The following is a 45,642-nucleotide window of genomic DNA, read 5'->3' as shown; positions in this document are numbered from 1 at the left end:
CCGGCCGAAGAGCCGGCGGGTCCGCTACGCTCCCCCGCCTCAACGGTCCTTCCGGCTGCGCCTCCAGAACCTCGGGGCCCGCTGACGCGGGCCGGGCTGGCTACTGGGGGCGAGGGGAGCTCGTTCGTGTGGGTTCCAATGTACAGCGTACATCAGGTTGATGCAGCATGTACCATTGGCGGAAACACGGGACACCCCCAACCACCTGCAACTTTGATGCAAGGTCAGCTCCGAAGTTCAATTCCCATCAACTCACGCGAGGATTAAAGAATTGGGAAGCTGCGGACCCGAGCCACAGAAAGGTACCTCAAATAGCGGAAAGCTCGAATTCTGGCGTGCGGAGGTACCGGAGCCGAACGGCCCCCCGGGCCGGGCAGCGGAACCACCCACCGGCACCAACCACGCTTCCTGGCTTTTGAGCGTCTCGGCTGGTACCACCCGAGACTCAGAGCCGCTGGTGCCGTCCACAGCCCGCAGAGGGCCGACGAGGCCGCACGCGAAGCCGCGCGCGCCACGACGGGGTCCGGCTCGACGGACTCTGACGCTGTTGCTGATGGGCGGATCCCACGGCGTGGCGGTACTTGATCGAGGCGGGGAGAACCGGTATCACGCGCGCGCACGCTCTAGAGGCAAGAGCCGCGCGTTTCCGCAGGTCAGGGAGTTGAGTTCGGAAAGATATGTCAGCCCTGGACTGACATATCTCGGTCGGGACGTCAGCCGGTCCTGACCGATCAACATGGTTTCGTGGCAGTAGTGCCACGAAACGGCGCACGGTGCGTCAGTGGGGCTTCGACCCTGATCTGGAAGCGGAGGTCAGTCCAGGGCTGACGTACGGGTGACTTTCGTGTCGACGCTGCCGCGTTTTGGTGGCACTACTGCCACGGTTCTTCGCTATGGTTCTGGCACCACGACGATCAAGGAGGCAGCGACCCGATGAGCTCAGGGCCCCTGGACGGCAGTGCAGCGCCGAAGCTGCCCGGCGCCCCGTCCCGTCGTCGGCGGCGCCCGAAGCCGCCGCCCACCGCCTACAACCGATCCTCCGGTTCCACCATCGAGCTGCCCGTCGGCCACGCCGCCCAGGTCTTCCCGGTCGGCTCCAGTACGGGGTTCATCGGCGAGGCGTTCTCCATGGACAGCCTGGAGTTCATGCGCTGGGCTGCCGTCCGCTACGACGACGACCGGTTCGTGCTCGTGGTGCTGTTCCACCTGATGGGCTCGCAGAAGCCGGGCGGTCTGATCGAGGCCAAGCACGAGGACGTCGCCGAGGCCCTTGGATACAGCCGGCCTCACATCAGCCGCGTCTTCAACGTCCTGGAGGCCGACGGCGCGCTGCGCAGGCTCCAGCGGGGCCTCTACCAGCTCAACCCGGCCGCGTCGCTCAGGGGCGGGCTGAGGGAGCCGCAGAAGGGCGAGAAGAAGCGCTCCAAGGCGGGTATGAGTGACAGGGTGGAGCAGCTGGACCTGCTGCGCGAGATCATGGAGGACCCGGACGCGCCCGACGCGTTCCGGGCGATGGCCGCTCCCGGCGCGAAACTGGAAGTGCGCAAGAAGTCGGATGGGAAAGGGAAGGCCACGTCATGACGTCCGCTGCCGAGGAATGGGTTCCGCGCCGTAACGTGCTGTGGGGCAGCTTCAACGGTCTCGCGTACGTCCCGCGGCTGCCTCCCACCGCCTACACCCTGCTGCTGCACATGATGACCGAGCAGGAGCCGGGCGGCCTGGTCGTCGCCACGCACGACGAACTCGCGGCCGGCCTCGCGATGGAGCGCGGCATGATCAGCCGCGCCATGCCGCACCTGGTCGCCGCCCGGCTCGTCACCGTGGTTCGTCGCGGGCGCTTCCAGCTCCACCCGATGATCTCCGCGTTCAACGACCCACGCGAGCAACAGCGGGCCATCAAGGCCTTGCCCCGGGACATGCGACTGGACGTCGGCGACTTCGAAGACGAGTACGAGCGTCGCTTCCAGCTCCACCTGGACGAGAAAGCCCGCAAGGCCGAAGCCAAGGCCAAGGGCAACGTCACGCCCATCACCAAGACGCCCCGCCTCAAGCGCGTCCACTGACCCAGCCGCCCGGCCGGGCAACACGGCGCTGCACCCCAGGTGCAGCGCCGTGTTCGCGCCCGGAGCAGTACATCGTTCCCCTCCAGGAGAAGGCACAGGTCAGCGGAGCGCGGCCCGAGTTTCGGTAGCACCAGGAGAACCGTCTTGTTCCGGTCCTCCAGAACAAGGGGTGTTGGTAAGAACCCTGCGACCAGCCGCAACCGGCGTTACGTCTACACCGTCGTTGCGTAGCAGAAGTTTCCGCAAGCTGGAGTTCACGATCATGGCTCTCTCAGCCTCTTCTCTGCACAAGACTCGGTCCGGGACGCACCCGGCATCAGGGGAAGGCAGAGGATGGACACGACCACGATCGTGATCACCGTCGGCTCGGTCATCAGCGTCAAGGCGTTCGCGTTGTGGGGGCTCTGGTTGCGCCTGCGCTGGAGGTCGCGCCGTGAGCAGTACCGCCACGACTACCTTCTGGGTATCGCGGAGAAGGTGGCCGCCGGCAGCCGGGTGGAGCTCGATGACCAGGACCGTGACGGTCACCGGCTGCGGGTGAGCATCTCCCGCGCTGAGGTACACGGGGAGGATGCGGCAGCGTGAGTGTCCACGATCCGGGGGACGGCCTTGAGTACCCCGCCGTCGCACCCGCGACACGGGACCAGCCGGACCCGCGGCACGACGTACGGCAAGCGAAGGACGAGGCGTTCAGCGCCTTCTACCGCGCCACGGTCCGCTCCTTGGTGGGGTTCTTGGTCAACCAGGGCGCCGGCGTGCATGTCGCAGCGGACATTGCCCAGGACACCATGCTCTCCGCCTACGAGCGCTGGGACACCATCGGTCATCCCCGGGCATGGGTGCACATGGTCGCCTCCCGCGCGCTGCTCCGCAGGATCGCCTCCTGCGAGGAGCAGCCCGTGGAACAGCTACCGGAGCCGACGTCACTACTGGCCGACCCGGACGCGATCAAGGCCTGGGAGGACCGCCACGACCTGCTGCCCCTGCTGCGCAGCCTGCCGCCCCGGCAGCGCCAGGTTCTGGCCTGGGCCCTGTCCGGCTTCACCCCCGGCGACATCGCCGAACAACTCGGTATGAGCGACGACGCAGTACGCGCCAGCCTCTACAAAGCCCGCCGCACTGTGGCAGAAGCAATCAAGGAACGGGAGGAGGGACAGTGACCGACCACCCCACGCACGACTACGACAGCCAGGCCGTCAGCGACAGGCTCGCCCGGCACCAGCACAACCTGGACGACGTCCTCGACATCGAAGCTGGCCTGCGGGAAATCCTCATCCATTCCCGCCACGACACCGCCGTCGATGCCCTCGGCACCGTCCTGAACACCGAAGCCGGACTCGCCGGCATCCTCCCACCTACACCCCAGCCCCAGGCGTCCGACACATCCGGCACACACCGCCACCCCCCCACAAGGGACTTCCTTCCCACGCTCAGCCCCGCCGAACGCATGGCTCTACGCGGGCACCGGGACGTCAAAGCAGCACAACGCGCCCTCGTCCTCGTCCTCGACCTCGACCTCGACCTCCCCCACGTCCTCGACCGCGCCCTCGACCGCGCCCGCGCCCTCGACCGTACCCTCGCCCGCGTCCGCGTCCGCATCCGCGATCGCGCCCGTGCCCTTGCCCACGACCTCGACCTCGCCCGTACCCGCGACCGCGACCGCGACCTCGCGCGCGACCTCAACCTCGCCCGCGACCGCGCCCGCGACCTCGCCCGCGACCTCCCCCACGCCCTCGACCTCGACCTTGCCCGCGAGCGCGCCCTCGACCTCGCCCGCGGCCTCAGCCTCGCCCGCGTCCGCCGCAACGACGGCCTCCGCGATCACGCTCGTGCCCGTATCCTCGCAGACACCCATGCCCTCGTCCGCGACCTCGACCGTATCCTCGACCTCGCCCTCATCTACTTCCTCGACCTCGCCCGCGCCCGCGACCTCACCCGCGACCTCTTCAGTGAGATCCGTACCAATGAGGTTTGCCGGGCCATCGGCTTGGCCCTGCACCGAGAACCCCCGGTACTCGATGCCGCATCGGTGCTCACGCTCCTGGACGACTTCACCCATGACGACCTGCGCGACACTGACCTGAGGGGCATCGACTTGAGCGGAGTGCATTGGTCGATGCGCACTCAATGGTCCCCGGTTGTAGACATCGAAGCCCTCAAAGCCCGCTCGGACGAGACGCCGCCTGGAAGCGGGATCTGGATCGTCCGGTCCGGAACCACAACCGTCCGCGACTTCGCCGACCTGACATGAGAGGCCGATCCCAGGTCATCACGCGGCGTGTTCAGGACCCCCGGCCAGCGAAGTCCCAGAACAGATCCTGCTTACAGCTGGTCACAGGGTTCTTACCGGCAGCCCAACAAGAGCCGACGGTCGCCGAGGAGCGCGTGCGTCGTTCCCCTCCAGGGGAATGACGCAGGCAGGACGGCCCGCACGAGCGTTCCCGGAAGGTCGTGCCGCGCGTTGCTCGCCCGAGCGTCGACCGTCGCGGTACGAGTGGGGGCGTGACCCACAACTTCGGCCTCCACTTCACCCAGGAACTCGTCCAGCGCTACAGCTTCTTCCCTGGGGGCCTTGCCCAGCGGTACCCCTTTCTTCCCAAGGAGTGGCCCGAGAGCACGGAGCAGGTAATCCCGTTTTTCGTGATCGTCGTCAACGCGCTGGGCACGGACGACGCCATGCGGTGGTTCGACGCGGCCCGTACGGCCCACCGGAGCGTGGTGACCGCTGACGAAGCTGGCACCCACCAGTTCGGCTTCGCCGCCTACCTGGGCAAGGAGATTGGCATTGCTCGTGACCCATCTCTTGCCATCGTGGCTGCGTGGGAGGCGATCAAGGCGCTGTACGAGATCACCTGCCGGGACGCGAGAGCCGACGTCGACGCTTACTTCGAGTGCGCGCTGCGGGCCTGCTCGCGCGGCAGTGGCCGGCTCACCAGCTCGCCGGGTGCAGCAGCCGCGACCGCATAGCCGTCCGAGAGGCAGCAGGCGCCTGCTGCCCGGGTAAGGCCGGCCTTGCTGCCCGTGCAGCACTCGTGTGCCGTCTGGATCGTGCGAATGCTGCGCTGTGCTGTGCTCCTACGCTGCGCTGCGCTCCTACCGGACATGCAGCACCAGGTTGAGTCTCCTTCCCCCTGAGAGGGGCAGGGCACTTCACCGCCCCTCGAAGCGCTGTGCGCCGCTGTGAGCGCCTTTCAGGGCCTTGATCGTCGCTCGGGGAGCCCGGAGGGCGTCAGAACGCCGCAGACGGCCGTACAGCGCCGGGAAGGATCATGTGCGCCGGACGGGTGGGGTGGGCCTCGGTGCAGGTGGCGGCGGATGATGGGTGCCCGCGCAGCGAGCTTCGCCCTCAGGGGGAGAGATTTACAACCCGCACATAGGTACTACCTGTAGTACCTACCAATGGGGTGCAAGGCCGTCCCCAGACGGGGCCGCGCCGAGCCGCCGGCGCAGCGTCCGGAGGTCAGGGTGCAAGGCGGGCTCAACGGCAAACTCCGCCCGGCCGTACTTCCGGTACTTCGCCTTCGGCGGGTGATGACGAGCGCGCCCGTCATCAGGTCAGTCAGTCCTACGTCTTCCTTGTACGCGAGCGATCCCTCACCAACCGACGGACCCGATCCCTCACCAACCCACGGACTCGTGGGGAGGGAGACCGTGCCAGCAGCACGCGGTCGGCCTGGTCCAGGACGTCGCGGGTCAGACCTCGAGGTAGGCGACCACGACCACGGTCTTCAAGGCCGTGACCCAGTACAGGAGGCGTACGCGCTCGACTTCGTCGGTGTACGCGCGCAGCTGGGGGCCGGCGGCGCTGCCGGGGATCGGCTCGCCGACCTCGGGGTCGACGGAGACGACGACCAGGGCGCGGTCCAGGGCGTGGATCTCCGCCTCGCTGGTCAGGTTCTCCAGCTGCTTGGCGGCGGAGTCGGAGAACGCGATCCGGGCGCGGCGCCGGCTGTGCTGCGGGGCCATCAGGCGACGGCCGGGCGCTGGGAGGCGAGGCGGGCGAGGTGGGCCTCGCGTAGCTCCTCCCACGGGGTGCACTGCTCGGGGTCGGGCAGACCGTTGGTGGCGATGTCCTCCAGGACGGCAGCGAACCGGTCGGCGTCGGCGCGGGTCTTGGCCGCGTACGCACGGACCGCGTCGGCGGCCGCGGGCTCCAGCTGCCGGGCGGCGGTGTCGGCGGGGGCCGGCTGTTCGCTCATCAAGGGCTCCAGAGGGCAGAACTGGCGTTGCTCACCACGGTATCGCCGGGCCAAGGGGCCGGGGACCGCTCCGGCCGAATTGGGCATCGGTTGCGCTCCGTAGCCGCATCCGGTGGAGTGTCACGCTGTTCGGCGCGGTGGCCGGAATCTGGGGGTCGGCCCCGTAATCACGGGGCCGAATGGCAGCGTGACACCCCAGCGTGACAACCGGATCGAGGGCGCGTGACACACGAGCGTGACGCGTGACAGTCACCCCTAGTGATCAGCAGGTTGTCCTGTCTCACCGAAGGCTGATCGTTCTCACTGAAGATTGACCGCCTGGTCAGCGCCGCTTACCGAGTCCGGGCAGTCCGCCAGGCACCGTGCGAATGCTGCTAGAGGATTCGTCGGTGGCGTGCCGTTGGGTCGCAGGAGGAGAGGGCTTCCGCGGAGTTGTCAGCGATGGCAGCAGAAGGGGTTCACCGCCCTGCGGTGCTGCCACGACGTCTCCTGAAGCTGAGCATGCAGCGAGTTCACCTGGGACTTGGTGGGAGTAGAGCCGCCCCGTCTGAATGTTGATCTTTGTCTTTGCGCCGCAGTCGTCACATTCATGCCGGATGGCATTCGGGTTTCGCACTCTGCCCCCTACGAGTGGTCACCATCGGCGGACCTAATGCCGACTAGCTCCCATCGTGGCCCCTCAGCGCTGCCCTGCGGTAGGGCATCACGAGTTCCGACCGGTCAAACTCCGGTGAGAACGGTCAACCTTCAGTGAGACAGGACACAGGTGGGGCGGGCGCGGGCGAGGAGCGCGGCGAGCGCGCCGGCCGCTTCGGGTTCGGTGGTGGCGAGCCGGGCCGTGAAGCCAGATGGTCGACGTCGGCGCCGGGGACTAGGCGGGCGAGTTCGGCGAGCAGCGCGGCGTGCGCGGGGACCGGAGGCGTCAGAAGGCCAGCGGCTTCCTCGCGGGCGGAGGGGTCGCGGTAGTGCCCGTGGTGCGCGACTAGGGCGTGCGCGAGCCAGGCCTCGACATCGGCCTGGACGTACCCGCCGGCTCGCCGCGTGAGCTCGTCACGGACGGCTTCGTCCCCGGTACGGGGCTCGGTCTGCTCCAGCGTGCGAGCTCGCGCAGCGCCTGGAGCTCGTCGGCGCGGGCCGCGACCCGGGCGGCGGCCGCGGCTTCGGCGGCGAGCTCGGCCTGTTAGGAACGAGCATCGGGGAGCGCCAGTGTCTGCCGTCAGGCTGCCGGGTAGCCGATGGTGGCGTTGCCCTCGACGTATTTCCCGTCGTCCGCCTTGGTGAAGGTGAAGTAGTAGGTGCCGTCCATCGGCGCGTCGAAGTAGGCCCGCTTGCCCTTGATGCAGTTCAGCGTGTGGCCTTCCATGCCCGTGTCCTTGCCGATCTTCTGCCGGACAAGGAGCGCATGGAAAGAGCGCTGGTTGTCGCACCAGGTGAACAGCACGGAGACCTTGCCCCGCTTCTGGGTCCAGGTCTGCGTGTCCATCCGGTACTTGAAGGCGAAGGACACCTTTTTCTCCGCCGCTGCGGCTGGATGCGCCTGCCCCAGGGCCAGGGCTGTTGCGCAGAGGGCCGCCGCAGCTGCTCGGGCGGCGCGCTTCTTCGTGACTTGGAGCATGGGGGTGGGATCTCCTGTTCGGTGCGAAGAGATGTCTCGTCCACCCTCCCAAGCCTGGTCCGCCTGCTCCATCACCTGTACGGGCGGAAGCGGTAGCGCCCGGGTGACCCGGGTTTCTGCACTCGATCACCTACATTACTCTCTGTGCTCGAATGTACACAGCGTGGTCGATGCACGGTGCCCGGCTCCGCGCCGGCGAGCAGCTGGTCGATGCTCTCCCACTCCGCGAGCTCCGCCGGGCCGCGGACGTCGTCGGCCAGGTCCTCCCGGCGGCCGATGCGGGCCGGATCGACCGGCTCACAGGGCATGGCGACTTGTGGGGCGAGCGGTCGACGGGTACCGCCGCCGGGCGGCCACATCCTGGTCATCTTCGGCCTCGCATTCGTGGTGAGAAATCAGAGCGGGCCGCCGCCAGAGCGCTGTACGACGACCCGCCGGATTGCTTTATAGCAGGCCCGGAATTCGACCGAGTCAGAGCATGAACTCGATTGCCTGAACGTTTATGAGATCCGCGCGCAGACCATCGGCGCGGGTGCCCCATTCCGTGAAATACGACTCGGTGACGGCCTCCGCGACGATCGGATGCAGATCTTCCTCCGTCGCTCCGGCCTCCTGGAGATCGAGGATCTGCTTCGCGTAGTAGGGGGAGATGTCCGTGGTGATCTGGCGCTCGCGGCCGTCGTCGGAGCTGCCCGTGCAGGTGAATCCGAAGTACGCCGTCACGTCCACCATCATGCCGCTGGAGGTGGCTGCCTGCTGGCGTACCTGTGCCCTGACCTGCGGTTGCCACTCAGATTCCGTCTCCTCCACCAAGGCGGCCCGCAGGCGCTTCTGCGGGGTCGTCAGGGTCCCGGCGCGGTAGCGCTCCACCGTGCGGCGCGAGACGCCCAGGCGCTCCGCCAGGGCCTGCGTCGAGCCCTTCGCCCGCGTGAGAAGGAATTTCACTTGAGCCTTCGCGGATTTCGGCGCGGGCCGGGTGAAAACGCGCCGCTCCGCCCGCGCGAGGGCCTCCAGGACCTTCCCGCGGCGCGGGGCCGGCTGCTGCTGCTCGTGATCGCTCATGCCTCCAGGGGCTCACGGATCGCCTGTGGACAGTCGCCGGGATACCGCCCTCAAGTCACCTGCCAACGCCTGCTGGAGGCTCTGTTGTCAGTCCTGTCCGGCAAGATCGGTTCATGCTCATCACGCCACGCCCGGGAGCCAGCCGGGAAACGATCCGCCAGTTGATCAGTGACATCCGCCTGCAAGCCGAAAATTTCCGCGGCGCGACCAGCACCGTCGTGTCCTACCGACTCTTGCGCTACCTGGAGTGGGCCACCGATGCGGCCAGGGTTCTGAGGAACCAGGTCAGTGACGCGGACATCGACCACTTGATATTCACCCGCCGCTATCAAGCCCTCCTGTCCAGCTGCAGCACCCTCGGTGGCCAGGAGCAGGCTCGCCTCACCAACGGCCTCATCGACCTGGAGCTGACCGAACGCATCCAGGCTTTGGAAGAGGCCGGGGATGACCTGCAGAGCGTTATCTCGCGCTGGGGCGAGCCGGAGGTGTTCATCGTCGCCGACTCCAGCTTCTACATCCACTCTCCGCAGCCGCTTGCCGACCTTGACCTGCACCAAGTCGTCAGCGTGTTGTCGTCAGACAACATCCGCTTGCTGTTCCCCATCGCTGTCATCGACGAACTGGACGGGCTGAAGGAATCCGGCAAGCACCGGGCCCGCTGGCGCGCATCCCACACCCTCGGGCTGCTGGACAAGACCCTCAACGGGAACACCTCGGGTCTCCGGCGCCGGGCTGGCTTCGCCAATGATTCCAACAAGTCGTGGGGCAACATCACTTTTGAGATCGTTCTGGACCCGCCCGGGCACGAACGTCTGCCCATCACCGATGACGAGATCATCGACCGGGCCGTCGCGATCCAGTCCCTCGCCGGCCGCGAGGTCCGACTGCTGACCTGCGACACCGGACAGCACACCCGCGGCTGCGCAGCCGGCCTGACAGTGACGAAGGTTCCTGCGAAGGACCCGGGCCCGGAACCGGACTGGGAGGCTGTGGAAAAGCCTGGTCTACGTGCTGAACGCCGCATGAAACAGGGCAACCGCGACCTGGCGGCCGCCGACGGGCCGGCCGCGGACCCAGCTGTCCGATAGCGGCCAGGCCGGGACCTTCTGGTTTCTCTACACGCAGGACCGCATCAGCCGTGTCGACCAGGTTGTCTGAGGAGCGCATTCGCGGAGCCTGAGCGGCAGGTCAGCGGCGGGTGACGGTGTAGCCCGCGTCGTTGACGGCGCGGGTCCACACGTCGCGGTCGAACCACTTGGTGATGTCCGGCTGCATCTCGGTGATGGTGCGCATCCTCGCTTCCCAGTCGTGTCCGGCCGGGCCGCGGCTGCCGTCGCAGCCGGTGCAGCCGTCCTCGCCGTGGATGTGGCCGGCCATCCAGGCGTTGACGGCCACGTTGATGATGACCGCGTACAGGTCGCCGCCGGTCTGCGCCAGGGAGTCCGGCACCCCGGCGAGGACCAGGGCGAGCTCCGGGTTGTCGATCGGTGGCATCGGGGCCTGCCCGACGCCCTTCTCGCTGCTGCTCTCCTCATAGGAGGACACACTCTGCGCGAGCCGGTCGGCCGTGAACGAGGCGTCGAAGTACCGCCAGGCGGAGCGCACCTGAATGCCGAGCCGCTCCGCCACGGTAGTGATCTGCGTCTCGATCGTGTCCTCCACGGTCGTCGGCGCGAGGGTCACGCCCCGGCGGGCCAGCTCCGCGAGCGTCTGGGCAACGGCTTCCTTGAACGCTTTCGTGTTCCGCACCACCGCATCGTAGGTGCGTCGATGAGGTCGCCGGGTGGCTTCACCGGCATCGACCGGGCAACGACGTGCAGGTCGGGTCAACTGTTAGAGCCGCTGCGCCGCCTCCACGGGGAGAGCCGTGTGGCTGCTTCCTGCAGTGCGCGCAGGCGAGCGCCTTCCTCGATCGCTTGCTCGAATTTCGCGATCTGCGCGGGCAGCATCGAGCGGATGCCGTCGGCCCGCTCGGCCTCCCAACGAGCTTTGGCCTTACTGGGAGACTCGAAGAGAGATCGGAACTTGGCGACGTCGGCACCTCGCTGGAAGTCCTCGAGGATCTGGTCAAGAGCCTGCTTGTCGGAGAGCCCGGCCTCCGCCGTACGCTCCTCCATCAAACGCAGTAGCACGGCGCGGAAAGCGTTGTCCGTATCGACGATGAAGTCGTGGTTCTTGAGGAGATCGCTGTGCCGGGGCCGCATGGCCTGTGGGTGGCGACTGAGCAGTCGGGAAATCGTTCGGTCCTCTGCTGCGGCAGAACTCTTGCCTTGACCCAGTCTTGTCATCGCTTGCACGACGGACGCACGTCGTCGTCGGCTGTCCAGGAACTCCCTGATGTTCACGTCGAACGAAGTTACGAGGATGTCAGCGGTAGTGATGTAGGACGAGAACATGGTTGGGAGATCCTCGTCCAGTTCGAGGTCCTGCAGGACGCTGCTGGTGACTTCGTCGAAGTCGCTGATGATCGAAGCCATCCGGTAGAAGCGGTAGCGGTCGAATGGCGCCGCTGCGTCTGCCGCAACGCTGCGCAGGAACGTCCGGATGTCGTCCGAGGCGTCCTCCCCCATGGCGATCATGAGCGCTGCGAAGTACTGCTCGATCTTGGAGTGGATAGCGAGAACGTGCGCGGCAGGCGACTTGGCGGGCGTGCCGTCGTCCAGGGGCACGTTGAGCCCGGCAAACTCAGCCCGGATCTCAGGGGGTTTCGGCACACCGTCGGAGTCCTGGGGCCAGTTCAGGACCAGTGGGTGCTCGTGTGCCCAACGCGTTCGCTGGTCCTGCCACGCGCGTGCGGCGTCGTACAGGACCTCGAACTCCGCGCGGGATCCTTCCAAGTACTCGACGACGGCCAGAGTCATCCCTCTGCCCTCCAGCCTGCTGGTGAAGAGCCCGCCGAGGCTCTGGTAGTTCAGAGCACGCGCGATCGTCTGCATCGATGGATTCCCGGCCCGCTCGCGGAGGTCCCTCAGGGCCTTGATGAGGTCCCGAACAGGACCAGGTTCCGCGGTGATCGCAGAGCGTGAAGCCCTGCCGTTGCCCTTAGGCATGGTTCCCCCCATCCGGTATGGGTCGCCAGAGTGCCCGATCTAGGTTGCAGTGCGCCAATCCAAACTAACCCCAACCAAAAACGTGCAGCTCAGAGGCCCAAATGTCCCGTGCAGGGATCAGGATCGAGGTGGCCCCACAACTCCGTGCGGGCCTTCTCTGAGGGCGGAGCTCCAGGGCCCGCCTAGACCTAAGGAAGATCATGCTCACGACATTGCTTCCCCTTCTGTTCAGCACGCAGATTGCCGACGGACCGATTGGATACGGCGTCTTGGGACTCCTGACGACGGTTGTCCTGGCTGTCCTTGTCCTGGGGCTGGTGGCCGTCCTCTCGAAGAACGAGCGACGCCGAACTCGCGCCCTCCAGCTCGTCCAGGCCCTGTCCGGTAGCGGCCCACGGCTCAAGCGGAACAGCAGCAACGCGCCGGACGCCGACTCGGGTTCGCCGAATCCCGTACCCCGACAGCGACGGAAGCGCCGGCCACGGCGACGCTCCACGCGCCGGTAGGCAGCTCAAGGCGCAGCGGGCAGCAGCCGCAGGCGCGTGGGAAGGCACCACGGATAGCGAGCGAGCCCCGGACCGACGCTGGTCCGGGACTCGCGGGCTGTTCGGGGCGCTGCTGCTAGAGCTCGAACTCGAGGTGCTCGATGTCCGTGAACCGGACCTCTTCCAGGGAGCCGGCGCGGCGGCCGCCGTCTTTGAAGTACACCTCCTTGAGCGCTTCGGCGGCGATCTCCTGGAGGCGGGCGTCGCTGGCACCCTGCTCCTGGGCGTCGAAGAGGCGGGCGGCGTAGACGGGCGGCAGGGCGACGGTCAGGTGCCGGATGCGGTCCTGGTCGGTCGACCCGATCGGCGCGGTGTAGCCCATGCGGGCGCGGGCGTCGATGACGATGCCGCCCGTGCTCGCCGCCTTCGCCCTGGCCTTCGCCCGGATCTGCGGCTGTCACCGTGCGTGTTGTTCTGTCCGCCGCATGGTTCACGAGGGCGACGAGTATTGGTCCAGGCGGCGCCTACCCTTGGCGTCGTGAAAGCGGACCGCGTCTTGGCTGAGGCCCATGCAGCGGGCCGTTTGCTCGGTGGAGTAACCGAGCAGGTGGCGCAGCACGATCACGTCGCGCTGCCGCTCTGGGAGCTCGATCAAAGCCGCACGGAACTCGGTCAGCGCACTCTCTGGGAGTTCGACCCCACCGGGTTGATGGCGGAACTCTTCCGGAACCTCGATGATGAAGGCTTGCGCATGTCCATTGCGCCGCAAGGCGCCCTGGACATGGCGGCGCAGGATGTTGAACGCTGCCCCCTCCAGGTTCTCCTGGGCCATGAGTTCGTTCCACGCAGCGGCCATCTCTTTGAAGGCATCCTGCGTGACCTCGTCCCCTTCCGGGCTGCCCAGGTAGAAGCGGGCGAAGCCGTAGAAGGACTCCTTGTGCGCTTGAAAAAAGGCCTGGAGGGCGAGGTCAGGTGCCGGTGGCGCGGTGTCGGCTGATGGCTGGGCAGGCGCCGCTGCTCGGACGCGGGCCGTCTGATCTGCCTTCCAGGCTTTGAGCTCAGTCGGGCTGGCGCTGTGGCTTCGTCTGTGGTGGTTCGGGCACAGCAGGATCAGATTGTCGAAGTGGTCGAGGTCCGCGTAGGACGTCGAGGAGTAGCTCTCGATGTGCACGATTTCGACTGCGTTGCGGGGTTGGTCGCCGTCCCAGGTGATGAGGGGGACGGTGCAGCCGGGATAGGCGCACGAGGTCGCGGAGCCGTATAGCAGGGCGAGGGTCTGCTGATTTGGCCGGCTGATCCGCCCGCGGCGCCGCTGCCTCCACAGAGCGGACACCGCCTCGTGTTCCTCATCGGTGGTGCCCAGGGCGTCGAGGAAGGCGTTCAGCAGTTGCAGGTCTGTGGGGAGATGGCCGTTGAGGAACCGGCTGACAGCCGAGGGGCTGGCGTGGGCCGCGCGGGCGATGCGGCGAAGGGAAGGGGATCCCGCACGGACGTGCAGTGCCCGCAGCAGCCCGGACAGCTCTTGAGCGGAGCGCACGTGTGCGAAGGCCCCTGGTCCGCTGCCGTTGTCGTCCTGCGGGCTCTGATCGTGCAGTGCTTTGCGCTGCGCCGAGCGGCGCATCTCGGCGGCGCGCTCGGCGTCAGTGCCAAGGGCCCGCGCCATCGCGGCGAAGTTCTCCTCGGAGGGCAGGCGAGTGCCACTCTCGGCTGCGTAGATCGATGACGGGGGCACCTGGCTGGCTTCGCTGAGCTCCTGGACGGACATGCCGGCCGCCTCGCGCAGCGCGCGCACGGAGCGTGCGAAGTCCGCGTACTTGCCCTGCGTCGGTCGGGCCAGGCGTGGCATCGGGTGCTCCCTTGTCGTCGACTACGGCCCCCACGCATTTTCTCGCGCATGTTTTCTCGCGTCAATGAAACGCGTGTAGGGTGCGGTGGCAGCAGGTGCCGCGACCCCCGGGGCCCACATGTCAGCTCCCATCGTGCCAGGAGGGCCCGTGAGTCCGAGGACCGTTCCGGTGTCGACGCTGCCGGGCGACCCCTTGCGCACCATCCTGCCCGCGTTCCTCGCGAGCGCGTCCCGCTCGGCCCGCCCCCGGGCGCTGATCATCGCCGGAGCGCCGGGAAGCGGCAAGACCACCACGGCCGACCGCCTCCAGACCGTCGCGAGGCCCGGCGTCGTTCGGATCTGCGCCGACCTCCTCAAGGGCGCGCACCCCGATTACGCGCCTGCGCTTGCCGCAGACGAGCAGCGGGCCGGCCTGGTGGTGCGCGCTGATACCCGCCGCTGGGCTCAGGATCTCGCCGCCCGCGCGCGGTTCTTGGGCGCGGACACGGTGGAGGAGATCGCGCTGGACGACCCGCAGGCCCTGCGCGTGATGAGCGCGGCGTACCGGTTCGCCGGATACCGCATCCACCTGCTCGTCCTGGACGTACCCGACGCGGTGGGCCAGCTGCGGATCACCACCCGCCATCTGCGCCAGGCCCGTGAGTTCGGCGTGGTCCGCTACGTGTCGGCCGCGCACCGCGGCGCCTGCGCCGACCAGCTGCCCGACGCGCTCGCCGTGGCGGACAGCGAGCGTCTCGTCGACCGTGTCACCGTCCTGGGGCACCAGGGGCGCGTTCTGTACCGCAACGCCCTGATCGGCGGGGTGTGGGCCCGGCCCGCGGGCGCGGTGGCCGCGGTGGCCGCCGCGCGGCAGCAGATGTGGGACACCCGGCTTCAGGAGAGCTTCGAGCGGGCGGCGGCCGCCGTGGCACGTGCCCTGCGTGAGGAGCGGCTGGCCGGCCACCGCCGGCAGACGGGCACCGAGGACCTCGAGACGGCGCGCCGCCTGGCCGCCCGGCAGCGCCCCGCGACGGACGCGGGCGAGCAGTTCGGCTGTCTGCCGCACGGTCAGCGGGTGCGGATCTTCAAGCGGGACATCATCCCCCTGCACCTGAAGTACATCACCGAGCACGAGGACCCCCACGTCATCTATGTGATGAGCCAGCCCGGCGGGGGCAAGAGCCTGCGCTCGCGCGACATCCTCAGCCAGCACCGCACCCGCGCGCCGACCCTGATCTCCAGCGACTATCTGAAGGCCGCACACCCCGACTACCGGCGCCTGCTGGTGCAAGATCCGCGCACGGCGGGAGCGGTCATCCGACCGGACTACCAGTTCTGGCGCGCGCAGGCGGAGGCCCGCGTGCGGGAGGGGCGGGGCGACGCGGTCATCGAGATGGCGCCGGGCACGCCGGAGGAGTTTGGGGCCAGCATGAGCGGCTTCGCCGCCGACGGGTACCGCATCACCCTGGTCGTCGTGGCGGTGCGGGCCGCCGACAGCCGGCAGGCCACCGCCCTGCGCTACCTGCAGCAGACCCGGCAAGGGACGCCGGCCCGCTTCACCACGGCGCGCGGGCACGACCAGTGCTTCACCGCGGTCACTCAGTGCACCGCCCACGCCGCCCACGAGCCGTCGATCACGACCCTCCAGGTCGTCGACCGCCAAGGCCGCTGCCTGTACGCCGGCTGCGGCCGCACGGACGACGCCGCAGCCGCGGCGCTGGAGGGCGAGCGAACGCGCCGCTACTCCCGTCATGAAGCCCAGCAGTTCCTCGGGCAGCACGCCGAGCTCCTCGCGCACCTTCCCCAATACCGGGTGGAGCTGGACGAGATCGCCGCCCTGGCCACGCCCTTCATGCCGAAGCCGCACGCCGGTAGCACCGGCTGACCACCGCCTGGGCCGCCGGCCCTCAGTGCGGCCTCCCGCCCGCCTTGAGGCGGGCAAGATCGGCGTACGCGCGTACCGTGATCCGCGCGACGTCGGCCGCATCAGCGTTCTGCAGCTCGTGCAGCGCCGCCCCATAGGCGATGCGCTCCTCGGCCAGGCGGGCGATCACGTCGGCGTCGGAGGCGGGTCGGCGTTCCTCCGCGTCGATCCGCTCGGCGTACAGAGCGAGGACGGCGAGAACCGCGTCGCGGGCCGCCTCGAACTCCAGCTGCCCCACTGGGTCGGGCACGGGCTGGGACTCGGGCATGACCGGCAACTTCCTCGACAACGGGTGCGAGCCCCCATTGTGTAGACAATGCGCCTGATCACCAAGCACCACCCCCAGGCCGACCGCACGGCAGACCACCCGACCGCGCCCGTGCGCCATTACGGGAGGACAGGTGCGGGCTGTCACCGAGCCTCGTGCGGGCGTAGGTTGGGCTATCGGAGATCACTTCGGGGGGCGAGTGTGCAGCGGGACCTACGTGCGGTGTTCGGCTCGAACGACCGGAGCCTGCAGGCGGCCGAGGCCTTCACTAACCGCCAATCCCAGTGGCGAACCGTCGCGGCCGCGCTCGGCGAGCACCTGCAGCACGTCAGTGCCCGCAGCTTCGACCCGGAAGACCTCGAGGCGCCTCGCAACCACGTGCTCGTCTTCCACGGCGTCGGCGGCATCGGCAAGACCACCCTGTCCCGCATGCTGGAGGCGGCCCTCACCGACGCCGGACAACGGCCTTCCCAGTGGGGCGAGCCAGGGTGGCCGACCGACCGGCTCCTGCCCGTGCGCATCGACCTCGCCCGCTCCGCCGGCACCGACTTCGAGCAGATCGTGCTGACGATCCGGGTCGCCCTCACCCAGATCGGCCGCCCTCTACCCGCCTTCGACCTGGCACTGCGCCGCTACTGGGAGGCCAACCACCCCGGCGAGCCCCTTGAGGAGTACCTGCGCCGCGGCGGCCTCAGCTCCCGGTTCGGGCAGGCCATGCCGCAGCAGATGCAGTCCGCGCTCTCCGACGTCGCCCAGGCGCTCATGATGCCCGGCACCATCGGCTCGGTCGTCGGCCAGGTCACCGGCACCCTCGTCGGTGCGCTGCGTGAACGCCGCCAGACCGTGCGGGCCCTGGCAGGATGCGCCCGGCTGGCGGACCTGCTGGAGGCCGAACCCGACCTAGACGCCCTGTCCTTCTACCCGCACTTGCTGGCGTGGGAGCTCGCCCGTCTCCCGGAGGGCAAACGAGTCGTGCCGGTCGTGCTCCTGGACACGTTCGAGGACATCGGCGACCGCACGCGCCGCGACCTGGAGCGCCTGATTCAACGGGCGGTGTGGCTGATGCCGAACGTCTTCTGGGTGATCACCGGGCGCTCCCGCCTGCAATGGGCCGACCCCGCGCTGCAGGGCCAGCTCGACTACACCGGCCCCGCCGCCTGGCCCGGCCTCGTCCATACGGCCGTGCCCGCCGCCCGTACCTCCGCCCAGACCGGCACCGCACGGCAGGTCCTGATCGGCGACTTCTCCCCCGAGGACTGCCACGACCACCTCGCCCGCCGCCTCACCCGCGACGGGCAGCCCCTCATCAGCGAGCCCGTCCGGCAGGTCATCACCGCACGCTCGCACGGCCTGCCCCTCTACCTCGATCTGTCCGTCGCCCGGTTCCTCGAGCTCAGCCGCAGCGGCCGCACCCCGCAGCCCGGCGACTTCGACCACGACTTCCCCGCCCTGGTCGCCCGCACCCTCACCGACCTCACGCCCGACGAACGCCACGTCCTGCGCTCGGTGAGCCTGCTGGACGCCTTCGACGTTTCCCTCGCCACCCAGGCCGCCGGCCTCCCCCACGAAGGCCCCGCCCTGCGGCTGACCGAACGCCCCTTCGTCCGTGAGGACCCTTTCGGCCTGTGGCCCTTCCACCTCCACGGCCTGATCCGTTCCGCCGTACGCAACGCCGACGACACCACCGATGACCGCTGGAGTGAACGCGACTGGCAGCAGGCTGCGCAGCGCGCCTTCACCACCCTTGGCGAGCAGCACCACAACTCCCCCGGGCCGGGCAGGCTGCTGCTGATTGCCTGCCTGCGCCAAGGCCTGCGCCTGGCCCGCGACCACCGACTGGACCTCGGCTGGCTCATCCCGGCGGCCTGGACCTACGTCAGCGACTCCGTGTGGGAACCCCTCGCCCCACCCGACACCGTCAGCCCAGGACTGGACACGGCCGCCGACGCCCTGGTCGAACTCCTCAGCGCACTCGCCCGCCGCCAGCACCAGCACCGCTCGCACACCGTCGCCCGCCTCACCACGGTCATCGACAGCCGCCTACTTCCCGACGACCTCCAGCACATGGCCCTGTACTACCGGGCCAAGGCCCACCGCGACCTCGGCAACAGCCCGGCCTCCCGCGCGGGCATGCAGGCCGTCGCCGACGGCCAGGGCCGCCTCGCCCCCGCCGCCCGCCGCGGACTCGCGCACCTTGCCCGCATGGCCGGCGACTTCCCCACCGCCCTGGCCACCGCCCACACCCTGGGCTGGGAAGGCCGCCACCACCGCGTCCAAGGCGACATCTGGTGGCCCCACGGCGACATGGACCGCGCAGCCGTCGCGTACGCCGCCGCACGCGACGAAGCCGAACATCACGGTGTCACCGGTGAGCGCGGCAACAGTCAGGCCCACCGAGCCTTCGCCCTGGCTTTCACCGACCCGGCCGCCACCGACGCCGAGCTCGCCCTCGCCGAGCAGCTTCTGGCCAGCGTGGATCTGCGCGCCACCGCCCTGATCACCCACATCGCGGCGCTCGCCCGCGACGCCGGCCGCACCGACGCCGACATCGACGACCGCGCCCAGGTGCTGCGCGCCGACATCCGCACGGCGGGCGTGACGTACACCGAGCTCGCCCTGGACCTCGCCCTCGCTTTCCACCACGCAGTGCGCGACGACCAGGACCAAGTGGCCGCGACGATCGCCCGGCTACGCGAGAACACCCGCGGCGGCGACTTCGCCTACTACGGCGACATCACCGCTTTCATGGCCGGTGTGGTTCCAGCTCGTCCTTCCGGCGCTCGGTGGATCGACAGCGAGCCAGCTACCCGCCAGCGGTGGCGGGCCCTGGTCACCGCACGCCGACAAATGCGCACCAGGCAGTGACCCGTTGCGGATGGCGGTGTCGCGCGTCTGGTGGGGGCCGCCGCAGAGGCCCCGACGTCGGGGTGCGGGACGTCTGTGCTGGCGGTGGCGTGACAGACCAATGAGGTGGTCCGGCCAGAGGGGGTTGTGGAGGCACCTGCGACCCGCTGAACGTGCTTTGAGCTGCGGATTCTTCGTGCTTCGCAGGCTTTAGCCCTTATCTAAACCGGGTTGGATAAGGGCTAAAGCTGGTATACTTCTTCTTGTTGGACCGCTGCAGGAGCCCCTTGGTGGGCTGCCGGGGCAAAGGCCGGAACCAGGGAACTGGATCCCTCCACCCGTTGAGGTGGTTGTGGCCCCCGGGAGTCCCCCAGGGGGCTTTTTGCTGTCAGCCTGCCCGCCACTCAGGCCACCAGACGCGCCCGGTGACGAAGCTGTCGTCTCCGATGATTTTGACCCCGTAGCCAAGCGGAGAGCCGCTCCACGCCCTTCGGAGCTGGTGGCCAACGAGGAGCAGGTTGTCGGCGCAGGCCCGGTCCTGCGGGTCTCCGCTGAGTGCACTGTTCAGGATTCCGGCATGGAGGTCGGCCAGCTGGATGCCGTCGCGCTGGGAGCTTTCCCAGGTGAGCGGCCACTTGATGAAGTTCCAAGGGACCTGGTAGCTGGTGAGACCGGCTGTTTGGCGCACGTAGTTGAGGTAGTCCGCCGTGGTGGTGTGGTCCATGTGCTTGACGATCCCGAGGCGCGTGATCGCTAGGCGGGGACCGCCAGGCCAGTACTTGGCTGCCAAGGCGATACGCTCGAGCAGCAGGCGGGTTGTGTAGTTGTAGAACACACCCTTGTCCTGCCGCATGCCAGCATCGGCATTCACGGTGTCCTTGTGGGCGATGACGTGGATGACCATGGCGTTGGGCATGAGGGCGAGCGCTTGGGCTGCCTGCCGACGACGGTCTATTCGCTTCGCCTTGAAGTGCTCGACCCAGTGGATCGGCTTGAGGATTCGCTGGGGTTCCGCGCCGTGTACGAGTGCACGCAGACCGCCGGCAGTCAGCTTCACCACCCACTCGTCTTCCTGCGGGACAAGGAGAGCGGTCATCGCGAAGAACGGCGACTTTGCTCTGCTGGCCTCGCTGAATCCGCGGTCGCCTGTCTCGTCCACGTAGACGTGCAATTTGGGCAGCTGGCCGAAGCGGGCAGGTGTGGCAAGGCTGATCATGGCAGCGCCTTGGACAACGCCGGAAAGCTGGCGGCCACGTCACGGTGGGCTAGCACCACTGGAGGTCCGAACTCCTCTGGTCGCGGCCCCCGGTGGTGACGGCCTCCGGGAGCTTGCTCTGTCGTTCGTTACCGTCCGGTCAACTTCAGTCACCCGTCCGGTTGGACGACGTTACACCGAATAGGGCTTTCTCCACTCCCTAGATCACTCTGCCCTCAGTCCGTCTCATGCCGCCCAACGTTCGGGAGTGGTGGCCGCACCGCCTCAGAGCGCCCGTACTGCCTCGGGCAGCGGACGTCGACGGTGGCGAGGATGCCGTGGGTTCTTCACCGGCCCCTCGAGCCGGGCCGCGGACGCCGGGGCGAGCTCCGTTGAGTCGCCAACCGCTAGGCGGTGTCTGACAAATGATCACCGAGAGTGCGTGCTCGATCCAATTGCCTTGCCGTCCTGACGCCAGCCAGTGATTCTGGGCAGGTGCCAGGACAGGGGAAAAGAAGGCGGCGGCAAGAGGACACGCGGCAGCGGCTTGCTGCTCGCACTGCGCCGGACGCGGGACAGTGGGAAGTGGTCGTTGAGACTCCGGACCAGGCGGAGATGCGTACGAGGTTGCGCCGTCTTCGGGAAGCCGGAGTCGACGGGTCGATGATCCGGATCGACACGCTGTGCGGACGCTTGGCCGTGCCGACCACCTACCGGCTGAGCCGTTTCGTGACGGACCCCGCGCGAGAGTACGAGCACAAGCACTCCGATCATTGATCTTGTGGCTGGTCGAGGCGAGTTGACGGAAGCGGCGTGGGAGCGGATAGAGCCCCTGTTGCCGCGGGTGGATGGGCGTGGTCGTCCGTGGCGTGATCACCGGCAGGTGGTCAACGGCGTACTGTGGCGGCTGCGGACTGGGGCTCCGTGGCGCGATCTGCCCGAGCGGTACGGACCCTGGCAGACCGCCTACGAGCGGTTCGCCCGCTGGGAAGCGGACGGGACCTGGGCGAAGCTGCTGGAACACGTCCAGGTCCATGATGACGCGGTGGGCCGGGTGGAGTGGACCGTCGCCGTCGACTCCACAGTTAACCGTGCCCATCAGCATGCCGCCGGCGCCCGCAAAAGGGGGCCACAGACGGGGACGAACTGGAAGATCCGGGCCGCTCGCAGACGCTCCAGGCCCTCGGCCGGTCCCGAGGCGGGCTGACCACCAAGGTCCACCTCGCCGTCGATGGCCGGGGCGTGCCCCTGTCCATCGTGCTCACGCCCGGCAACGTTAACGACGCCACCGCCTTCGGCCAGGTCCTCGACGGGATCCGCGTTCCGAGAGTCGGCACCGGCCGCCCGCGCAGGACACCGACCCGGGTCCTGGGCGACAAGGCCTACTCCAGCCGGGCGATCCGGCACCTGCTGCGGCGCCGCGGCATCGCCGTCACGATCCCCGAGCGCCGCGACCAAGCGGCCAACCGCCGGCGTCGAGGGCGCCTCGGTGGCCGGCCGCCCGCCTTCGACGAAGAGCTCTACCGCGAGCGCAACGTGGTCGAACGATGCTTCGCACGCCTCAAGCAGTTCCGCGCGATCGCGACCAGATTCGACAAGCTCGCCGACCGCTACCGTGCCGGAATCGTCCTGGCCTCGCTGATCCTCTGGCTCCGCGAAATCAGCTCGTGATCATTTGTCAGACACGGCCTAGGACCCCGAGAGTGCGCACGGCGTCGGTGCCGACCGTGCTGTTCGACATGGAGACGATCCGACCACATTGATCAGCTGGAGCTGGGTGGTGTAGGCGGGTGAGAGGTGGATGCAGGACACGACTCGCCGAGTCGCGTCTGCAGTTCGGTTCCTACGCGTGAAGGTCCCTCCGCGTAGGCGGAGGGACCTTCACGGTCGAGCGGCGGCTCAGGCAGCGGGGGCGCCGCGGTCTTCTTCGGCCGTCCAGGGCCGCGCTTGCGGGCCATCAGACCGAGCTGGGTGAACGTGGCGTCGCTGGCGATCTCCTTGAGCCCCGGATGCTCGGTCGCGATGTGCCGGAGCACTCGGCTGATTGCGGCCTCGTAGCCGGCGCGGGTCGCCCCGGAGGCACTGGCGCGCCATCTCAGTCCGCGCTCGTCCCACACCGTCTTGGCGAGGGTGCCCTCGAAGAACACATGGGACGAGAACTCAGGAGTGCCCTTCTCCTCGTTGGCCTCGGTCGTCTGAAGGGCGTCGCGCTGCCAGGGGAGTTCAGCGAGAGCGTCCACCGTCTTGTGTGGGGAGATCCCGGCCATCCGGGCCGCCGCGATCGTGTTCGCGATGACGTGCAAGCCTGCGGCCGCCGAGTGCAGGTAGCGCGCCCGGAAGTCTGAGACGGTCAGGGTGTCGACCGAGATCTCCCGCCACCCCGGGATGCGCTCGAAGGCGTAGTCCAGCAGCTCCACGACCTCCTCACCGATGGTGGTGAGGATCCGCTCGCCGGGGACAGGTGCACCCAGCCGGAGGTCGCCGCCCGCCTGGGCGAGGCCCTGAGCGAGTTCGACGCCCAGCACAGCGGCACCCGGGCCTCGCAGCCGGCCACCGCCTGAATCCGGCTCCTCCCCCGCCGCACGCTGGCTGATCATCCCGCTGACACGGCCTCAGCCCCCATGGCAGGGTGCGGTGATCGGATCACCGGACGGCAGGGGGCCCCGTGGAAGCACGGATGTGGAACGGACTGGTCGGCGTCGCGAAGGAGACGTACACCGCCTCGCTGGGCGAGGGGGTCGTGCCGCGCCCGCTGATGATGCCGCTGGTGCGCGGCGAGCTGGTCGGGCTGATCTGGGTCCGCCCGCTCAAGGTCGGCCAGGACGCGCTCGCCGGGATCGCGGAGCTCGCGAACATCGCCGCGGCGGTCGGCGCGGACGAGGTCGTCCTTGCCTGGGAGACCCACGACGTCGCCACCGCCTGCGAACTGCCGATCGTCGGCCCGGCCCCGTGCCTCAACATGGCGCTCGCCACCCCGGGCGGGCACGTCCTGCACCAGTTCCCCTACAGCGAGCAGCTCCTGTCGCGCAGCCCCGAGGGCTGGGCATCGGTCGCCCCCGACTGGAGGCCGGCACCCGCGCCGCAGCCCGGCGGCGAACTGGTGCCGCCCATCCAGGCCGCCGTGAACTTCTCCTTCACCCCGATCGAGCTGGACCACCCCGACCCGTTCGGCGTCACCGTCGTGCTGATGGAAGAGGACGGCTACCGCATCAGCCTGACCGAAGCGTTCGCCCGCTGATCCCGCGCCGACGAGAGGACCGAAGCAGTGGCCCGCAGCCTTGACGACGATGCGCCCCGCCGGATCAGCGACGCCGACGAACACTTGAGTGCCGAACAACGGCAGGCCGAAGCCGATGAACACTCCTCGCTGCGCAAGCTGCGGCACGACGTGAGACAGACGGAACGCGACCTGGTGCGGCGAAGGAGAAGGGTACGCACAATGGGCGCGGCCCTGACCGTGGCCGGCGGTGCGGTCCTGACGGGCCTGATATGGACCGTGCTGACCTGGGACACCCCCTCCCGGTTCCTCCGGGTGGACATCACCTGCGCCCTGCTGGCGCTGGTCTCCGGCGTGACCGCCTGGATCGCCGCGCCTCCCCGCGGCCAGCTGAGCCTGACCCAGTTGGAGGACATGCTCGCGACGAACCGTGAGGCCCTCCGATTCCTCAGCGCGCTCATCCACCCGACGCTCAAGGAGAGGCGCAGCCTCTACCGCGAGGACGTGGCCGGGGTGATCGAGCAGCACCGGACGGACAGCCGAAAGTACCGGCTCATCCACAACACGCTGCAGAACCTCATCATGATCGGGGCTGCATCCACGACCACCGTCGCCGCCCTGGACACCCGCAACCAGTTCACCTGGCAGAACATCACGATCGTCGCCATCGGCTTCACCGTCACGCTGGCAGCCGCCTTCACCGGCTATTACAAGTACCGCGAGCGCAGCTACTTCCTGCTCCAGACCGCCGACGCCATCGAGGAGGAGGCCAACGCCTTCACCCTTGGCGTCGGTCCGTACAGCGACTTCGACGCCGACCAGGAGCAGCAGGCACTGAAGCTGTTCACCCAGCGCGTCGAAGATCACCGCAACGAGCAGCGGCGCCGCCAGCAGCAGCTGGACCAGCCCGCCGACCAAGCCCTCCCCTCCAGCCAGCCGCCGGTATGAGAAGGCCCCGCTGAGTCGGCTTGGAAGAGTTGCTGGGTAGATGGCCGGAACCTCTCCTGCGCGCGAAGGGCAGTGATGGGATGGTCGCTCCTCGTGACCAACTTGGGGGGATCTCGTGGTCAGCACACTGCGGCGCAGCTACAGCAACGCGACAATCGCAGGACTGATGACACTCGCCCGAGGCGGGTGCTACTGGCCCGACTGTGGCGTGCCCACCATCCGAATGATCAACGGTGCACCTCGCCTGAACCTGGAGATCGCACACATTCGGGCGTTCGAGGAAGGAGGTAAGCGCTCTGACCCGGACTGGTCAGTGGCCGAGCGCAACAGCTTCGCCAACCTCATCCTGCTCTGCCACCCGCATCACTCCGAGATCGATGGGACGAACAGCGATCAGTACACGGTGGAGCTGCTGGAATGCTGGAAGCACGAGCGCGAAGCCGATGGACTCAGCGCTCTGGCAGGGCTGAGCGACCTGACCGAAGATCGACTCGGCGAAATGATCAGTGGAGCGCAAACGGCACTGGTCACCCGCCTCGAGCCGGCCTTGGACGAATTCGCGAAGACAGCCCCCGAGCTTGCGGCGTTGCTGAAGGTCACCCTCAAAGAGCTTGCCAACCCTCGCGTGCATGGGTTCGGGCTCTCCGCAGACGAGATCAACTCGCTGAGCCGCTCCTCTGACCAACTCGCTCACCTTCAGGACACTGCCTTCCTGCTGGTTGATGCGTCGCAGAGGCTGGCACATCTACAGGACACGGCGAGCACGCTGGCCGACGCCGCCAGCGACCTCGTAGGGCTGTCTGACGACGCGTCGACGTTGCATCAGGCCGCAGCCAAGGCCGAGCGAGCAGCGAACCGGCTGATGGACAGCCTTGGGGGTCTCCCCGACAACACTCGGCTCCTTCAAGCAGCTGCAGACAAAGCTGCACGAGCTGCGGAAAGTATGGGGAACGGCTACTGAGCTTCCAACGCCGATCACACAGCCTCACCTACATCGTCACGCCGCTGGCTCATGCCACTTCACCGGCTGCCTGCGGAGCGCGTGACAGCTCGGGGACGGCACGCCCAGCACGTTCGGCACGGGCCCGGCCCACGAGCTGCGGGTAGCTCGAACGGGCGATCCGCTTCCCGGCCCGCCGTGTCCTGCCTTGCACGGTCCGGGCCAGGGAGTACATGTGGGCTGTGCACCGTGACCCCAACGCCGTCCTGATGGAGACCTTCGCCGAGACGTTCGGTGAGCGGCCCGACGACTGGCCGGACGGCGTCCTGCTGTCCGTCCCCTACTTCGGCATCGTCCTGTCGTGCCTGGGGGACGAGAACATGGATGAGGACGAGGCGGTCGACTTCCTGCGCCGCGCGGAGGCAGCCCTGCTGGACGACACCCCCGCGCTCTTTCCGGCGACGGCGTACAGCGATCGGCTCGCCGCGAACCTGCCGTCCTGGTGGTCCGCACACTGCGACCGCTCTCCCCGCCGACTGTCGGCATGGATCGCCCTGACGGGAACTCACCGGCTGCTGAACGGCGACGAACGAGACGTCTTCCGCCTGTGCATCACGGCAGCGCTCAGCGCATGCGAGCTCATGGAGGAGCGCCAAATCCGAGCCAACGTCCAGGCATTCTCCGAACGGGTGGCCCAGTTGAGCGCGACCGGCAGGTAGGACTGCGGCGACTCCCCGCGTGGTTGATCACGCCACTTCACCAGTCACCTGCCGAGGGTGAGGCACCGCGGGCGCGATGGCCCCGGCTCGTTCGGCTCGAGCCCGGCGCAGGGCGGCGGCGTGGGAGGCGTCGGCCTGGCGGCGGTGCTCGGTGCGGGCCTGCTCGATCGGGGTCGGCGCATCGTCCGGCACCGCGACGTCGGTCTCGGGGAACGCGCGGCGGGACAGCTCGCGCATCGCGGCGGTCTGCCGCTCCACGGCTGCCGCGATGCCCGGGTCCACCTGGCGCGGTGGCGCGACCTCCTGGTGCGCGGCGAGCGCGCGGCGGTAGCCCTCGCACGCCGTCTCCCGGGTCCTGGCCGGACCGGTGGGCGCGGCCGGGGCCGGGTCTGCCGGGACAGCATCGGCTGGTCCGGGGACGGGCGCGGCCCCGGGCGGCAGGATCCGCAGGGCGCTCACGACGGTGCGGCCCGCCGCCTTGTTGGCGGCGGCGATGACCCGGGTCTGCTCCAGGCGGGCCTTCGTCGCCCAGGCCGACGACTCCGGGCACACGGTGAGCCGGCCGGAGTCCGCGTCGTACGAGACGGCGGCGACGTGCCCAGCGAGCTCGGGGGCGATGGCCGCCCACCGCTCCCGCAGCGTCGCGCCGGCGGCCGGGAGCTCCCAGGCCCGCTCGGTGACCAGCGCGCCGATCGCCGCGCCCAGTCCCATCGGCTCGCGCCCATCGCGCCGCACCGTCGTGACGGCCTGCGGCTTCCGCTTCGCCTTCTGGCCGCCGCCGTTCTTCCGGGCCGCCTGCATCGCGGCCCGCAGCGCGACCCGGGCCAGGTCGACACCGGACGTCTCGCCGCCGCTCACGCCTGCCCCCAGGTGGTGTAGCCGAGGTCCAGGTGCCCGAGGCCGGACAGGCGCTGCACCTGGGCGACGAACGCCCGGGTGAACAGGCGCTGCGCCGACAGCTCGCCGTACCGGTCGATGTGGTCGAAGACGAGCTGGTGGTCGGCGGCGGCGCGGTTGCGCCAGTCCAGGACCTGCTCCCGGGTGAGCTCCTCGAGGACCAGCTCCTGGTCGTCGTCGACGTCGGCGAACTCCGGCTCCGCAGCGGGGACGACGGCGGGGGCCGGGCGCGGCGCGGGCATCGCGACCGGGGCCACCGGCGCGGCCGGGACGTCGTCGGCCGGCTGCGCGGCCGCGGCTTCGGCGCGGTGGGCCTTGGCGGCGGCCTGACGGGCGCGGACCTGCGCCCACTCGTGCTCGCGGGCCCACCCCTGGGCGGTCACCCGCTCGTGCAGCTGCCGGTCGGCGGCCGCGCGGCGCTCGTCCTCGGAGGCCCCGGGCATCGCGGCGTCCACGGCGGCCGCGACCGCGTGGCGCTGGGCACGGCGGTCGGCCTGCCGGTCCTCGCAGCGCGGGCAGTCCCGGCCGGTGTCGAGCAGCATCCGGTCGTCGCACCGGGCGTCGCCGCACTGCTGACGCTGGGGCAGGCCCCGGGCCAGCAGCCAGCCCACCGGGTCGGTGATCGGACCGCCGGTGCGCAGCTGCTCGTCCAAGCGCCGCACGAGCCGGTCGGCGAGCACCTGAGCAGCGTCCGTACGGCCCGCGAAGCCCTCCACCCGCTTGAGCTCACTGCGGGCGGCGGCCTCCACCAGGCGGCGGGCAGCCGCACGGTCCAGACGCGCCCAGACCAGGTCGACCGGAGCCAGGACGGCCCGCAGATCCTCCGGCGGCAGAGGCACCCTCCCCCGCTGCTGCCTGCCCTGATCCGCACCGTCCACGACCCGCACCGGGCCGCTGCCCACCGGCCCGAGGCCGGGCTTCTCACTGCTGATCGACGGGGACTTCTTCGGCTGTTCCCCGCGGAGCGGGCCGCTGTCCTCGCGCACGCACGCGCGGTCCGGCAGACCGTGGTTCCCACCACGGCCTTCGCCGGAAAAACCACCAGAGAGCGAGAGAGACCCACCGGGAGTAACCACAGAAGCGTGAGAGGCGTGAAGGTGTGCAGCATCGGCGCGGTCTGCCGAATCGGCCTTCAGGCCCTCCCCGGCGCCCTGAACCCCAGTAACCACAGGGGTCACAGCCTCAACCGTCGCCACATGATCTCCGGATGCAGTAATGGCGAGGTCTGAAAACACCGCGTCGGCGGCCTCCTGGGCCTCCCGGACGGCGATCCTGTGCGCCTGGGCGACCGGCAGCAGCCGGACCCGGCTGCGCGCGTTCAGCCCCGACACCGTCTCCCGCCGGTCCACCGACAGCACGTCCCGCTTCTGGAGCCGGGAGAGCACCTTCGCCCCGGCCGCCGGCGAGCAGCCCAGCAGCCGCGCCACCGTCGCCGCCGGACGGCCCCGCTCGGTGTCCACGGTGCCCGAGCACAGCTGCAGCCAGCCCTTCGCGTTCGAGGACAGCACCATCAGCAGCAGCCCGAGCCGGTCGGTCGCCGCTCCGCGCCCCGTACGATCCGCGAGCATCCCGGCCGGGGTCACCCGACCGCCCTCGTGCGTCCAACCCGGCGCGAACAACGCCTCGATCAGCGCCAGGAGCACGACCAGCTCCACCCGCGACAGCGCCAGGGCGTGCCGACGGTCCCCGCCGTGCTGCGCCCGGTACATCGGGATCACCCAGCACTCCAGGCCCGTCATCCACCCGGCAGCGTTCGTCGTCTCGTTCGAGCCGAGCACGCCGTGCTTGCGCAGCTCCGGCACCACGTGGTGCGCAACGCGGGACTTCTTCAGCCCGATCCACCGGCCCAGCTCCGTCGCGGTGATCCGCGTGCTGTAGTCGGTTGCCACCTTGGCCTTCGCCATCAGCACCACCGCCGCCAGGCGCACCGGGTCGTCTGCACCCTTCAGGCTGGGGTCCGACAGCAGCGCGCGCACCGCCGCGAGCAGCCGGGTGCGCATCGTCTCGGTCAGCTGGAGCGGGTTGCCCACCTCCAGCTGAACGACCGGTCCGGCCTGAGCCGGGACCGACCGCAGCCGACGGCGCGCAGCCCCGCCGACGAACGTACGGGGGCTCGGGGGCGCGGCCGGTGCCGCCGCGGCGCTCATCGGCCCACCGCCCCGGCGAGAGCTGAACCCGTACAGGCCGCGATCTTCTGCGTCTGCATGGGGCCGGTGTACACGCCAAAGCGGACACCCCCCTGAGCAGCCGAAACGCTCGATTCCTGATCCACGCGACGACCCTGCACCGGGAGCCCTGTGGACAGGGGCCACCGAGCCCCGATTGCCCCCGGCCCTCCCGCACGGCGGGCAACAACTTCAGATCGCGTCCCGCCACACGGGAAGCTGCCCCTGAGGACGTCCCCGTCGACGGAGTTGCGGACGACGTCCGCGAGCGGGTGCACGAGCCGGGAGGACGGAGCTGCGACCGGACCCGGCGAGACCGCTCCGAAAGCACCGCGCTTGTAGCTTCCTACCGGAAATCCAACTTCCGGTACGGAACGGAAAAAGAGGTGCGAACCATACGTCGATCCCGTCACACGAGACGACCGCCGCGCCTGAACCGGGGTGAAACGGACAAGGCCAAGCTGACAGAGGGACACCACTTCGGGCACTATGAGAACGACCTGCCTTCCATATAGCTGGACCGACCAGAGCCCCTCGGGGCTGGACCGGCCTCCATGGATGTGTCAGGTGCCGCCCCCTTCGTGAGAAGCGGGCGGACACCGATCGGGTGGGGGGAGATTTCTCCGTCCCTCCCGGTCCTGCTGAACCGCGTGGCCCCTGTGGTGGGGGCACCGCGGGTGAAGCAGACCGATACGGAATGTGGCTGTGGTGGCCGCACCGGCTTGGTGGTGGTGATGGCCCTGATAAGGGGCCGGGTACAGATGAGCGGCCTGATAAGCCGCAGCTCAGGGACCAGCGCTAACTGGGATCTGAGCGACCGACTCGGGTTGTGAGCCCGGTCGGAGACGGGCCGCGCGAGGCCAGCGGGTGGTTAGTCCGCTTCTTGGCGCGCGCGGCCGATGGCCACTAGGTCATCCCGACCCCCTTTCGGAGGCCGGCGTCGTGCTGCCTGCATCCAGCTCAGCAACCTCGGGGAAACGCTCCGCGAGTCCCTTGAGCAAGTGGATGTAGACCGCGCGATGGGGCCTCCGGGGGTGGGTCTGACCTAGCTCCCAGCGGGCTACGGCCAGACGTTTCACGCCTACGGCGTCCGCGACTTCCTGCTGAGTGAGCCCCGCAGCGAGGCGCAGCTGCTGCCGCACGCGCGGTATCGGCAGGACGTCGTCGAGGAGAGCGTTGACCCGCTGCATGGGATCCGCGTCGGACATGCCCCAACCTCTCATGATCACCGAATTCCTGAAAGATACACCACGGGATCGATCTTGACTAGCGTGCAGCGATACGCCGATAGGACGGTGGGCGTCAAGCCTCAGCATGGCTTCAGGACCGAGGCGTAGTAGGACGCGAGCACAGCTTCCGCCCCAGAGCCCTGCGCCGTCGTGACGCGTTGGAACTGGGCCGACCTCAAGTCGCCGGCGACCCGGATCCGCGGGTGCTGCTTGCCGGGAGGGCAGTAGCCGTCCTCGCTCGAGGCGAGGCCGACCAAACTTGCTGGCGTGTTGCCGAGGTTGTTCAACACCGTCTTGGCGACGTAGGACTTGCGCTCCCCCTGCCGGTCCTTGACCTGCAAGCTCCACTCGTCTCCGTAGGCCATCTGCGACAGGACGACGTGAGAGACGGGCACGATGCGCACGCGCTCGTCCCCCGCGACCTCTGCGATCTTGTAGTCATCCGCCGGCGGACAAAGGACATGAAGCGTCGTTGAGGAGTGCGGGTGGGTGCGGAGCCATGTCCCGAGGGGACGGTCCCCTCCGAGAACGTAGGTCCGGCCTGCTAGGTCTGCAGGCTCGGTGCGCCACAGCGGAGGCACCGACACACGTGCGGAAGCGCTGATCCAGTCGGCGTCGGGCGGAGCCAGGGCGGCCACGCCGGTGGCGACCACGATCAGCTGTGCACTCAGTGCGCGTCCGTCCTCGAGTACGAGTTCCGCTCGGTCGTCGTAGCCGGTGACGCTGACCGCACGGCCCTGCACGACGGAGCATCGGCCAGCCTGCTGTAGGCGGTACAGGTCGGCGGCAAGGGCTTCAGCCAGTTGCGGGCCAGCCGACCAGTTGCCAGGGACGTTCTCCAGTGCCCCAATGACATGCAGCTTGCCGCCTACTGAGTCAGCCTCCACGACGACCGTTCGAAGGTTCAGGCTGGCCGCCATCACCGCGGCCGCCACGCCTGACGGGCCGGCGCCGACCACCAGGACATCTGTCTCGTGCGGTGTGCTCATGCGTGGGCTCCCTGCGTTCCGCTGATTCGGGACAAGACAACCTCGCTCGTGACCAGTTGCTCAGCGCCGATGTTCCGGGCGGCGAGCAGGAGCGCGGCGTCGTGGTAGCGGGCGCCTCCGGTGGAGGCACAAGCGTCGGTGACAATCCACGGCCGGTATCCGGCCTGATAGGCCGCAACAGCGGAGTCGTATACGCACGCATCCGTGTCGATGCCGCACAGCACCAGATCGGTCCAGCCCGCCTCGTGGATGGTCCGGGCGCCCTCGGGGGTGAACACTGACGCCTGGGGCTTGTCGATGACCGCGGCGGCGGTGGCAGCGAACGGGGCCAGGTCAGCAACGAGGGCTTGTTCCTCGGGAGTACGCAATCGCGTCCAGCCCGTGATCGTCTCGTACGGTGACCCGGGCTCGTTGTGGAACCGCGACAGCACCACGGGAGCGCCAGCTGCTTGCCAGCCCTCCACCAGCCGAACAACCGAGGGAATGACTCCGCGGCTGTGCTGGTTGACAAAGCCCTGCTGCACATCGATGACCAGCAGCACTGTCGATCGAGGGTCCACCCACTCCGCCTTCCACATGGCCGTCACGGATTGCTGTCTCGGAGAGCGTCCTGGGCGGCACGCAGCCGATCAGGAAGTTCGCTGGTGGCCAGGATGGCCTCGCGCATCACCCGGTGTTGAGCGGTCTCAGTGGGGCGCGCGGTAGTGAGCCGGAAGTAGGCGCTGCGCAGGAAGCGCCAGCCGTAGGCCGTCGGCATCACCGGGTCCTGGCCGTCTTCAATCGTGTGCAGGATGTGCGACGAGAGGGCCCAGAGTGCCTGCACGTCGAGCTCAAGAGCCACGATCTGGCTCATGGTCAGAGCCCGCTCGTCCGACTGCGGGTGATAGGCGACACCGGACCAGCCGACGACGCCGCGGGAGACTCCGCCGTCGAAGGTCACGGCCTCGGGGTGGGCCCAGCTGTCACGGAACCTGGCTTCCTCTACCCCCGGCCCGAGCGGCACCACATCTGCTGGGTTCTGCCGGTTGACCAGCACTGATGGCGTCGCGAGCAGCTGGAGAGCCGTATCCAAGCCGGCGCTTGACCAGGAATGTGTGCGGAGCTCGTAGGCCGACAGCACGTACTGCGGAACGAGCGACTGGGCAGGCTGGACCTTGTCGTCGCCGTGACGGGCCAGGAGGTGAGCCATCCACTCCCCTACCCAGCCCGGCTCCTTCAGGTACGTGCGGTAACGCCACAACGCCAACTCGGTCAACGACTCCAGGCGGTGGTGCTCCTCAAGATGCACCACCGCGACACCGCAGGCGTACACGTGCACCGTCGACGACTGCGCGGAATGGTGGTCAGCCGACAGGACTCGCTGCTCCAAGCCGCCGGGCCCAGGCTCGCCTGGTGAGCCCGCAGCGTAGAGGGGCGCACTGCACTCACCGAGGTACACCGGCAAGAACTTGTGGGAGACGACCGTGCACGGTGCCGGACGCGCTGCCGCCTCCGCGTTGAGGGAAGCTGCCGTTCCACGCAGTGCTGCCAGACGGAGACTGAACGCCTCCTGCTCAGCCGGGGTGCACTGGAGGAGCGCCGTGTCCAGGATCTGCGCCATCTGGGGACGGCAGACGCTCGTCTTGTTCCGCTGCCAGTTCGAGACGGTCCGGGGGCTGATGCCGAGGCGACCGGCGAACTCGCGCACAGACGCTCGCATCACCGACCGCAACAGCAGCGCCTCCTCACCTGTCCACCTGTCCACAGCGATCACTACACACCCCCTTGGCGGTCACCTTCCAGGTACCAACGGCCCAATTGCCACGCTGTTGCTACACCACTGCCACGGCCGGACATCTCGCTCAAGCTCCCTGGTGCGGATGCTGTTCCTTGTTGATCCACACCCGCAACTCCGGCCGGAGGAACCATGGCGATCCCGGGCACACCCCAGTGCCGTGCCCGCGTCGAGTCCTGCGTGCCGTCAGGCATCGAACTCGTAGTCCAGGACGTACGAGGCGGAGTCGAGGGTCATCTCGTTGACCTCAACAACTCGCTGGTGGGCGTCGAAGGCAGTCCGGCACATCTTCAGGACAGGGCGTTCAGGGGACATGCCCAACGTGGCTGCTTCCTCAGCGGTGGGCAGCCGTCCGCGGATTTCCTCCCGGAAGCGGACCGGGCCATGTCCGAGGTCAGCGAGGCGAGCGTAGGTTCCTCCCGGCCCCGTGTCGGCCTGGGTGATCGCCGAACCCTCCACCAGGGCGTAAGGCAGGTACGAAGTGGCGAGCATGACCGGCCGGCCATCCAGGACGAAGCGCCTGGACCTGGCGCAGGCGGTCTCGCCGGCGTCCAGGTCGAGCATCTCGGCAATGTGCGCCGGCGGAACGACCTCCTGTACGGAAACCTGGTCGACGGTCAGGGGCCGGTCTTCGTCCGCCGACCAGATCGACTTCCCCGAGCCCCATTGGTCCTGTGCCAGACGCTGAATGCCGCGCCGCCGGATGGGGCGGAAGGCCTGAACGAACACCCCCGCGCCCTTCCGGGACTCAGCGAGCCCCTCGTTGGTGAGCGCACGCAATGCTCGCCGAGCCGTCATCACGGCGACGCCGTACTGCGGCGCGAGGGCGTTCTCCCCTGGCAGTCGATCACCGGGTCGGTAGTCCCCTCGCTCGATCGCAGCCTTCAGCTCGTCAGCGATCTGGAGGTATCTGGGCTGTTCAGAGCCCTTTCGGCCTGCCATGTGTCTCCTAACTTCGCTAGCGATCCTAAGGGCTTCGATGCTCAGCGTCAGCTACGGCTCGCGACTTACATAGCGAGGGGACATCTCTATCGAGGTGCTTGACATCGATAGAGAGATCGCGCACCATCGTACTGCAACTTCGATATCGAAGTTGCCCAGGTAGTCGTCCGCCCTCCGGGGCGGCCGGGGTAGCCCTCAGCTCGCTGAGGGCACGTCATCAGGCGAACTGAGGACGCGAGAGCACCATCGAACTCCCCCGGAGCCTGACGGCCGCGACGACTTGTGTGCACGTCGCAGCGCTGTGCGCTGTCTGTCCTGCGGGACGTCGGCTTCGTGCCGTGCGGCCCGGAGGGCGGAGAGAGCATCGCGACGCTCCCTCCCCCTGCCGCTCCGCCCGTGAGGAGTTCAGATGTCTGCTTCGACCCTTGAGCGCACCGCCCGCCCCCGCCGGAGCCGGACCCGCTCCCGCACCGTCAACTCCCGCCCGGCGCTGGCCCTGTCCGCCCTCAAGCCCCACCAGTACGACCTGCGCCGGGATTGCGCATCGCTGATCTGCCCCGACTGTGAGACGTGGGTGCCGATCACCGGCCTCCGGAGCACGGCGCCCAAGGTTGTGCCGCATGACACCGGCCGCACGTGGAAGGACGCGGCCGTCCGTTGCCGTCTGGGGAGCAACCGTCTGGTCACGGTCGACGTGACGGTGAGGAAGTGGCAGGAGCGCCTGGAGGACGGTCACGCGGAGACCGGTCACCGCCGCAAGACCACCGTGCGGCGCAAGCCGAAGGTCGCGGTGGCTCCGGCCGTCAGCCAGATCGCTGCCCAGAAGCAGGCGCCGACAGACGGCGAGAGCGGCAACGACCGGCCCTTGTGGCTGCTGCGCAAGAAGCAGTGGGCGGCGACCGAGTCGGCAGTCCGCGACGCTGACACCCGCCGCGCGCAGCTGCCGGAGGGCGATGCACCGCTGGGCGCTCCGCCGGTCCCCGTCAAGACGCTGCACCCCCAGCGCCGCGCGAGCTGACCCGCTCCAGACGAACGACCACGGCCCCGGCTGCTCCGCATCTGCGGGGCGGCCGGGGCCGTGGCTGCTCGTACAGCAGTCAGCTCCCCAAGTGGGGAGTGATCGCGACAGCCCTTGGGATTGCGGCCCGTGGGGCTGTCCAGGACCTGAATCGGAGGACCTGATGCAGCAAAGCATGACACGCACCATCCCCGCCCCGGCGAACGGCCCGGACCGTGAGAACGCCGCCGCTCTCCACCGGCTGGTCCGCCACCTGGTGGCCGACGGCGACGCGCGGGCCGCGAAGGCCAGGCGCCGCGCCCGCCGCACCCTCTCCGAGATGGAGACGGTCCGGTGAACGCCGTCCTCAGCCTGACCGACGCGGAGCGCGAGGAGCTCTCGCGCAAGAACGCTGAGCAGAACAAGCGGTCGGAGAACAACCGCCGCTGACTCCCCGGCATTGCCCGTCGTCCCCGCCCCTCCCCGGGCGGGGACGACGGAGAGCGCCGGGAGCTCCCGCCCGCTCCGGCCATCCGGCCGTCACACCACGCAACAGCCCCGGGGCGGCCACCCCGGGGCTTGCTCTGGACCTTCTGGGAGGCCCTGATGAATCGCGACTCCATCGTACGCACCAGCTACGCCCCCGACGCCGACCTGCCGGTCAACACCAACTGGCGCGAGGACGGCGCCTGCACGCGGGAGGACCCCGAACTGTTCTTCCCCATCGGCAACACCGGCCCGGCGCTCTTGCAGATCGAGGAGGCCAAGTCGGTGTGCCGCAGGTGCCCGGTCCTCGAGCGCTGCGCCTCCTGGGCGCTGGAGATGGGCGAGGCCCACGGCGTGTGGGGCGGCATGAGCGAGGACGACCGCCGCCGCATCAAGCGCCGAGCCGGCCGCAACCGCACCAAGGCCGCCTGATCCGGTCTGACGGCTGCCTGATCCGCTCGCACCGGCCGCTGCACCACGGCGGCCGGGACGGGCGGTGACGGGGAGCCGGACAGCCCGGACCGACAGCCGAGGGAGGCCCTCATGGCCACGACGATGACCCCGCTCCAGCCCGGCACGGAAGCCGCCGCCCAGGCGTGCGCCTTCGCGATCTTCGGCAGCGACATCCCGCCGATCGACCCCGATGACTACGACGGCAGCTGGCGCACCACCCTCCACGTCATCGCGGAGGAGTGGGTGGGCGAGGGCCGTGTCGAGCAGCACGCCGCCCGCACCGCGACCGCGGTCAACGACACCGACGACCTCCGCCGGCACGGCGCGCAGCTCCCCACGAGCTGACTTCGCGCCCGCCCGGCGGGAGCCGCACCCAGTTTCGAGCCCGCCCCGCGCCGCTTCGCGAGTACGGCCGCCCGCCTCTCGGGCCGCCGGCCTCTTCGTGCGCGCGAAGCGGGTAGAGCCGGTGTCCGGTTCGCAAGCAACCATCCGCACCACGGGCCGCTTCGGCAACGCCTCACCGCGTTTCGGGAGCAGCCCCCGCCGTTTCGCGTACGCCCTGAACGACCCCCTCCGGAGGCCCCCATGACGCTCACCGACTGGCCGCGATCCGCGGCTGAACCCGACCCCGAGACGGCTTCACCGGCCGCCGTTTCGGGAACGGCCACGCCGGTTTCGCAGACGGCCGACGCCGTTTCGGAGACGGCGGAGTTCGTTTCGGAGACGGAAAGCGGAACCGGAACGAAGCCCTCCCCGACGAAGCTGACCGGCACCCAGAAGTGGACGGCCGGAGCGATCGTCGCCGCCGCGCTCGTGCTCGCGGGCATCGGTCTGTACCTCAGCTTCGAGCACGTCGCGGTCTTCGCCCATGAGGAGCTCCGCTTCGCCAGTCTGGGCAAGGGCCAGCTCTTCGCGATCGGCGTCGACGTCGGCATCATGGTCATGATCGCCGTCGACCTGCTGATGGCCTGGCTCAAGCGCCCCATCAGCTGGATCCGCTACCCGGTGTGGCTGCTGACGGCCGCCACCGTCGTCCTCAACGCCGCGTCCGGGACCCCCAAGGACCGGGCGTGGCAGCTCCTGGACTACGTCGCCGCCGGCGCCCACGGCGTCGTCCCGGTCCTCTTCATCATGGTGGTGGAGCTGGGCCGCACCTCGATCGACCGCATCGTCCGGCCTGACCAGGCCGAACGCGACTCGATCCCGTGGCTGCGGTGGATCCTCGCCCCGGTCGCGACCGCCAGGATCTTCCGCCGGATGCGGCTGTGGGGCGTCACCTCCTACCCGGAGATGATCCGCCGGGACCAGGACCTCATCGCCTACGAGCAGTGGCTCAAGCGCAAGTACGAGGGCGACATCTCCGAGGCCAGCGAGGACGAGCTGCTGCCGATGAAGATGGCCCCCTACGGCTATACCGTCGCTCAGGCCCTGGCCATGCCCGACGAGCAGGAGCAGGCGGCTCAGGAGCGTGCGGAGGAGGCCGAGCGCCGCCGCCTGGACGCGGAGACGCGCAGCGAGGTCGCCAAGGCGGAGTCCGAGGCGGAGCGGCTGCGCGCCAAGGGCAAGGTGGAGTTGGTCCAGGCGGAGGTCGACGGCCAGACCGGTCAGGCTCGCGCCCACGCCCGAGCCCAGGTCAGCGCCGCAGAGCGGGCCGCTGAACTGGAGCAGCAGGCTCTCGACAACGCCGTGGTCGCCGAAGCTCGCGCCCGCGAGGCGGAGGCGGAGCGCAAGGAGGCCCAGGAGCGCAAGGCTGCAGCCGAGGCCGACCTGGAGAAGGCCGAGCTCGAGCGGAAGGCCGCTGAGCAGCGCAGGGCGGCGGCCGAGGCCGACAAGGTCGCGGCTGCGGAGGCCGGCGCTATCGAGACCGAGCGGATCGCGCTGGCACGCCGGACGGCGGCCGCCGCGGACCTGGAGGCAGCCGGGCTGGAGCGCCAGGCCGCGCAGAAGCGGAAGGAAGCGGCGGAGGCCGACCGGGTCGCTGCGGCGGAGGCGCAGGCCATCGAGACCCAGGCCATCGCCGAAGCCCGTCAGGCTGCTGCCGAAGCCGACCGGCGTGCTGCCGAAATGGAGAAGGCCGCTGCCGAAACGCGGCGCGCTGCTTCCGAAGCCGACCGCAAGAAGGCGGAGGAGGACCGCCGCCGGGAGGCCGCTCTCGCCGACGCCGCGCGCGCCCAGAAGGAAGCTGCCGAAGCCGAGCGGGCTGCTGCCGAAACGCGGCGGGTCGCTGCCGAAATCGAGCGGCGTGCGGTCGAAGCCGAGGACGCGGCGAAGCTCAAGCCGCGTGAGCGCGCGGTCCGCAAGGTCGCCCGGATGATCCTCGCCGTCGGCGGCGACGCCGACCAGCTGCCGCTCGCCGACATCCAGCGCGAGCTGGCGGTCACCTCGCCCGGCACTGCCTCGGAGTACCGCCAGGAGGCAGCCGAGCTGCTCGCCGGCGGTTACCGCCCGGAGCAGTGACCTGCACGAACCGCGGTTTCGACGGTTCCACCGGCCCCCGAGACGAAGTCAGCGCCTCGGGAGCGCGGTGAAGGCGCCGAAACGCCACGACAAAGCCTCCCAGATCGCCCCCGCCCCGAGAAGGAGAACCCCGCTCATGGATATCAACGCACTGTTCACGGATGAGGGCCTGCGGGCCTTCACCGCCACCGTCCGCGACCAGCACGTTCGTGACGCCCAGCAGTACGGGCAGATCGCGGACATCGTGCGCCGGCGCCTGGAGCAGACGCCCATCGAGGGCGACCGCTGGATGTCCAAGAAGCTCCGCGCCTGGAAGGTGTCGCGGCAGCTCAAGGCCATGCAGAAGGCGTCCGGCGAGGCCGCGAGCAAGGCGGAGGCCCTGTACGCGACCTACAAGAACGAGGTCCTGGAGCTCCCCCAGCGCAGGGCGGCGGCGGAGGCCCGGAAGCTGGAGCGCAAGCAGGGCAGGCAGGCCGCCCTGGGCGCCGCCGTCGCCAAGTCCCTGGAGAAGACGGTGACCGCGCTCAACACCCCCCAGGAGCAGGTGCCGGGCGCGGTCCCGCAGGCGGGGCCGGCGGAGTTCGTGACCCCGGACAACCCCTGGAACCAGTGGCCGATGGCGGCCGGTGGTGAGCGGCCGACCAGCACCATCAACGACTACTTCGCGAAGGGAGAAGGGCAGTGACGACGCCTCGGCAGACGCAAAACCGTGCGAAGCACTGGAACGCGCGGATCGCGGAGGCCCGGAGCGAGAAGGAGCGGGCCGGGGTCTGGTACGACGCGTGCCGGACCCTGGCCCGCCAGGCCGAACGCGACGGCAAGCCGAACCTGTGGCCCGCGCTCACCAAGACGCTCCACGACTTCTACAAGCACAACGGAGGGTGACGAAGTTCTTCTTCATCACCGCCTCCTCCTCGCCGCCTGGAGCACCCCAAGGCGCGCGCGTGTCGTGCGCGCGCGAGGGTGCCCCAGGCGGTGACCGTCTGTCAACTCCGAGAGGGAGACGTCATGGCCGACGACGACGGCCCGAACAACCTGATCCACTTCCCCCGCGTGGGTTACACCGCACCGGCCGAACCCCCCGCGGAACCCCCTGCTTCGACCCCGGCCGACGTGCCGTTCGCCGCCCCCGCAGACGCCTCCCTGGCCACGCCCGAAGCGTTTGCACCCGCGACGCGAACCGACCCGATGGGCGTCATCGCGACACTGCCCGAGCCCGGTCTCGGGACCCCGTTCACCGCCGACTCGGAGCCCGCCGCAGCCCCCGCCGCGACGCCCGCGATGGTCCCCGCGACCTTCCGTCCGGAGGGCGCGCAGCCCGCCGCGCCGCGCCTGGGATCGCTGTCCCTGGCGGCGATCCTCGCGGTGTCCCTGGCGGCCATGCGCGGCATCCACTCCGCCATCGCGACGGGCCGCGCGAACCGGGAGCAGCGCGAGGCGGTCGCGAAGACCGCGAGCACCGCCAAGGACGGCTCCTTGGGGGGCGGTTCGAAGAAGCAGGTGCAGCCCAGCCACGAGTACGGCCGCAAGACCCTCCAGCGTGGCCCCGGCGGCCTGGGAGGCCGCTCCGGCGGCTCCAGTCCGGGCAGGTCCGGGCACGGCGGCAGCGGGCCGTACAGCGGTTCGGGAGGCCGGCGCGGCGGGTCGACGACCAGGTCGCCCAGCGGTTCCGGCGGCGGTGGTGGCGGGCGCGGACGCGGTCCGGGCTCCGGCTCGGGCGGCGGCCGCACCACCTCGCCGAACAAGGACAGTTCCGGGATCACCCCGCTCAAGCGCACCTCGCAGGGCGGCGGCGTGAACCTCAAGAAGAACCGCGGCCCCGGATCATCCGGCGGCTCAGGAGGCTCCGGCGGCGGCAAGGGCCCGAACAACAGCGGCGGCGGGTCCGGCTCCTCCGGTGGCGGCGGCGACACCACGAACCGCAAGCGCGGGCCCGGCAGCACCGGGTCCGGGGCCGGCGGTTCGTCCGGCGGCCCGGGCAAGAAGCGCGGACCGGGCTCCGGGACGGGGACGGGGACCGGCAAAGGCACGGGCCCCGGCATCAAGAGCCCCGGCAAGGGCACGGAGGCGGGCGGGAAGACCACGCCCGGCACCACCAGCTCGAAGGGGACCGGCACCGGCAAGGGAACGTGGTCCGGTCGCAAGAGCGGCACGAAGAAGTCGCCGCGCGGCACGACCGGCCCTTCCGGGGTCCTGCGTAAGAAGCCTGGCACCACCACCTCCGGCACCGGTCCGAAGACCAAGCCGAAGGGGAAGGGCAGCAGCGGCGCGGGCACATCGGCGCCCGCCAGCAAGCGCGGCGGCGGGAAGAAGGGCAAGACCCCCTCCGGCAAGGGCGGGAAGTCCCGCAAGGGCAAGAAGCTCAAGCTCACGCCGGGGATCGCGCACGGCACGTTCGCGTCGTCGGTGAAGCAGGACTGCCGCTGCCGCAAGTGCCGGCGCTTCCGCAAGGAGTACAGCCGCAAGGTCCTCGGGGCGATGAAGTCGGCCGCCCGGGGCCGGACTACCTTCGGCGAGGCCGTGCACGAAACCCTTGAGAAGCGGCTCAAGCGCCGCCGCAAGAAGATGGGCCCGCCAGTCGTCACCAAGGTCAAGGTCAAGAAGCCGAAGAAGAAGACCGGCCCGAAGACCAAGACCACCAAGCCCAGCGGCACCACGCCCGCCGGCTCCGCCGCGAAGGCGCCGACCGGTCCGGCTGCGAAGGCACCGACCCGCCGCACGCCCTGGTCCACGGCCAAGGCGAGGGCCCGCAAGCGCGCCCGGATGCGCACCACCACGGTGCCCGGGCCCCGCCCGGCACCGACGACCGGCACGACCACACCGGCCCCGCCGCCGGGCCCGCCCGGTCCTGCGGCAGCCGCACCGGCCCCGGCGGCTGCGGTCGCCGGGGCCGCCACCGCCCCGGCCCCGCCGGGCGGCGGCACGGTGCCCGGCACCGACACCGGCACGCCGCGCCTGTCGCCGTTCGAGGCGATGGGCATGGCGACGGCGGTGTCCGCTCCGGCTGGTCCCATCACGGTCGAGCGGGCCGACTCCCCCGGGTCCGGCCCGGCCATGTCCGGCGGGGGTCTTCCTGACGGCATCTCGAGCACGAGCACGAAGGAGCACAGCGTGAGTGACGCCTGGCTGACGAAGTGGGGCAGCGGCAGCGTCGCGGACATGGACGCCCAGCACGAGACCGAGGTCACCCTCGACGACACGCTCGACGTCCTGGAGGAGCTCACCGAGCAGTCGTTCAAGGCGCACGAGACCTGCAACAAGCTCTCCGCGAAGGCGCGGCAGATCCGGCACGAGCTGGACGAACTCGCCGCCGACCTGCGCTCCACGCACAACGTCATCGGCCGCATGACCGGCGCCGCGATGGCCAAGCTCGCGGAGTCCATGGAGCTGCTGGCCCGCAAGGCCGACGAGATGTCCACCAAGTCCCTGACGGCGGCGGAGCTCTCCGAGAGCGCGGAGAACGCGATGTTCGACGCCTACCGGCCCCTCCAGCAGGCCACCGAGGACGCGGGCCTGGCCGTGCCCGCCGCCCGCATCCACAACGAGAACTGAGAGGAGATCACGTGAGCGACAACCTCCCCACCATCCCGGGCATGAACAGCGGCGGCGTCAGTACCGGCGGCGCCAGCAGCGGCAACGGCTTCCTCGCCCTGGCCGGCCGGACCGCCAAGCTCGCGGCCTCCGCCCTCTTCCTCAAGGAGGGCATGCACCTGCTCCGCTCCCACATGCAGGCCAACGCCAACGCGGCCCTGCGCGTGTCGGAGATGTGCGGCCAGGCCGAAGTCGAACCCCGGTTCACCTCGATGATCGAGGACACCTCCGCCGCCCTCACCGCGGTCGCGGAGGCTTCCGGCGAGATGGTGAACGCCGCCGACGCCGTCGACACCGACGCCCGCGGCTTCAACAACGCGCACGACCGGGAGTACCGCCCCGGCTACGAAGCCTCCAACGGCTCCGGCGTACGCCAGGCCAAGCCCGGCTTCTACCGGCGCACCGGCCGTCGCGGTTGACCCACCCCACCCTCGCCGCCAGCAGGGGGCCGGGCCCGCACGCCGGGCCCGGCCCCTGCTGCCCCCTGCCCCTGAACGGAGGCTGTGTTGAGCACCATCGACCAGGCGGCGCCGGCCGCCGACACCACCAAGCGCGTCCCGGGCCACGTCATCTACCGGCGCGTCCTGGCCGAACGCACCTCCTACGCCCTCGCGGCGGCCGGGATGGCCGTCGGCCCGCAGCTGGACGACAGCGCCTGGTCCTACCTCGCCTCCGGCGGGATCGGCCTGGGCACCCTCGCCTGGCTGTACGCGAAGACCAAGGATCTCGACCAGGGCCTGAGCGTCCTCACGCGGGCGCAGCGGGCGATCCCGTTCCTGACGGCCGCCGGCACCTACGTGGCGAACCTGATCACCCCCGGCTTCAACTGGTGGGAGGTCGTCGCCCCGGCCGCGTGGGCGTCCCTGATGGGCTGGATGGCGCCGCTCACCCGCAGCGCCGGCCTGGTCCTGGAGCTCACCGAGCACCAGGCGCAGCACGGCACCGGCCCCGGGGAGCCGCTGACCTACACCGAGTTCCTCACCGCGAAATGGGCGCAGGCCACCGGCGACGGAACCCGGCTGGTCTCCATCCAGCCCTACCGCGCCGACCGGCCCGACTTCGAAGCCGTCATCGTCGCCCAGGCCGGGAAGGCGGTGCCCACCTTCACCGAGGTGCAGCTGGCCGCCGCGTTCGACTTCCCGGTCGGCACCGTGAAGATCCGCCCGATCCAGGGCTCCGGACCCGGCCGGATGCGGCTGATCGCCCGCCCCACCACCGAGGACACCGAGGCCACCGCCGAAGGTATCCGCGGCCTGTGGGAGACCGCGGTCGCCGCCCCGGGCAAGGCCGCCCCCGGCGTCGACCTCATCGACTACCGGTCCGAACCGCACCGCATCGTGCTGCTGGTCGCCTCCCCGCCGGGCAAGGAAATCCACCTGCCGCACACGGCGATCTGCTCCGCCTTCGGCATCGACGACCCCTCCCGCCTAGTCATCGAAACGGACGGCATCCGTCAGGGCGTCATCTCCGTCTACAAGACGAACCCGCTGATGAAGGTCCGCAAGGCCACCGTCGAAGACCTGACGATGGACTCCAAGGGCCGCGTCACCATCGGCGTCTGCCACGACGGCAAGCCCGCCCGGATGCGGCTGTGGGATCCCGGACAGGGCGCGCTGCGCGGCATCACCGCCGGTGTCACCGGCGCGGGCAAGTCCGTCCTGCAGAACCTGATCCTCGCCGCGGAGAAGCGCTCCGGCGTCGTCTCCTGGGTCGGCGACGTCCAGGGCGGCATGTCCCTCCCGGAGGCGGAAGGCCGCGTCGACTGGTTCGCCAAGGGCCCGGTGGAGACGCTCCTGATGCTCACGGCCGCACACGCGGTCATGAAGTACCGCGAGCGGCTCTCCAACGAGATGGGCCGCGGCGACTTCGCCCTGAACCGGCCGTGGCCGCTCATCAACATCACGCTGGACGAGATCAACCGGCTGCTGTCCCACCCGGACGAAGCGATGCGCAAGGCCACCGCCTACCTCATCGCCGACATCCAGAAGACCGGCCGCAAGGTCGGCATCGGCATCCGGCTCGCCGTGCAGTCCCTGCACCTCAAGGACCTCGGTGACGACGACGCGATCCGCCAGCAGGGCAAGGTCGGCGCGCTGTTCCTCATGCGCACCGCCTCGTCCTCCACCAAGGAGATGGGCCTGGACGGCATCGCCCCGGCCGGCTTCCAGATGGAGAACATCCCCGCCCGGATCTACGAGAACGGGCAGATTGAGGCGCTGTTCTCCGGCAAGGACGACGAGGACGGCGAGAGCACGGCCGGTATGGCGTACATGTTCCTCGACGGCCGGGCGAAGTTCATGCGCACCTTCTTCGCGGAGAAGAAGGACGGGGTCTATCCCGACCTGATCGCCCTGTACGGCGAGGACCCGCCCACCGGGCTGACCGAGGGCGAGGCCAAGGCCGCGCAGGCCGGAGCCGCGATCTACGGCGTGCGGCACACCAACCCGTACGCCGACTGCGACACCCTCGCCCAGGCGTTCTCCGACGCCCCTGGCAGCAAGCCGACAGCCGGCACTCCGGCCCCGGCTGCGGACACCGACGGCGACAGCGGCGAAGCCCCCGCCCCGTCGTACGAGGCGCCGTTCGGCATCCCGTTCGGCGACAGCGGTTCCGACATCGGGGAGGAGCCCGGCCTCCAGGACCAGATCCTCGAACTGCTCGCCGACGGACCCAAGCAGCTCAAGGAGCTGCGCGCCGCGCTGCCCGGCTTCCAGCCCTCCAGCGTCAGCAACGCCTGCTCCCAGCTCAAGTCGAAGGGCCTGGCCATCTCGCGCAAGCGGGGCGTGTGGCAGCTCGCCGACAACTGACCCGCACCCACCACCCACTCACAGAAGGAACCGATACCCGTGGCCCTGTCGATCTCCCTGGTCCTCCTGCTCGGCATCATCGTCGTCATCCTGGTGCGCACCGGCTACCAGCGGATCATGCCGGGCATCGCCGTCTGCCTGTTCGGCTTCTTCCTCGCCAGCACCGGCATCGCCCCCACCATCACCAGCGCCGTGTCCTCCCTCACCGGTTGGATCAGCAGCTTCTGACCACCCCGACCCCGCCCCGCCGAACGAGAAGGAGAACGTCCCGATGAACCGCCCCCTGGTCCTGGTCGTCGATGAAGCCACCGACATCCTCGCGGCCAGCCCCGAGGCCCGCGCTCTCGTCACCGAGCTGCTGCGCACCGGCCGCCGCGACGGCCTGGTGGTCCGCTCCAAGGGCCGCCGACCGTTGCAGTACCCGACGCCGGACGCGCTCGAGGACGCCGCCGACCAGCTGTAGCCCGCACCGCCCCCCCCGCCCCCAGCGCCCTCCCAGCC

The 45,642-nt window shown here is 69.6% G+C and carries 43 protein-coding genes and 2 pseudogenes; 27 read left to right on the top strand and 18 right to left on the bottom strand.

Going from position 1 to position 45,642, the window contains the following annotated elements; translation table 11 throughout:
• Window positions 1-933 precede the first annotated feature (933 nt).
• From KUM32_RS03575 to KUM32_RS03550, 6 genes are all read left to right on the top strand, one after another.
• Window positions 934-1,581, top strand: a complete 648-nt coding sequence (locus KUM32_RS03575) for a helix-turn-helix domain-containing protein (protein WP_217140282.1) — start codon at window positions 934-936, stop codon at window positions 1,579-1,581.
• A complete protein-coding gene (locus KUM32_RS03570; RefSeq protein ID WP_217140281.1) occupies window positions 1,578-2,063 on the top strand; it encodes a hypothetical protein in 486 nt (161 codons plus the stop codon). Before KUM32_RS03575 ends, KUM32_RS03570 begins: the two co-directional genes overlap by 4 nt.
• Before the next feature lie 333 nt (window positions 2,064-2,396).
• A complete protein-coding gene (locus KUM32_RS03565; RefSeq protein ID WP_217140280.1) occupies window positions 2,397-2,648 on the top strand; it encodes a hypothetical protein in 252 nt (83 codons plus the stop codon).
• Window positions 2,645-3,223, top strand: coding sequence for an RNA polymerase sigma factor (locus KUM32_RS03560; protein WP_217140279.1), 579 nt, complete (start codon window positions 2,645-2,647; stop codon window positions 3,221-3,223). Before KUM32_RS03565 ends, KUM32_RS03560 begins: the two co-directional genes overlap by 4 nt.
• Window positions 3,220-4,314 carry a hypothetical protein gene (locus KUM32_RS03555; RefSeq protein WP_217140278.1) on the top strand — a complete coding sequence of 365 codons (1,095 nt, stop codon included), beginning with the start codon at window positions 3,220-3,222 and terminating at the stop codon, window positions 4,312-4,314. The genes KUM32_RS03560 and KUM32_RS03555 overlap by 4 nt, the downstream gene beginning before the upstream one ends.
• A gap of 251 nt (window positions 4,315-4,565) precedes the next feature.
• Window positions 4,566-5,030 carry a hypothetical protein gene (locus KUM32_RS03550; protein ID WP_217140277.1) on the top strand — a complete coding sequence of 155 codons (465 nt, stop codon included), beginning with the start codon at window positions 4,566-4,568 and terminating at the stop codon, window positions 5,028-5,030.
• A 726-nt stretch (window positions 5,031-5,756) separates the two neighbouring features.
• Here KUM32_RS03550 and KUM32_RS03545 read toward each other — a convergent pair.
• Together KUM32_RS03545 and KUM32_RS03540 are read right to left on the bottom strand one after the other, a co-directional pair.
• The gene (locus KUM32_RS03545; RefSeq protein ID WP_217140276.1) at window positions 5,757-6,029 is read right to left on the bottom strand and encodes a hypothetical protein; all 273 of its coding nucleotides are present in this window, start codon (window positions 6,027-6,029) and stop codon (window positions 5,757-5,759) included.
• Window positions 6,029-6,262 carry a hypothetical protein gene (locus tag KUM32_RS03540; protein ID WP_012477033.1) on the bottom strand — a complete coding sequence of 78 codons (234 nt, stop codon included), beginning with the start codon at window positions 6,260-6,262 and terminating at the stop codon, window positions 6,029-6,031. Before KUM32_RS03540 ends, KUM32_RS03545 begins: the two co-directional genes overlap by 1 nt.
• A gap of 989 nt (window positions 6,263-7,251) precedes the next feature.
• Here KUM32_RS03540 and KUM32_RS03535 point away from each other — a divergent pair.
• Window positions 7,252-7,446 carry a hypothetical protein gene (locus KUM32_RS03535; protein WP_217140275.1) on the top strand — a complete coding sequence of 65 codons (195 nt, stop codon included), beginning with the start codon at window positions 7,252-7,254 and terminating at the stop codon, window positions 7,444-7,446.
• A 32-nt stretch (window positions 7,447-7,478) separates the two neighbouring features.
• On the opposite strand, the gene KUM32_RS03530 is transcribed toward KUM32_RS03535, so the two are convergent.
• Window positions 7,479-7,877: a hypothetical protein gene (locus KUM32_RS03530; RefSeq protein WP_217140274.1), complete on the bottom strand. Its 399-nt coding sequence runs from the start codon at window positions 7,875-7,877 to the stop codon at window positions 7,479-7,481.
• Between the two features lie 471 nt (window positions 7,878-8,348).
• Window positions 8,349-8,939: an HTH domain-containing protein gene (locus KUM32_RS03525; RefSeq protein WP_217140273.1), complete on the bottom strand. Its 591-nt coding sequence runs from the start codon at window positions 8,937-8,939 to the stop codon at window positions 8,349-8,351.
• 113 nt (window positions 8,940-9,052) lie between these two features.
• Between KUM32_RS03525 and KUM32_RS03520 the strand changes: the two genes are divergently transcribed.
• Window positions 9,053-10,027: a PIN domain-containing protein gene (locus KUM32_RS03520; RefSeq protein ID WP_217140272.1), complete on the top strand. Its 975-nt coding sequence runs from the start codon at window positions 9,053-9,055 to the stop codon at window positions 10,025-10,027.
• A 100-nt stretch (window positions 10,028-10,127) separates the two neighbouring features.
• On the opposite strand, the gene KUM32_RS03515 is transcribed toward KUM32_RS03520, so the two are convergent.
• From KUM32_RS03515 to KUM32_RS03500, 4 genes and pseudogenes are all read right to left on the bottom strand, one after another.
• Window positions 10,128-10,688 (bottom strand): hypothetical protein, encoded by a 561-nt coding sequence (locus KUM32_RS03515; RefSeq protein ID WP_308408585.1) that lies wholly within the window; start codon window positions 10,686-10,688, stop codon window positions 10,128-10,130.
• 77 nt (window positions 10,689-10,765) lie between these two features.
• On the bottom strand, window positions 10,766-11,875 hold the full coding sequence (locus KUM32_RS03510; RefSeq protein WP_217140270.1) for a hypothetical protein: 1,110 nt from the start codon (window positions 11,873-11,875) through the stop codon (window positions 10,766-10,768).
• A 735-nt stretch (window positions 11,876-12,610) separates the two neighbouring features.
• A pseudogene (locus KUM32_RS03505) lies at window positions 12,611-12,931 on the bottom strand (XRE family transcriptional regulator); the annotation flags it as partial.
• A 33-nt stretch (window positions 12,932-12,964) separates the two neighbouring features.
• A complete protein-coding gene (locus tag KUM32_RS03500; RefSeq protein ID WP_217140269.1) occupies window positions 12,965-14,320 on the bottom strand; it encodes a sigma-70 family RNA polymerase sigma factor in 1,356 nt (451 codons plus the stop codon).
• 148 nt (window positions 14,321-14,468) lie between these two features.
• On the opposite strand from KUM32_RS03500, the gene KUM32_RS03495 reads away from it, so the two are divergent.
• Window positions 14,469-16,184, top strand: coding sequence for a zeta toxin family protein (locus tag KUM32_RS03495; RefSeq protein ID WP_217140268.1), 1,716 nt, complete (start codon window positions 14,469-14,471; stop codon window positions 16,182-16,184).
• A 22-nt stretch (window positions 16,185-16,206) separates the two neighbouring features.
• Here the strand turns inward: KUM32_RS03495 and KUM32_RS03490 are convergent, their stop codons facing one another.
• Window positions 16,207-16,491: a hypothetical protein gene (locus tag KUM32_RS03490; protein ID WP_217140267.1), complete on the bottom strand. Its 285-nt coding sequence runs from the start codon at window positions 16,489-16,491 to the stop codon at window positions 16,207-16,209.
• A 222-nt stretch (window positions 16,492-16,713) separates the two neighbouring features.
• Between KUM32_RS03490 and KUM32_RS03485 the strand changes: the two genes are divergently transcribed.
• Window positions 16,714-19,356 (top strand): ATP/GTP-binding protein, encoded by a 2,643-nt coding sequence (locus KUM32_RS03485; protein WP_308408584.1) that lies wholly within the window; start codon window positions 16,714-16,716, stop codon window positions 19,354-19,356.
• A gap of 367 nt (window positions 19,357-19,723) precedes the next feature.
• Here KUM32_RS03485 and KUM32_RS03480 read toward each other — a convergent pair whose 3' ends face one another.
• Window positions 19,724-20,551: a DUF3800 domain-containing protein gene (locus KUM32_RS03480; RefSeq protein WP_217140265.1), complete on the bottom strand. Its 828-nt coding sequence runs from the start codon at window positions 20,549-20,551 to the stop codon at window positions 19,724-19,726.
• A gap of 760 nt (window positions 20,552-21,311) precedes the next feature.
• On the opposite strand from KUM32_RS03480, the pseudogene KUM32_RS03475 reads away from it, so the two are divergent.
• Window positions 21,312-22,223, top strand: a pseudogene (locus KUM32_RS03475) (IS5 family transposase).
• A 70-nt stretch (window positions 22,224-22,293) separates the two neighbouring features.
• Here KUM32_RS03475 and KUM32_RS03470 read toward each other — a convergent pair.
• Entirely contained in the window at window positions 22,294-23,127 is an 834-nt protein-coding gene (locus tag KUM32_RS03470) for a hypothetical protein (RefSeq protein WP_217140264.1), read from the bottom strand.
• Window positions 23,128-23,207: 80 nt separating this feature from the next.
• Here KUM32_RS03470 and KUM32_RS03465 point away from each other — a divergent pair, with 80 nt between their 5' ends.
• The 4 genes from KUM32_RS03465 to KUM32_RS03450 all read left to right on the top strand — a co-directional run bounded on the left by KUM32_RS03465 (window position 23,208) and on the right by KUM32_RS03450 (window position 26,354).
• Window positions 23,208-23,768 carry a hypothetical protein gene (locus tag KUM32_RS03465; RefSeq protein WP_217140263.1) on the top strand — a complete coding sequence of 187 codons (561 nt, stop codon included), beginning with the start codon at window positions 23,208-23,210 and terminating at the stop codon, window positions 23,766-23,768.
• A 27-nt stretch (window positions 23,769-23,795) separates the two neighbouring features.
• Window positions 23,796-24,695, top strand: coding sequence for a DUF4231 domain-containing protein (locus tag KUM32_RS44890; RefSeq protein ID WP_308408583.1), 900 nt, complete (start codon window positions 23,796-23,798; stop codon window positions 24,693-24,695).
• A 115-nt stretch (window positions 24,696-24,810) separates the two neighbouring features.
• Window positions 24,811-25,656 (top strand): HNH endonuclease signature motif containing protein, encoded by an 846-nt coding sequence (locus tag KUM32_RS03455; RefSeq protein ID WP_217140262.1) that lies wholly within the window; start codon window positions 24,811-24,813, stop codon window positions 25,654-25,656.
• Window positions 25,657-25,868: 212 nt separating this feature from the next.
• The gene (locus KUM32_RS03450) at window positions 25,869-26,354 is read left to right on the top strand and encodes a hypothetical protein (RefSeq protein WP_217140261.1); all 486 of its coding nucleotides are present in this window, start codon (window positions 25,869-25,871) and stop codon (window positions 26,352-26,354) included.
• A gap of 27 nt (window positions 26,355-26,381) precedes the next feature.
• Here KUM32_RS03450 and KUM32_RS03445 read toward each other — a convergent pair whose 3' ends face one another.
• From KUM32_RS03445 to KUM32_RS03415, 7 genes are all read right to left on the bottom strand, one after another.
• Complete coding sequence (locus tag KUM32_RS03445; protein ID WP_308408582.1) at window positions 26,382-27,212, bottom strand: DUF721 domain-containing protein; 831 nt, start codon at window positions 27,210-27,212, stop codon at window positions 26,382-26,384.
• A complete protein-coding gene (locus KUM32_RS03440) occupies window positions 27,209-29,398 on the bottom strand; it encodes a hypothetical protein (protein WP_254404979.1) in 2,190 nt (729 codons plus the stop codon). The genes KUM32_RS03445 and KUM32_RS03440 overlap by 4 nt, the downstream gene beginning before the upstream one ends.
• Before the next feature lie 929 nt (window positions 29,399-30,327).
• The gene (locus KUM32_RS03435) at window positions 30,328-30,624 is read right to left on the bottom strand and encodes a helix-turn-helix transcriptional regulator (protein ID WP_217140260.1); all 297 of its coding nucleotides are present in this window, start codon (window positions 30,622-30,624) and stop codon (window positions 30,328-30,330) included.
• A 101-nt stretch (window positions 30,625-30,725) separates the two neighbouring features.
• The gene (locus KUM32_RS03430) at window positions 30,726-31,634 is read right to left on the bottom strand and encodes an NAD(P)/FAD-dependent oxidoreductase (RefSeq protein WP_217140259.1); all 909 of its coding nucleotides are present in this window, start codon (window positions 31,632-31,634) and stop codon (window positions 30,726-30,728) included.
• A complete protein-coding gene (locus KUM32_RS03425) occupies window positions 31,631-32,221 on the bottom strand; it encodes an isochorismatase family cysteine hydrolase (protein WP_217140258.1) in 591 nt (196 codons plus the stop codon). The genes KUM32_RS03430 and KUM32_RS03425 overlap by 4 nt, the downstream gene beginning before the upstream one ends.
• A complete protein-coding gene (locus tag KUM32_RS03420) occupies window positions 32,218-33,387 on the bottom strand; it encodes a DNA-binding transcriptional regulator (RefSeq protein ID WP_217140257.1) in 1,170 nt (389 codons plus the stop codon). The genes KUM32_RS03425 and KUM32_RS03420 overlap by 4 nt, the downstream gene beginning before the upstream one ends.
• A 207-nt stretch (window positions 33,388-33,594) precedes the next feature.
• Window positions 33,595-34,350, bottom strand: a complete 756-nt coding sequence (locus KUM32_RS03415; protein WP_217140256.1) for a GntR family transcriptional regulator — start codon at window positions 34,348-34,350, stop codon at window positions 33,595-33,597.
• 409 nt (window positions 34,351-34,759) lie between these two features.
• On the opposite strand from KUM32_RS03415, the gene KUM32_RS03410 reads away from it, so the two are divergent.
• The 12 genes from KUM32_RS03410 to KUM32_RS03355 all read left to right on the top strand — a co-directional run bounded on the left by KUM32_RS03410 (window position 34,760) and on the right by KUM32_RS03355 (window position 45,604).
• Window positions 34,760-35,368: a hypothetical protein gene (locus KUM32_RS03410; protein ID WP_217140255.1), complete on the top strand. Its 609-nt coding sequence runs from the start codon at window positions 34,760-34,762 to the stop codon at window positions 35,366-35,368.
• Between the two features lie 175 nt (window positions 35,369-35,543).
• The gene (locus tag KUM32_RS03405) at window positions 35,544-35,705 is read left to right on the top strand and encodes a hypothetical protein (protein WP_217140286.1); all 162 of its coding nucleotides are present in this window, start codon (window positions 35,544-35,546) and stop codon (window positions 35,703-35,705) included.
• Between the two features lie 248 nt (window positions 35,706-35,953).
• Entirely contained in the window at window positions 35,954-36,265 is a 312-nt protein-coding gene (locus KUM32_RS03400) for a WhiB family transcriptional regulator (protein WP_217140254.1), read from the top strand.
• A 111-nt stretch (window positions 36,266-36,376) separates the two neighbouring features.
• Window positions 36,377-36,631: a hypothetical protein gene (locus KUM32_RS03395; protein ID WP_254404978.1), complete on the top strand. Its 255-nt coding sequence runs from the start codon at window positions 36,377-36,379 to the stop codon at window positions 36,629-36,631.
• 240 nt (window positions 36,632-36,871) lie between these two features.
• Window positions 36,872-38,743 (top strand): DUF2637 domain-containing protein, encoded by a 1,872-nt coding sequence (locus KUM32_RS03390; RefSeq protein WP_217140253.1) that lies wholly within the window; start codon window positions 36,872-36,874, stop codon window positions 38,741-38,743.
• 136 nt (window positions 38,744-38,879) lie between these two features.
• On the top strand, window positions 38,880-39,428 hold the full coding sequence (locus KUM32_RS03385) for a hypothetical protein (protein ID WP_217140252.1): 549 nt from the start codon (window positions 38,880-38,882) through the stop codon (window positions 39,426-39,428).
• On the top strand, window positions 39,425-39,628 hold the full coding sequence (locus KUM32_RS03380) for a hypothetical protein (protein WP_217140251.1): 204 nt from the start codon (window positions 39,425-39,427) through the stop codon (window positions 39,626-39,628). Before KUM32_RS03385 ends, KUM32_RS03380 begins: the two co-directional genes overlap by 4 nt.
• A 123-nt stretch (window positions 39,629-39,751) precedes the next feature.
• Window positions 39,752-42,295 carry a hypothetical protein gene (locus KUM32_RS03375; protein ID WP_217140250.1) on the top strand — a complete coding sequence of 848 codons (2,544 nt, stop codon included), beginning with the start codon at window positions 39,752-39,754 and terminating at the stop codon, window positions 42,293-42,295.
• 11 nt (window positions 42,296-42,306) lie between these two features.
• Window positions 42,307-42,753 (top strand): conjugal transfer protein TraB, encoded by a 447-nt coding sequence (locus tag KUM32_RS03370; RefSeq protein ID WP_217140249.1) that lies wholly within the window; start codon window positions 42,307-42,309, stop codon window positions 42,751-42,753.
• Between the two features lie 87 nt (window positions 42,754-42,840).
• Window positions 42,841-45,141 carry a winged helix-turn-helix domain-containing protein gene (locus KUM32_RS03365; RefSeq protein ID WP_217140248.1) on the top strand — a complete coding sequence of 767 codons (2,301 nt, stop codon included), beginning with the start codon at window positions 42,841-42,843 and terminating at the stop codon, window positions 45,139-45,141.
• 39 nt (window positions 45,142-45,180) lie between these two features.
• A complete protein-coding gene (locus tag KUM32_RS03360) occupies window positions 45,181-45,369 on the top strand; it encodes a hypothetical protein (protein WP_029380917.1) in 189 nt (62 codons plus the stop codon).
• A 43-nt stretch (window positions 45,370-45,412) separates the two neighbouring features.
• A complete protein-coding gene (locus KUM32_RS03355; protein WP_217140247.1) occupies window positions 45,413-45,604 on the top strand; it encodes a hypothetical protein in 192 nt (63 codons plus the stop codon).
• Window positions 45,605-45,642 lie beyond the last annotated feature (38 nt).

This window comes from Streptomyces sp. AC627_RSS907 (genome assembly GCF_019049165.1).
Note: the sequence above shows the minus strand (reverse complement) of the source record. Positions and strands in the feature narration are given on the sequence as shown.

What these genes read in the sequence shown, in the direction of transcription:
- KUM32_RS03575 (WP_217140282.1), top strand. Translation starts at nt 934, where the DNA reads ATGAGCTCAGGGCCCCTGGACGGCAGTGCAGCGCCGAAGCTGCCCGGC.
- KUM32_RS03570 (WP_217140281.1), top strand. Translation starts at nt 1,578, where the DNA reads ATGACGTCCGCTGCCGAGGAATGGGTTCCGCGCCGTAACGTGCTGTGG.
- KUM32_RS03565 (WP_217140280.1), top strand. Translation starts at nt 2,397, where the DNA reads ATGGACACGACCACGATCGTGATCACCGTCGGCTCGGTCATCAGCGTC.
- KUM32_RS03545 (WP_217140276.1), bottom strand. Translation starts at nt 6,029, where the DNA reads ATGGCCCCGCAGCACAGCCGGCGCCGCGCCCGGATCGCGTTCTCCGAC.
- KUM32_RS03540 (WP_012477033.1), bottom strand. Translation starts at nt 6,262, where the DNA reads ATGAGCGAACAGCCGGCCCCCGCCGACACCGCCGCCCGGCAGCTGGAG.
- KUM32_RS03530 (WP_217140274.1), bottom strand. Translation starts at nt 7,877, where the DNA reads ATGCTCCAAGTCACGAAGAAGCGCGCCGCCCGAGCAGCTGCGGCGGCC.
- KUM32_RS03525 (WP_217140273.1), bottom strand. Translation starts at nt 8,939, where the DNA reads ATGAGCGATCACGAGCAGCAGCAGCCGGCCCCGCGCCGCGGGAAGGTC.
- KUM32_RS03520 (WP_217140272.1), top strand. Translation starts at nt 9,053, where the DNA reads ATGCTCATCACGCCACGCCCGGGAGCCAGCCGGGAAACGATCCGCCAG.
- KUM32_RS03510 (WP_217140270.1), bottom strand. Translation starts at nt 11,875, where the DNA reads ATGCAGACGATCGCGCGTGCTCTGAACTACCAGAGCCTCGGCGGGCTC.
- KUM32_RS03500 (WP_217140269.1), bottom strand. Translation starts at nt 14,320, where the DNA reads ATGCCACGCCTGGCCCGACCGACGCAGGGCAAGTACGCGGACTTCGCA.
- KUM32_RS03490 (WP_217140267.1), bottom strand. Translation starts at nt 16,491, where the DNA reads ATGCCCGAGTCCCAGCCCGTGCCCGACCCAGTGGGGCAGCTGGAGTTC.
- KUM32_RS03480 (WP_217140265.1), bottom strand. Translation starts at nt 20,551, where the DNA reads ATGATCAGCCTTGCCACACCTGCCCGCTTCGGCCAGCTGCCCAAATTG.
- KUM32_RS03470 (WP_217140264.1), bottom strand. Translation starts at nt 23,127, where the DNA reads ATGATCAGCCAGCGTGCGGCGGGGGAGGAGCCGGATTCAGGCGGTGGC.
- KUM32_RS03465 (WP_217140263.1), top strand. Translation starts at nt 23,208, where the DNA reads ATGTGGAACGGACTGGTCGGCGTCGCGAAGGAGACGTACACCGCCTCG.
- KUM32_RS03450 (WP_217140261.1), top strand. Translation starts at nt 25,869, where the DNA reads ATGTGGGCTGTGCACCGTGACCCCAACGCCGTCCTGATGGAGACCTTC.
- KUM32_RS03440 (WP_254404979.1), bottom strand. Translation starts at nt 29,398, where the DNA reads ATGAGCGCCGCGGCGGCACCGGCCGCGCCCCCGAGCCCCCGTACGTTC.
- KUM32_RS03435 (WP_217140260.1), bottom strand. Translation starts at nt 30,624, where the DNA reads ATGTCCGACGCGGATCCCATGCAGCGGGTCAACGCTCTCCTCGACGAC.
- KUM32_RS03430 (WP_217140259.1), bottom strand. Translation starts at nt 31,634, where the DNA reads ATGAGCACACCGCACGAGACAGATGTCCTGGTGGTCGGCGCCGGCCCG.
- KUM32_RS03415 (WP_217140256.1), bottom strand. Translation starts at nt 34,350, where the DNA reads ATGGCAGGCCGAAAGGGCTCTGAACAGCCCAGATACCTCCAGATCGCT.
- KUM32_RS03410 (WP_217140255.1), top strand. Translation starts at nt 34,760, where the DNA reads ATGTCTGCTTCGACCCTTGAGCGCACCGCCCGCCCCCGCCGGAGCCGG.
- KUM32_RS03405 (WP_217140286.1), top strand. Translation starts at nt 35,544, where the DNA reads ATGACACGCACCATCCCCGCCCCGGCGAACGGCCCGGACCGTGAGAAC.
- KUM32_RS03400 (WP_217140254.1), top strand. Translation starts at nt 35,954, where the DNA reads ATGAATCGCGACTCCATCGTACGCACCAGCTACGCCCCCGACGCCGAC.
- KUM32_RS03395 (WP_254404978.1), top strand. Translation starts at nt 36,377, where the DNA reads ATGGCCACGACGATGACCCCGCTCCAGCCCGGCACGGAAGCCGCCGCC.
- KUM32_RS03390 (WP_217140253.1), top strand. Translation starts at nt 36,872, where the DNA reads ATGACGCTCACCGACTGGCCGCGATCCGCGGCTGAACCCGACCCCGAG.
- KUM32_RS03385 (WP_217140252.1), top strand. Translation starts at nt 38,880, where the DNA reads ATGGATATCAACGCACTGTTCACGGATGAGGGCCTGCGGGCCTTCACC.
- KUM32_RS03375 (WP_217140250.1), top strand. Translation starts at nt 39,752, where the DNA reads ATGGCCGACGACGACGGCCCGAACAACCTGATCCACTTCCCCCGCGTG.
- KUM32_RS03355 (WP_217140247.1), top strand. Translation starts at nt 45,413, where the DNA reads ATGAACCGCCCCCTGGTCCTGGTCGTCGATGAAGCCACCGACATCCTC.